The following is a 56234-nucleotide window of genomic DNA, read 5'->3' as shown; positions in this document are numbered from 1 at the left end:
CAGGCCGTGAGTGCCGACCAGGGTGAAGAAGGCGGAGAGGAAGGCGCTGCGCTGCGGCGTGGCGCCCTCGTGGATCATGTGGGCGAACTCGAACAGCTCGATGCCGATGAACGCGGCTCCGAACAGGCCAGTGATCGCCAGCCAGGCCTGCGTCTGCGCGACCTTGTTCTGCTGCATGGTCAGCATGGCAAAGCCGTAGGTGATCGACGACAGCAGCAGCATGGACGTGTTCACCGCGACCAGGTTCAGGTCGAACAGGTCCTTTGGCGCGGGGCCGGCGGCGTAATTGCCGCCGAGCACGCCGTAGGTGGCGAACAGGATCGCGAAGATGAGGCAGTCGCTCATCAGGTAGATCCAGAAGCCGAGCGAAGTGCTCCAGCCTTCCGGATGCGGATGCTCGTCGGCGAGGTAGAAGACCGGCTCGCCGGTCTGCGAGGGATTGAGGGCAACGGTCATTTACTTGGCTCCGGCGAGCAGCTTGGTGCGCGCGTCCTCGGTCCGGATGACGTCATCAGCCGGAATGTCGAAGTCGCGGTGATAGTTGAAGGTGTGGCCGATCCCGACGGCGAGCATCGCGATGAAGCTCAGGGCGGCGAGCCACCACATGTACCAGACGAGGGCAAAGCCCATCGCGGTGGCGAAGCCGGCGAGGATGATGCCGGTGCCGGTGCTGCTGGGCATGTGGATCGGCTTGAACCCGGTGAGCGGACGCTGATAGCCGCGCCGCTTCATGTCCCACCACGCGTCATTGTCGTGAACGACGGGGGTGAAGGCGAAGTTGTAGTCCGGCGGCGGCGAGGAGGTCGCCCATTCCAGCGTGCGCGCGTCCCAGGGATCGCCGGTGACGTCCTTGAGCTGCTCGCGCTTGAGCAGGCTGACCGCGAACTGCATCAGCATCGCGAGGATGCCGAGGAAGACGAACACGGCACCGATCGCGGCGATGATGAACCAGATCTGCAGGGACGGATCGTCGAACACGCGCAGGCGGCGGGTCACGCCCATCAGGCCGAGCACGTAGAGCGGCATGAAGGCCAGGTAGAAGCCCGTGACCCAGAACCAGAACGACATCTTGCCCCAGAACGGATCGAGCTTGAAGCCGAACGCCTTCGGAAACCAGTAGTTGATGCCGGCGAACGCGCCGAACACCACGCCGCCGATGATCACGTTGTGGAAGTGCGCGATCAGGAACAGGCTGTTGTGCAGCACGAAGTCGGCCGGCGGCACCGCGAGCAGCACGCCGGTCATACCGCCGATCACGAAGGTCAGCATGAAGGCGATGGTCCACATCATCGGCAGCTCGTAGCGGATGCGGCCGCGATACATCGTGAACAGCCAGTTGAACATCTTCGCGCCCGTCGGGATCGAGATGATCATCGTGGTGATGCCGAAGAACGAGTTGACGCTGGCACCCGAGCCCATCGTGAAGAAGTGGTGCAGCCAGACCAGGTAGGACAGGATGGTGATGACCACCGTGGCGTAGACCATCGAGGTGTAGCCGAACAGCCGCTTGCCCGAGAAGGTCGAGGTGACCTCGGAGAAGATGCCGAAGGCCGGGAGAACCAGGATGTAGACTTCGGGGTGGCCCCAGATCCAGATCAGGTTCACGTACATCATCGGGCTGCCGCCGAAATCGTTGGTGAAGAAGTTGGTGCCGACGTAGCGGTCGAGCGACAGCAGCGCGAGCACCACGGTCAGGACCGGGAAGGAGGCGACGATCAGCACGTTGGTGCAGAGCGAGGTCCAGGTGAACACCGGCATCTTCATCATGGTCATGCCGGGGCAGCGCAGCTTGACGATGGTGCAGATCAGGTTGATGCCGGATAGCGTCGTTCCGACGCCGGCGACCTGCAGCGCCCAGATGTAATAGTCGACGCCGACATCGGGACTGTAGCCGATGTTCGACAGCGGCGGATAAGCCAGCCAGCCGGTGCGGGCGAATTCGCCGATGAACAGCGAGGCCATCACCAGCACCGCGCCGCCGACCGTCATCCAGAAGCTGAAATTGTTCAGGAACGGGAACGAGACGTCGCGCGCGCCGATCTGCAGCGGCACGACGTAGTTCATCAGGCCGGTGACCAGCGGCATCGCCACGAAGAAGATCATGATCACGCCGTGGGCGGTGAAGATCTGGTCGTAGTGATGGGCGTTAAGATAGCCTTCGGAGCCGTTGAACGCGAGCATCTGCTGGCCGCGCATCATCAGCGCGTCGGCAAAGCCGCGCAGCAGCATCACGATGCCGAGGATCATGTACATGATGCCGATGCGCTTGTGGTCCACCGTGGTGAACCATTCGCGCCAGAGATAGCCCCAGAGGCGGAAATAGGTGAGGCCGCCGAGCAGCGCGGCGCCGCCGAGCGCGACCACCACGAAGGTGCCGACGACGATCGGCTCGTGCAGCGGCAGCGATTCGAGGCCGAGCCGGCCGAAGATGAGCTTGAGAAGATCAGGAGACATGCGCGTTCTCTTTAGGAATCTGACTTCAGGAATCGGACTTGGGACGCTGTCCGAGGAAGAAGGACGAGGACTTCAGCGGCGTGAACGACGGCCGCTTCAGGCCGGCACCCAGGAGCGGCGCGAAATCGGTCGGAGCCTTGATCGAGGCGGTGGTCTGCCCCTGCGGCGCATCCGGCGTGCAGGTGCCGGCGACGAAGGTCGGCTCTGGTCCGAGCACCGTGCCGCGGCGGGCATACTTGTCGTAGGCGAGCGGCAGGGTGTTGTTCAGGCCCTGATGGCCGTTGCCGCCCTTGGCGTCGATCGCCATCATCTCGCTCTGGCACATCTTGCCGGTCTCGACGCACATGTTGAGGATCAGGCGGTAGAGATCGGCATCGACGGCGCCCCAGCGCCGCACCGGCTCGTTCTGGCTGGGCTTCTCCAGCTGGAGATATTCGGCCCGGCCGAGCGAGCCGCCGGCCGACTTGGCGCTGGCGATCCAGGCGTCAAAGCCGTTGTCGTCGAGTCCCTTGAAATTGAAGTGCATGCCCGAGAAGCCGGCGCCGCTATAGTTCGCCGAAAAACCCTTGTAGGTGCCGGCGTGGTTGACGACGGCGTGGAGCTTGGTCTCCATGCCCGGCATCGCATAGATCTGGCCGGCGAGCGCGGGGATGTAGAACGAGTTCATCACCGAGGACGCGGTGATGCGGAAGGTGATCGGGCGATCGACCGGAGCTGCGAGCTCATTGACGGTGGCGATGCCGTAGTCCGGGTAGATGAAGAGCCACTTCCAGTCGAGCGCGACGACGTCGACCTCGAGCGGGGCCTTGGACTTGTCCACGGCGCGCTCGGCATGAATGCGGCCGAGGGTGCGATAGGGATCGAGCAGATGCGTGCCCATCCAGGTCAGCGCGCCCAGGCAAATGATGATGAGAAGCGGCGCCGACCAGATCACCAGCTCGAGCTTGGTCGAGTGATCCCAGTCCGGCTCGTAGCGGGCCTCGGTGTTGGACTGGCGGTAGCGCCAGGCGAACAGCACCGTCAGCGCCATCACGGGCACGACGATCAGCAGCATCAGGACGGTGGAGATGATGACGAGGTCGCGCTGTTGCGCTGCGATATCGCCGGCTGGCGCCAGCACGACATAGTCGCAGCCGCTGAGCGCAGCAGCCAGAGGTAGTAGCGCCAGGATCTTGAGACGGGACACGGGCCGAGCCTTATGAGATTGAGTTTCCTTTGCGGGGCCAAGGGGTAGCTGCGGCGCAACAATGGGGACATTGGACAATTTGTCCAATGTTGCAGTGCGGGAGGTTGGGCCAGATAGGGCCAGATTGCCTGGGCCCCGCCGGGCGGTCGGCTTTGGTTTTCAGGACGTTAAGGGCGCACGAATGGCGACGGCACAGACCCCCGAAATGGCAAACCTCCACACGGGCGAGCACGGCCACGACCAGGCCAGTCCCGGCGAGATCGCCATCGGCGTCATCATCGGCCGTACCTCGGAATTCTTCGACTTCTTCGTCTTCGCGATCGCCTCGGTGATCGTGTTTCCGCGTCTGGTTTTTCCGTTCGCGAGCGAGCTGACCGGGACCCTCTATTCCTTCATGGTCTTCGCGCTGGCCTTCATGGCCCGTCCGATCGGCACCGTCATTTTCATGACGATCGACCGGGAATACGGCAAGACGGCCAAGCTGATCTCGGCGCTATTCCTGCTCGGCACCGCCACCGTCGCGCTCGCGTTCCTGCCCGGATATCAGGAGATCGGCGTCGCCGCGATCTGGCTGCTGGCGCTGGCGCGCATCGCGCAGGGTCTGGCCTGGGGCGGCGCCTGGGACGGCATGGCTTCGCTGCTGGCGCTGAATGCGCCGGCCTCCCAGCGCGGCTGGTATGCGATGGTGCCGCAGCTCGGCGCGCCGCTCGGGCTGATCGTGGCGAGCGCGCTGTTCGCCTATTTCGCCGGCCTCCTCTCGGCCGATGATTTCTTCGACTGGGGCTGGCGCTATCCGTTCTTCGTCGCCTTCGCTATCAATGTCGTCGCGCTGTTCGCGCGCCTGCGCATGGTGACGACGGAAGAATACGCCACGCTGTTCGAGACCCGTGAACTCCAGCCGGCGCGGATCTCAGAGACGGTCGCGCGCGAAGGCCAGACCATCATGCTAGGGGCCTTCGCGCCGCTGGCGAGCTTCGCGCTGTTTCACATGGTCACGGTGTTCCCGCTGTCCTGGGTGTTCCTGTTCACCCACGAAAGCCCGGTGCGCTTTTTAATCATCGAGATCGTCGCCGCCGTGTTCGGCGTCGCCGCGATCGTGGCCTCCGGCATCATTGCCGACCGCGTCGGCCGCAAGTCGCTCTTGATGGGATCGGCGATCGCGATCGCGGTCTATAGCGGCTTCGCGCCGCAGCTGCTCGACGCCGGCGCGTTCGGCGAGACCATCTACATGGTGATCGGCTTCATCCTGCTCGGCCTGTCCTTCGGCCAATCCTCCGGTGCGATCGCCTCGAACTTCCGGCAGGCCTATCGCTATACGGCCTCGGCGCTGACGTCCGACATGGCCTGGCTGTTCGGTGCCGGCTTCGCTCCGCTGGTCGCGCTGCTGCTCGCCACCAATCTCGGCGTCATTGCCTCAGGCGCGTATCTGTTGTCCGGCGCGTTCTGGACCCTACTCGCGCTCTGGCTCAGCGGCCAGCGCGAGGCCGGCGATATGGACGCCGGGCGCTGATCGCTCGGCGCGTGCTGGGTGGGCAAAGGCGCTGGTTGCGCCGTGCCCACCTCTAGGCATCACCCCTCCCGCTGCCGCAACAGCGCTTCGACATCCAGCCGCTTGGTGAACATCGCGAGCTTCCCGTCAGGCCCGAACGGCCATTGCTCCCGCGGCTTGTCCCAATACAGCTCCACGCCGTTCTGGTCGGGATCACGCAGGTAAAGCGCCTCGCTGACGCCATGGTCGCTGGCGCCATCGAGCGCAATCCCGGCCGTGAGCACCCGATGCAGCGCATCCGCCAGCGCAGGGCGCGTCGGAAACAGGATCGCGGTGTGATAGAGCCCGGTCGCATCAGGCGGCGGCGGTGAGCCGCCCTTGCTCTCCCAAGTGTTGAGCCCGATGTGGTGGTGATAGCCGCCGGCCGCGATGAAGGCCGCCCCCGAGCCCATCCGCTGCATCAGCTCGAAGCCGAGCACGCCGCAATAGAAGCCGAGCGCACGATCGAGATCGGCGACCTTGAGATGGACATGGCCGATCCTGGTGCCGGCAGGAATGACTTGGCTTTGCGACATGTGAATGCTCCCTCGAAAACATGCAGGTAAGCCCCGCTTCGAGCCAGTGCCACGCCCAAACGCGAAACCCATCGTTTCTAAATGGGAAACTAAGCGAGCTCCGACACCTCGCCCTCGGGCAGGCCGAACTCGAACGTATTCAGGGTCATCGACACCAGCGTGTAATAGCCGCACAGCCCGATCACCTCGACCACGCCGCGCTCGCCGAGCAGCTTCACCGCCTCGTCGTAGAGGCCCTTCTCGACGCCGTGGCCCTCGTGCAGCGACTTCGCGAGATCGTAGATCATCTTAGCCTTGGCATCGTCAAAGTCGGGCGTGCGGCGGTCGCGGATCGCGTCGATAATCTCGGGCTTCATGCCGCCCGCAAGCGCAAGGCGCTTGTGCGCATACCATTCGTAATGCGCGGTCCAGTGCCGCGCCGTCACCAGGATCGCGATCTCCGAAAGCCTGGCCGGGAAGATGGTGTCGAAGCGCATGACTTCGCCGAGCCGTGTGGCATGGCGCGCCATCTCGGGGCTGTTCAGCCAGGCCATCATCGGCGCCGGCGGCTTGCCGCGCTTGCCGGCGATCGACTCGTCATAGGTCTGCCGCTGGCTCTCGTTCATTTCGCCAGGCGAAAGAAGCTTTAGGCGCATTGTCGTTTCCTCTTTGTTTTCAAGGCTCGCCGTCGCCGCGACTATAGCCGATAAGTGGTTGAATTCCGCGGGGGCTTGGCCCAGACTCGCTGGCAACAATTCGAATGTTGGGTGATGGAAACGACCAATGACCGATCTCAAAACCAGCGATTCTGAATCCGCCGATCTCGAACGATTCCGCAACGAGACCCGCGCCTGGCTGGAAGCCAATTGCCCGCCGGAGATGCGCAAGCCGGCAACGTCCTATGCCGACGTGTTCTGGGGTGGGCGCAACGCAAAATTCTCGTCCGAGCCGCAGCGCGTCTGGTTCGAGCGCATGCGCGACAAGGGCTGGACCGTACCTGATTGGCCGAAGGAATACGGCGGCGGGGGCCTGAGCGCTGCCGAGCACAAGGTGCTGCGCGCCGAGATGGCGCGGATCGGCGCGCGGCCGCCGCTGTCGAGCTTCGGCATCTGGATGCTCGGGCCGGCGCTCCTGAAATACGGCAACGACGCCCAGAAGAAGGAGCATCTGCCGAAGATCGCCGCGGGCGAGATCCGCTGGTGTCAGGGCTATTCCGAGCCGAACGCCGGCTCCGACCTCGCCTCGCTCCAGACCCGCGCCGAGAGCGACGGCGACGATTTCATCATCAACGGCCAGAAGATCTGGACTAGTTACGCCAATTACGCCGACTGGATCTTCTGCCTGGTGCGCACCGATCCGACCGCCAAGAAGCACGACGGCATCAGCTTCATCCTGTTCGACATGACCTCCAAGGGCGTCTCGACCAAGCCGATCCTCTTGATTTCCGGCTACTCGCCGTTCTGCGAAACCTTCTTCGACAATGTCCGTGTGCCGAAGTCGCATGTGGTCGGCACCATCAACCGCGGTTGGGACGTTGCGAAATACCTGCTCCAGCACGAGCGCGCGATGATCTCGGGGATGGGCGAGCGCGGCGTCGGCCGGCCGCTCGGCCAGATCGCGGCCGATTCAGTCGGCACCGATGGACAAGGCAAGCTCGACGACGCCATGCTGCGCGGGAAGATCGCCAGCTTCGACGTCGATGAAGCCGCGCTGGCGGCCTGCGCCGAGCGCGCGGTCGATCTCGCCAAGGCCGGGCAGGCGCATCCGGCGTTCTCCTCGGCGATGAAATATTACGGCACCGAGCTCAACAAGCGCCGCCACGAGATCCTGATGTCGGCGGGCGGCGTCGATGCGCTGGAATGGGAGAGCGAGCGCTCCAGGCAGGGCGCGCGCCCGCGCGCCTGGCTGCGCACCAAGGCCAATTCGATCGAGGGCGGCACGTCCGAGGTCATGCTCGGCATCGTCGCCAAGCGCATCCTGGATCTGCCGGGGGCGTGAGGTTTCCGTCATTCCGGGGCGCGACGAAGTCGCGAGCCCGGAATCCAATTCATCCTCCCCCTCTGCCGCCCGATGGATTCCGGGCCTGCGCCTGCGGCGCATCCCGGAATGACGAACCAGATAGATTTCGAATCGGAAACACGCATATGGCCCTCGTCCTCACCGAAGAACAATCCATGCTCCGCGACTCCGCGCGCGGGCTGATCAGCGACAAGGCGCCGGTGTCGCACCTGCGCCACTTGCGCGACAGCAAGGACCCCACCGGCTTCTCCAAGGATCTTTGGCATTCCTTCGCCGAGATGGGGTTTGCCGGCTTGCTCGTGCCGGAAGAGTTCGGTGGCAGCGGTCTCGGTTTCGTCGAAGCCGGAATTATCATGGAGGAGATCGGCCGCACCTTGATGCCATCGCCCTTCCTCGCGACGTCAGTGGTGGCGGCATCAGTGCTGACCCGCGGCGGCAATGCCGCGCAGAAATCGGAATATCTGTCGAAGATCGCGAACGGCTCGCTGCTCGCGACGCTCGCGATCGACGAGGGCGCCAAGCATCGCCCGCTGCAGACCAGCCTCAAGGCTGTGCGCGCCGGCAACGGCTTCAAGCTCTCCGGTGCCAAGGCGCTGGTGATCGACGGTCATGTCGCCGATCTCCTCATCGTCGCCGCGCGCACCGCGGGCTCTGCCGGCGAACGCGAGGGCCTGACGCTGTTCCTGGTCAACCCCAAGGCCAAGGGCGTTGCGATCGAGCGCACCATCATGGTCGATGCGCACAATGCGGCGCGGATCGAGTTCGCCAATGTCGAGGTCACCGCCGACAGCGTGCTCGGCGAGGTCGACCAGGCGGCTGGCCTGCTCGATGGCGTGCTCGATATCGGCCGCGGCGCGGTGGCCGCCGAAATGGTCGGCCTCAGCGACGAGGTGTTTGGCCGCACTGTCGAGTATTTGAAGAGCCGCAAGCAATTCGGCAAGCTCATCGGCGAATTCCAGGCGCTGCAGCATCGCGCCGCCGAGCTCTATATCGACATCGAGATCACCCGTGCCGCCACCATGAAGGCGCTGCAGGCACTGGACGCCGACATTGCCAAGGCCGCACCCGCCGTCGCCGTCGCCAAGGCGCGCGCCGGCACCACCGCCACGCGCGCGGTGCAGGAAGGCGTGCAGATGCACGGCGGCATGGGCATGACCGACCAGTTCGACATCGGCTTCTTCATGAAGCGCGCCCGCGTCTGCGAGGAGTTGTTCGGCGATGCGAACTATCACACCGAGCAGTTGGCCAGGTCGCGGGGTTATTGAGATGCTCTCGTAGGGTGGGTTAGCACTGCAGAAGCGCGAAGCGCATCTGCAGTGCGTAACCCACCATCTTCGTCCGGCAAACGCGGAAGCATGGTGGGTTACGCCGAGCAATTGCGCTTAGCGCAATTGCAAGGCTAACCCACCCTACGACGTTCGCCGGAGACACCCCTTACCGCATCGGCGGTGCGTACTGCACGCCGCCTGCGTTCCACAGCTGGTTCATGCCGCGCGGGATCTTCAGCTTCGACTTCTCGCCGATGTTGCGATCGTACATCTCGCCGTAATTGCCGACGTGGCGGATGATGCGCGCGGCCCAGTCCTTGGTGAGGCCGAGCTGCTCGCCGTAGCGGCCTTCGGTGCCGACGAGGCGCATCACCTCCGGCTTCTTCGACTTCAAGGCCTCGTCGATGTTCTCCGAGGTCACGCCGAGCTCCTCGGCGTTGATCATCGCGTAAAGCGTCCACTTCACGATCATCATCCAGTCGTCGTCGCGCTGGCGCACCACGGGGGCGAGCGGCTCCTTGGAGATCATGTCCGGCAGGATCATGTGGTCGCCGGGCTTCGTCAGGTTCAGCCTGAGAGCATAGAGCTGAGAAACGTCGGCGGAGAACGTGTCGCACTTGCCGGTGTCGTACGCCTTCACCACGTCGTTGAGGTTATCGAACTTCACCTCTTCATACTTCATGTTGTTGATGCGGAAGTAATCGGCGACGTTGAGTGTCGTCGTGGTTCCGTTCTGCACGCAGACCTTGCTGTCTGCCAGGTCGAGCGAGGTCTCCTTGTTGCGCGTGCGCGGCACCATGAAGCCGACGCCGTCGTAATAGGCCACGGCCGGGAAATACAAATCGTAGTCGAGCTCGCGCGCCATGCTCCAGGTCGTGTTGCGCGAGAGGATGTCCACCTTGCGGCTCTGCAGCTCCTTGAAACGCTCGTTGGCGTCGAGCGGAACGAACTTCGCCTTGCCGGGGTCGTTGAAGATCGCAGCGGCCACCGCGCGGCAGAAATCGACGTCGAAGCCGGTCCAGTTGCCCTTGTCGTCGGGGATCGAGAAGCCCGGCAGGCCCTTGTTGACGCCGCACAGCACCTCGCCGCGGCGAACCGTGCGCCTCAGGGTGCGGGTGTCGTAAAACTCGTAAATGATCGCGCCGATGGCGACCAGCACGGCGATGGCGACCCCGATCAGCAGGCCGCCACGAAAAGTGCGCATCATGTTGCTCTCTCGAAAAATCGGGAAAAGGAATCAGGCGAGGACGGAGTGCATGATCCGGATCCGGACGGCCGCGTTGGCGCAAGGCACGCTGCGGCCGTCCGAAGCAATCATGCCGGGATCATGAACCTTAGAGCTCGGGCTTCTGCCGGATGACCACCTTGGTGCCGACAGGGACGCGATCGTAGAGGTCGGCGACGTCGGCGTTGACCAGGCGGAAGCAGCCCGAGGACACCTTGGTGCCGATCGTGTCGGGTCGGTTGGTGCCGTGGATGCGGTAGACGGTGGTGCCGAGATACATGGCGCGGGCGCCCAGCGGATTGCCGGGTCCGCCGGCCATGAAGCGCGGCAGATAGGGCTGGCGCTGGATCATCTCCGGCGGCGGCGTCCAGTCCGGCCACTCCTTCTTGTTGGTGATGGTCACCAGCCCCTGCCACTGGAAACCGTCGCGGCCGACGCCGATGCCATAGCGGATCGCGCGCCCGCCGGGCTGCACCAGATAGAGGTGACGCTCGGCCGTCGAGACGATAATCGTGCCCGGCGGCTCGGTGGTGCGGAAGTAGACCACCTGCTTCTGCCATTCCGGATCGAGCTGGTATCCGTCATCGGCGATCAGGCCTGGCTCGTCGCCGCGGTCCGGCTGCTGGGCGAAGGCGTGCGGCGTGGACAGGGCCAGTCCCATCGCAGCCACGAAAATCCCGGTCAGGCGACGAAAATCCGTCATTCAAGCTCTCCCCGCTGCCACACAGCGCAAATCATTCGGAACCATCAAACCTGAGGGGCAAGTTCATGGCAAGTTGATGGCGCGCCGTCCTGGCATGTCACGAGAATGCTTTGGTTTTTTGACGGGCCCGGCGCAATGCCACGAACAGGGGATGGCGCGAAAAGCATAGGATGTGCGGCTGGGCGGGGTGCGCTCCCTTCCCCGCTTGCGGGGGAGGGTTGGGGAGAGGGTGCTTCCGCAATGGGACACTCCCCCAGAGGATAGAACCCTCACCCGCCGCTACGCGGCGACCTCTCCCGCAAGCGGGAGAGGCTTAGATCGAACGCGTGGTGAGATCGAGGCCGACAATTTGCGCCAGCTAAATCTTGTTGCTCTCCGCCGGGATCCCGAGCCGCCGCACGATCTCCGCCGCGACGGCGCGGGCTTCGACGCGCGAGCCGATGCGGGGGCTGCGAAACCGCCGCCCCGAATGCAGCCGGATCACCACGATGCAATGCTCGTCCTCGGAGCGGCCGCGGCGCTCGACCGTGATCGTTTTCACGTCGGGTCCGGCGATGCGGTCGGCGCGCAGGCTGCCGTCGCCCCACAGGCGCTCGACGCGAATATCGTTCGGCCCGATGATCCAGAACGCGCCAGTCGCAAGGTTGGCATAGCGATAGACGGCGAATGCGGCGATCGCGCCCAGCGGCAGCAGCAGGATATCAACATGGCTCGGCGAGAGGCCGCGCCACAGCTTGTAAGCATAGGGGGCCGCGGACAAAGCCACCGCGATCAGTGCGACGATGCGGATCTCCCGTGCAGGAAACGCCTCGAGAGGCTCGCCGAGATGCATCTCGGGATTGCTGGCGTCGAGCGGGTTGCTCGGCGCCTCGACATTGGGAACGTCGAAATGCGCCGCGATCCACGCCACGGTGTCGCGGACATGGGTGACATCGGAAATCGGCGGCGAGGTCAGCCGCTCGCCCGAGGCCAGGGTGAAGACGAGCTGGAAGCGGGCCTTCCCCCTCTTGCTGCCGGGGACCTGTAGCGCGGCGATCTCGTCCTTGCCGACGAGGCGCGTCCGGAGCTTTCCGAACGGCCGCTGCCGCCCGATCAGGATCTCGTCCGGCGTGATGATCCACACCACCGCCGGCGCCATCATGATGCCGATGACGAACCCGGCCCCCACCAGCAGCGCCACGGACGATATCGCGATTTCCAGGACGTCCTTCGTGAACAGTCCCGGCGTGAAGCAGAGTGCGACGGCAGCCGCACAGCCGGCCACGACCAGCCGCTGCGCGATCGAGGAACCTTCACGAAGGCGGATGTCGGTGCTGGTGGTCGCGTCCATTGCGGGCGGCTGATTGCGTCGGTTGCGAAACTCCACGGACGGCTCCGTGGAGTCAAGCAACAAGGGCGACAACTGCCGCCGCGCGATGGCTGCGCGGCGTCAGCTGCTCGCGTTCAGCAGCTTGGCCACCGTGCGATCGATCTCGTCGTAGCTGCCTTCGCCGGCGTGCTGGAACACGATCTTGCCGCTCTGGTCGACGATGTATTGCGCCGGCCAATATTGATTGCGATAGGCGTTCCAGGTCTTGGACTCATTGTCCTGCGCCACCGGATAGGTGATGCCATGGCGCTTCAGCGCGGCCTGCACGTTGGCGGCGGAGCGCTCGAACGGGAATTCCGGCGTGTGCACGCCGACCACGACGAGGCCTCGATCCCGGTACTTGGCGTAGAGGCCGGTGACATGCGGCAACGTGTTGACGCAGTTGACGCAGCCATAGGTCCAGAAATTGACCAGCACGACCTTGCCGCGGAGATCGGCGATATGAAGCGGCTTCGAGTTGAACCAGTTGGTGATGCCGGTGAAGTCGGGCGCGGCCTGCTGGTTCGCGGCGGCGGTGACGACGGGCGCGGCGCGTGCGGCCTCGTCGCAGATGCCGGGGATCACGGCGCCGGTCACTGTGATGCCGATCAGTGCAGCAGACACTGCGAGCAGCTTGAGAGTCATGGAAAGCGTCCTCCGGTGAAGATGAGGTGGGATCACAGGCCGATCTGGCCGGTGGGGTAGAAGCCGGTGAGCCACGCCACAATCAGCGTGTCGTATTGAAAATAGGCGGCGACCGCGAAGCCGATCACGACGACGCCAAAGCCCTGCTGCAGCCGCGGTGAGATCCGGGCCAAGCTGCGTACGCGCGTGGTCGCGGCCTGTCCGCCATAGGCTATTCCCAGCATCGGGATCGCAGCGCCAATGGCATAGGCGACCAGCAGCGTGCCGGCCCAGGCAACGTTCTTCGACGTCGCCACCAGCGTCAGGATCGAGCCGAGCACGGGCCCTGCGCAGGGCGTCCAGACCAGTCCCAAGGTGGTGCCGAGGATCAGCCCACCGAGCGCGCCCTCGCGCTGCGTGGCGCCGATGTTGCCGAGATCGAGCCAGCCGTTGATCCGGAGCGACAGCCATTCGAACGGCGCCGGCCACAGCATCAACAGGCCGAAGCCGAGCAGCAGGACCGCTGCCGCCTCGCGCAGCACGTTCGGATCGAAATCGAAGGCCCGCGTGATCGCGCCGAGCGCCAGCGCGACCATCGAGAAGGAAAAGACGAAGCCGAGCGCGATCATCGCGGGTCGCAGATGCCCCGCGCGCCCGATCGAGGCGCCGAGCAGGATCGGCAACATTGGCAGCGTACAGGGCGCCGCGATGGTGAGGATGCCGGCGAGGAGAGCAAAGAGCAGGTCGAGCATGAGGCACTCGTGAGGGAGGTCACGAGGGCTGTTCGCGTGCGGTGGGACGGTCGTTACGCAGCGTCACGGCTTCGTGACGGGGGCTGTTGCTTTGCAGAGCACGGTGGCCGCGGGCTCCCGCCTCTCCCGCTTGCCGGAGAGGCCGGCGCACTCGCAGAGTGCGGCGGGTGAGGGTTCTTTCCTCTGGGGGGAGTGCCCCGTTGCGGAAAACACCCTCTCCCCAGCCCTCCCCCGCAAGCGGGGGAGGGAGCGCACCGACCGCGGAGCCGGCAACCGCTCAGGCCCAAATAAAAACGACCCGGACGGGGCATCGTCCGGGTCGCTGGAGGTCTTGGGAGGTTTAACGAAACCGTATGGGAGCTTTATAGAAGGGAAGTTTTTCCGCCTGATGTTGTCGTTTGTTTCAATTGTTTCGTCAGTGGTAACGCTTCCGTGTCCGGGGAGAGGGCCAAAACGGAGGTCCTATCCCCTTGAAAACATTGTTGTTAAGCGGCGAAACGGTCGACGCCGGCGCCCTTAAGCAAATCGGCGAGTTGCTTGCGCGCATAGAACATCCGTGTCTTCACCGTGCTCTGGGGGATGCCGATGATCTGGCCGACCTCCTCCACCGACTTCTCGTGATAATAGACGAGGTTGATGATCTCCCGATGCGCCGGCGACAGCTTCTGCACGCAGGCGCGCAGGATGGCGCTGGTGTCGCTGCGGTCGAGCGAGGTCTCCGGCGTGTCGCAACCATCGGGGATCTGACGCACGTCCTCCTGATCGATGTCCTCGAAGCGGCGCTGGCGCATCGCGGTCAGCGCCTTGAAGCGGGCGATCGAGAGCAGCCAGGTGGACACCTGCGAGCGGCCCTGGAATTGGCCGGCGGTCCGCCACACGTCCAGAAACACCTGGCTGACCAGATCTTCCGCCGTGGTGGCGTCGCGCACGATGCGCAGGATGAATCGGTACACCCGTACATTGTGCCGGCAGTAAAGGATGTGCATGGCCGTCCGGTTGCCGTCGGCAATGCTTGCGAGGAGCATGTCGTCCGAGGTCGCCTGAGCGGCAATGATGCTCTGGCTGGCTTGGGCGTTGATGGCAATGACGTTCGGCATGGACTTGGCTCCCCGTAGCGCCGCAACCGAGCGGCGTTTCCTTGGGTCAAAGTGTTAATGAGCCAACGTTTCGGGACGTCTGCACGAAAAGCGGAAAATGGTTTCGTGCGCCGTCAAATTGTTTCGCCGGACAGGGTGCGACGAAACATTCGGGGCAAAAAACCTTGTGATTTCAACGTACGGAAAATACGGGGGTGGGGATTCGGGGCCGGACGGGCGCGCCGCGGAACGAATTTAGGAGGATTGCGTTTGGTCGCGCCGCACCTACCGCTGTCGTCCCGGGGGCGATAATCTCGTAGCCCGGATGAAGCGCAGCGAAATCCGGGGCAACTCCATCCGCGGCTACAGCACCCCCGGATTGCGCTGCGCTCCATCCAGGCTACGGCAGAGCGGGCTGTGCCGCTCGCCCTACGCCTTCTCGCCCTGCGGCGAGAACAGATAGCCGCCGCCGCGGATGGTGCGGATTACGGCAGGCTTGGCCGGGTCGGGCTCGATCTTGCGGCGGATGCGCATGATGCGCAGATCGACCGCGCGGTCGAAGGCTTCGGCGTCGCGGGCGTTGGCAAGCTCGAGCAGGCGCTCGCGCGACAGCACGCGCTTCGGATTGGCCGCGAACACCTTGAGCAGCCCGAACTCGGATGCGGTCAGCGGATGCTCGTTGCCCTCGTCGTCGCGCAAGGCCTGCGCTTCGAGGTCGAGCCATTTGGTGCCGAAGCGCACCAGCTGCTCCTTGTCCGACTTCGCCGCCGGCGCGTCTGCCGCCTTGGCCGGTCCGCTCCGCCGCAGCACCGAGCGGATGCGCGCCATCAGCTCGCGCAGCTCGCAGGGCTTCGCCACGTAATCGTCCGCGCCGAGCTCAAGGCCGACGACGCGGTCGATCGGGCTCGCGGTCGCCGTCAGCATGATGACGGGCACGTTGATGCGGCTCTTGAGGTCGCGGATGATCGAGAGCCCGTCTTCCTCGGGCATGTTGAGGTCGAGCACGACGAGATCAGGCATGCTGCCCTGGATCGCGGCGCGCAAGGACTTGCCGCCGTCGCACAGCGTCACGGTGAAGCCGTGCATCTTGAGGTAATCGCCGACCATCTCCCGGGCTGGAGCCTCATCGTCGACGATCATGATGTGCTGGCTTTGGGTCATGGTCTTTGCATCATGGGCTTTGCATCACGGGCTTTGGCATCACGGCATTTCAGTCGCGGGGAGGGTGATGGTGAAGGTCGAGCCCTTGCCGGGGCCCTCGCTCTCGGCGGTCACCTCGCCGCCGTGCATGTCGATGATACGCTTGACGATGGAGAGACCAAGTCCCGTCGAGCTCTCCCCGGCAGTCGGCTTGGCCGACAGCCGCTGGAACCGGCCGAACAGCCGGCCGAGGTCCTCCGGCGACAGCCCGGCGCCCTCGTCGCTGACGCTGACGATGGTGTCGCTGCCCTCGTGGACCACGGTGACGTCGATCTTGCCGCCGATCGGTGAGTATTTGATGGCGTTGCTGATGAGATTGTCGATCGCTTCGCGGATGCGGTCGGTGTCGCACATGGTGACGATGTTGGGCGGCGCGGTGACGCTGATCGCCTGCTGCTTGTTGACCGCGAGCGGCTGATTGGCCTCGGCGACCTCCTTGACCAGGGCGGCGACGTCGACCGGCTCGCGGCGGATGGTGATGTCGAAGGCATCGGCCATCGCGTCCGAGATCAAATGATCGACCATCGTGGTCAGGCGCTTGGTGGCGTCGCGGATGTGGTCGACCTGGGCGACGATCCCGCTTTCCGAGGCGCCGGTCGAGATCAGCTCCTTGAGCATCTCGGTGCGGCCGAGAATGACGCCGAGCGGGTTCTTCAGGTCGTGCGCGACGGTGCCGAGAATCTCGTTCTTGAAGCCGTTGGCGCGCTGCAGCCGCAACCATTGCGCCGAGAGGCGGCGGTTGGCCTGCATCAGGGCGCGGGTGCGCTGGGCGACGCGGTCCTCCAGCTGGGTGTTGGCGTCCTGCAGCTGCTGGTAGAGGATGACGTTGTCGAAGGCGATCGAGAGCCTGGAGGAGAAGATCTCGACCAGCGAACGGTCGGTCTCCGACAGCTCGCGCTCGGCCTGGAGGAGCACCACGACCTCGCGGCCCGATCCGGTGCGCAAATAGATCACGCTCCGGTGGTCGGCGAATTCGTTCTTGCGGCGCTGGAACGCGGCCTCCACCATCTCGCGCAGCTCGGGGTCGAGCGCCTTCGATGAGGTGGTGCCGATGAAGCGGCTGTAGCAGCCGCTGCCGGCGAGCACCGAGAGCTCGGGGTCGATGCCGCCATTGTCGCGCAGCACCAGGATGCCGGCGCAGTCGACGTTGAGCAGCGAAGCGAGCTGGGTCAGGACGCCCTCAGCGAGCCGCTGCATCGACTTGAAGTCGTACAGCGTGGAGGCCGCGTCGATGATGATCTCGAGCCCGCGCCGCGTCTGCACCATGCGCTCGAGCTGCTGGTAGGAGCGCAGCGCCGCGGTCAGCGAGGTGAACAGCTTGTCGGCGGTGAGCTCGGTCTTGGCCTTGTAGTCGTTGATGTCGTACTGCACGATGACGCGCCGCTCCGGCGCCTGGCCGGGCTGGCCGGTGCGCAGGATGATGCGCACGGTCTCGTTCCGGATCTCGTTGCGGATGAACTCGACCAGCTCGAGGCCGGCGACGTCGGTCTCCATGATGACGTCGAGCAGCACGGCGGCAATGTCGCGGTGCTCGGCCATCAGCTTGCGGCCTTCGGCCGCGGAATAGGCCGACAGGATCTCCAGGCTCTGGCCGTTCAGGCTGTAGTCCGACAGCGCAAAACGCGTGCCGTCATGCACGGCCGGATCGTCATCGATGACGGCGATCTTCCATTTCCGGGCGTTGCTGTCCTCCGACGCGGTACCGGTGTCGTCGATCAGGTGGAGGACATCGTCCTGTTCGGCCATTGCGAAGATCCGTCACTTTCTGTGCTTTGCGCGCCGCCCTTGGCGACACGGGGCATGATAATGCGAAAAGTAGTGCCTTGTCCCAGCTTGGATTCCAGCATCATCCGGCCGCCGAGCTGCTGGGTGACGAGGTTATAGACGATATGAAGGCCAAGTCCCGTGCCGCCTTCATTGCGCCGGGTGGTAAAGAAAGGGTCAAAGGCCTGGCGCTGCACGTCCGGGGTCATGCCGGCCCCGTCGTCGGAGAAGCTGATCTCGATGTCCTCGGTGCCGCGCGGCCGCGCCGAAATCGCGATCCGGCCGGCGCGGCCGTCGGCGAAGGCGTGGTTGGCGGCGTTGAGGAAGAGGTTGGTCAGGATCTGGCCGTAGGAGCCGGGATAGCCGTCGAGCAGCAGCCCCTCGGGGACGTCGACCTCCAGCGTGATCGGCGAGCGCTTCAGCACGGGCTTGAGGCTGGCGATGATCTGGTCGGTGGCTTCGCTTAAGGAGAACTGCCGCCGCTCGGCATGGGAGCGGTCGACCGCGACCTGCTTGAACGACTGGATCAGCTCGCCGGCGCGCTGGAGATTGGCGACGAGCTGCTGCGAGGCGTCGCGCGAGGATTGCACGAACTCCTCCAGCTGCGAGCGGCGCAGGCCGCCCTCGCCCTTGAGCTGGGCTTCGAAAATCTCGGTGCGCCGGGCAAAGCTCGAAGCCACCGTCAGGCTGATGCCGATCGGGTTGTTGACCTCGTGCGCGACGCCCGCAACGAGGCCACCGAGCGCGGCCAGCCGTTCGGCGTCGATCAGGTTCTGCTGCGCGGTGTTGAGCTCGAGCAGGGCACTCTCGGCCTTTTCCTTGGACGCGCGCAGCTCGTCCTCGGTCCGGCGCTTGGCGATCGCGTTCTCGCGGAACACCTCCACCGCGCGCGCCATGGCCCCGACCTCGTCGCGCGCTTTCGTGCCCTGCACCTCGCGGTCGAGGTCGCCGAGCGTGATCGCGCGCATCGCGGACATGATCTGCTGCAGCGGTAGGCGGATCGACAGCGCGATCAGGACGCCCGCGGTGAGGATGATGCCGAGGAAGATCACCGCGATCGACAGCACCCGGCGTGAGATATCCGCCAGCGTGCGGTCGAACACCTCCTGCGCCTTCTGCTCGCGCTGGCGCATCTTGGTCGAGAGGTCGTCGATGGCGCCGATCGCCTCGGCCTGGCTGGCGTCGATGGTGTTGCGGAGCAGCTCGGTGCGGCTCGCAAGCTGCTCGGAGAGTTTTGCAAAGCCCTCGCGAAGTGCGGCGGTGCGGGCCGCGAGCCGCCGCAAGGCCATCTTCTGCAGGTCGTTGTCGGCGAGATCGATCATGACCGGGATGGTCCTCTCGATCGTCTCGGTATGGCGGCGCGCGTCGTCGGCGGCGCCCGACGACTGCGACAGGTAATAGGAATTGGCCGCGACCAGCATCGCGGTGAAGGCTTCGCGGGATTTGCCGAGCGAGGGCCAGATCAGCGCGTCGCGATGGCCGGTGGCACCCTCGATGATGGAGTAGAGTCCCGCCATGTCCCTGGCCGGGCCCTGCACCTGCTCCTCATAGGTCTTGGCGATGGTGGACTGCACGCTGCGCAGCTCGCCGAAGCCGTTGAGGAAGCGGTCGGTGGTGCGCTCCAGCTCCTCGACCGAGCCCGACAGCATCGGGTCCTTGGCGGCGCGATTGGTCAGCGTGCCCAGCACCGCCTCGCGCAGCAACAGGATCTCGGCGAACAGGTCCGGACTCGGCTGGTTGATGTAGCGGTGGATCAGGTTCTGCAGCCGCCCGGTCTCGCTTTCGAGCAGCGCCAAGATCCGGTCGGACTCGCGCACCTGGCGCACATCGTCCCAGGCCGAGCCGAGCACCTTGGCGCCGTTCCAGATCATCGCCACCAGCACCACGACCACGGCGGAGTTCAGCGCGGCGATCGACAGGATGCGCCAGCGGATCGGCACCGCCCGTAAGAGGCCGACGATGCGCGCGCGCAGCTGCCCGATCGGGCCGGGTGGCTTGTCCGCGTGATCGCTATGTCCAAGCGCAGCCAACAGGCCTCACTCCACCTTGCGAATCCGTTCGATCAGCGCGGCCGCCGCGGGGTCGCGCGCGGCCTTGGCGTAGATTGCGGCCATGGCGTCCTCGAACGGCTTGCGGTCGATGTCCCTGATGATGGTCACGCCGGCTTCCTGCGCCTTGCGCTGCGACTGTTCCTCGAGGTCGCGCCACTTCTCGCGCATGAACCGGCTGGAGCGCTGCGCGGCCTCCTTAAAGATCGTCTGCTCCTCCGCCGACAGGCTGTTCCAGGCCTTCAGAGAGATCACCAGCACCTCCGGGCTCATCGTGTGCTCGGTCAGCGTGTAATGGCCGGCATGCTTGTAATGGTTCGTGGTCACGAAGGATGGCCAGTTGTTTTCGGCGCCGTCGATCAGGTGGTTGGCAAGCCCGGTGAGCACCTGCCCGTAGGGCAGCTCGACCGGTTCGGCGCCGAGCGCGCGCATCATCTGGCTCATCAACTCCGACTGCTGCACCCGGATCCGCAATCCCTTGAGGTCCGCGATGGTCTTCACCGGGCGGACCCCGTTATAGATCGACCGCGCACCCGAATCGTAGAAGGCGAGCCCGACGAAGCCGTAGGGCTCGAAGCTGCCGAGGATCTCGCTGCCGACAGGCCCGTCCAGCACCTTCTGCATGTGCTCGATGGACCGGAACAGGAACGGCATCGCCAGCACGTTCATCGCCGGGACGAAATTGCCGATCAGGGCGACATTGGTCCGGTTGAGGTCGATCGCACCGGCCCGGGTCTGCTCGATGGTCTCCTTTTCCTCCCCGAGCTGGCGGGAGTGGAACACCTTGATCTCGTGGCGGCCCTTGGTGCGCTCGGCGATCAGGGCGCCCATGTAGCGCAGCGCCTGGACGGTCGGGTAGTCCTCGGCCTGGGTGTCGGCGGCGCGAAATTCGCGCGCAACCGCACTCGTCGCGCGCATGCTCGACGAGACTGCGGCAAGCAGAAGCGCGACGAAGACCACCCCGGTCCGCGAGAGTTCGGCACGGCTCAACACTGGCACACTCAACCCCTCAGTGGTGGAGTCTATGGCGGAAGGAAAAGGTTCAATGCAATCTAAAGCGTTTTCAAGCGAAGTGGATACCGGTTCGCGTAAAGAAAACCCGTCAAATTAATAATTTAGAACCCGTTCCGATCGGAACGGGGCTCCAGCAGAAGTTAAGGGAAGTCCCATCCCGCCCCCGGCCAGCGGGCTGATTGTGCGGCGCGGCCGGCGTTCATTCCCGGTTGAAACGACCACTGCCGGGCCTTAAGCAGGACAGCCGCCACGTCGACCGCGGCCTGGGAAGAGCCATCCTGATGTCAGCCTTGCGCCTTTTGCAGCTCGTTGCCGCCTTTGCGGCCCTCGCATTGGCCGCCCCTGCGCGGGCTGCCACCGAGATCGCCTGGTGGCACGCCATGTCCGGCGAGCTCGGCCGGCAGCTGGAAAAGCTCGCCGCCGACTTCAATGCCTCGCAATCCGATTACCGCATCGTGCCCGTCTACAAGGGCAATTACACCGAGACGGTGACGGCGGCGATCTTCGCCTTCCGCTCGCGCACCCAGCCCGCCATCGTCCAGGTCAACGAGGTCGCCACCGCCACCATGACCGCGGCCAAGGGCGCGATCTATCCGGTGTTCAGCCTGATGCGGGACCAGGGCGAGCCGTTCTCGCTCAGTGATTATCTGCCCGCGGTCTCCGGCTATTACACCGATGCGGCCGGCAATCTGTTGTCCTTTCCGTTCAATTCCTCGACGCCGATCCTCTATTACAACAAGACCATGTTCCGCGACGCCGGCCTCGATCCGGAGGCGCCGCCGAAGACCTGGCCGGAACTGGGAGCGGCCGCCAAGCGCCTGCGCGACCGCGGCGCTGCTTGCGGCTTCACCACGTCCTGGCCGTCCTGGATCCATGTCGAGAATTTCGCCGCCTTCCATAACCTCGCGGTCGCGAGCCGGGCGAACGGCTTCGCCGGGCTCGATGCGGAATTGACCATCAACAATCCGAGGCTGGTGCATCACGTCGCGGCGCTCAGCGAATGGCAGAAGACAAAGCTGTTCGACTATAGCGGCCGTGGCCAGTCGGCCGAGCCGCGCTTCCAGAAGGGCGAGTGCGGCATCTTCATCGGCTCCTCGGCGACGCGCGCCGACATCAAGGCCAATTCGAAGTTCGAGATTGGCTACGGCATGATGCCCTATTGGCCCGACGTAAAAGGCGCGCCGCAGAACTCGATCATCGGCGGCGCCACGCTGTGGGTGCTGCGCGACCGTCCGCGCGAGGAATACAAGGGCGTGGCGCGCTTCTTCGCCTATCTGTCCCAGCCCGGCGTGCAGGCCGCCTGGCACCAGAACACCGGCTATCTCCCCGTGACCCGCGCCGCGTTCGAGCTGACGCGCTCGCAAGGCTTCTATGAGCGCAATCCGGGCTCGGCGATCTCGTTCGAGCAGATCACGCTCAATCCGCCGACCGAGAATTCCAAGGGCATCCGGCTCGGCTCCTTCATCCTGATCCGCGGCGTGATCGAGGACGAGCTCGAGCAGGCCTTCGCCGGCCACAAGAGCGCGCAATCAGCACTCGATTCCGCCGTCGAGCGCGGCAACAAGCTCTTGCGCCAGTTCGAGCGCGCCAGTCCGGACAGGTAGGGTGGCTGCGCTGCGAATGAAGCTTGATGTTAGCGCGCACGATCTTTCCACCGCGTCATGGCCGGGCTTGTCCCGGCCATCCACGCCTTGCCACGCGGTACGAAGAACGTGGATGCCCGGGACACGCCCGGGCATGACGAACTCAAACGCATAAAGCACGCGATGTCGCTGACATTGCCTCACCTCGCCGACGCCGCAAGCTTCCGCGCTTTCCGCTCCGCGTCCACGCAATGGCTGCCGATCGCCCTCGACATCGCACGTAGCCATGGCCTCGATGCCGGCTCGCCGCATGTGTTTGCGACCGGCACCAATCTCGTGGTCGGCCTCGGCGAGACGCTGATCCTGAAAATCTTTCCGCCGTTGCTCGCAGCGCAATTCGTCTCGGAGCGCGCGTCGCTGGCGCAGCTCAGAGGCCGTCTGCACCTGCCGATCCCCGAGATCGTCGCGGAGGGGATGCGCGACGGCTGGCCCTACCTCGTGATCACGCGCCTTGCCGGCACGCTGGGTTCGGAGGTCTGGCGATCACTGCCGGAGCCGCAGAAGGAGCGCCTGCTGCGCCAGATCGGCGAGACCATTGCGAGCGTGCAGAGCGCGCCGCTTGGACCGCTCGCGCATATCGAGCCGCGCTGGGACGCGTTCATGCGCGCCCAGATGCAGGGCTGCCGCGCGCGGCACGAGCGTCTCGGCCTCGCACCAAAATTCCTCGAGGGACTCGACGACTTCCTGCGCGATGCCGCAAAGCTGATCCCGATGGACGCGCCGCCGGTTACCCTGATCGGCGAATACATTCCCGACAACTTCCTGCTCGCCTGTGACGACGGTCAATGGTCGCTCGGCGGCCTGTTCGATTTCGGCGACGTGCTCACGGGGTGGCGCGACTACGATCTGCTCGGCCCCAGCGCCTTCATGGCGGCGGGCCGTCCGGGCAGAGTGAAGAGCCTGCTCGAAGGCTTTGGTTATACGACGCTGGATTTCACCCTCAAGCGCCGCCTGATGGCCCTGATGCTGCTGCACCGCGCCAGCGACCTCAACAGCCACATCTGCATCGAGGGCTGGCAGGAGAGGGCGGATGATTTGATCGAGCTGCAGGAGTTGATCTGGCCTGGCTGAGCGCCCCCTCCGTCATTCCGGGGCGCCGCGCAGCGGCGAGCCCGGAATCCATTGTGCCGCGCGTTCTGCCGCCCGATGGATTCCGGGTTCGATGCTGCGCATCGCCCCGGAATGACTCCTGGGGCCGCGGCGCGAGCGCCGGATGGCAAGATTTGGCGACTGCCTCCACAATGAGCCCTCAAGCCGAGAAGCCTAATTTTTACGCAATTGCTCGTGTTTGTATGCAATTGCCCGTTGCGGGGCAGAGTGGTCAGATAAGAATAGCCTTCGATATCAACCACTTATATGAAATTTAATCTCCCGTTAAGCCTTGGCACAAACCTTGCGAATCCAGTTCCAGCCAAAAACCTTTGTGTTGGAGCGATTTCATGAAGCGCCGCGATTTCCTCAAATCCGTTTCCGGGTTGGCCGCTGGCGCGGCGCTCCCGGCCATGCCGTCCGTGATCTCCCCGGCCAAGGCCGATGCCCGCTCGGAGACCTTGCTGATCGTTTCCGAAGGCGGCCCGAACAATCTCGACATCCATGGCATCGGCACCAACGTGCCCGGCTATGAAGTCTCCTGGAATTGCTACGACCGCCTGATCAGCCACGAGATGAAGAGCGGCCCTGGCGGCGTGCCCTATTACGACCGCGACAAGTTCAAGGGCGAGCTCGCCGACGACATGAAGATCGACGACATGTCGGTCACCTTCAAGCTGAAGAAGAACGCCAAATTCCACGACGGAGCGCCTGTTACCGCGAAAGACGTGAAATGGTCGCTCGACCGCGCCGTCAGCGTCGGCGGCTTCCCGACCTTCCAGATGAGCGCGGGTTCGCTCACCAAGGCCGAGCAGTTCGTCGTGGTCGACGATCACACCGTGCGCGTCGACTTCCTGAAGAAGGACAAGCTGACGATCCCCGATCTCGCCGTGATCGTGCCCTGCATCGTCAATTCAGAGCTGGTGAAGAAGCACGCCAGCGAGAAGGATCCCTGGGGCCTCGAGTTTACAAAACAGCAGACCGCCGGCTCCGGCGCCTACAAGGTGACGAAGTGGACCGCGGGCACCGAAGTGATCATGGAGCGCAATGAGGATTGGGTCGGCGGTCCGCTTCCCAAGATCAAGCGCGTGATCTGGCGCATGGTGCCGCAGGCCGGCAACCGCCGTGCCCTGCTCGAGCGCGGCGACGCCGACATCTCCTACGAGCTGCCGTTCAAGGATTTCCAGGAGATGAAGGCGAACGGCAAGCTCAACGTGGTGTCGCTGCCGTTCTCCAACGGCATCCAGTATATCGGCATGAACGTCACCAAGCCGCCGTTCGATAACGTCAAGGTGCGACAGGCCATCGCCTATGCGCTGCCGTACCAGAAGATCATGGACGCCGTGCTGTTCGGCCTCGGCAATCCCATGTTCGGCGCAAAGGACAAGGCCACCGAAGTCGCCTGGCCGCAGCCGCACAAGTACAGCACCGACATGGAGAAGGCGAAGGCGCTGCTGGCTGAGGCCGGTTACGCCAACGGCTTCGAGACTACGATCTCGTTCGATCTCAATTTCGCCGGCGTCAATGAGCCGCTCTGCGTGCTGGTGCAGGAGAGCCTCGCCCAGCTCGGCATCAAGACCACCATCAACAAGGTGCCCGGTGCCAACTGGCGCACCGAGCTCAACAAGAAGGAGATGCCGCTGTTCACCAACGTGTTCTCGGGCTGGCTCGATTACCCCGAATACTTCTTCTACTGGTGCTATCACGGCAACAATTCCGTCTTCAACACCATGAGCTACAAGTCGGCGGCGATGGACAAGTTCATCGACGGTGCGCGCACGGCGGCCGCCACCGGCGACAAGGCCGCTTACGATGCCGACGTGAAAGGCTTCGTCGATCTCGCCTTCGCCGACGTCCCGCGCATCCCGCTGTACCAGCCGTTCGTCAACGTCGCGATGCAGAAGAACATCAGCGGCTACCAGTACTGGTTCCACCGGCGGCTGGATTATCGCGCGATGGTGAAGGGGTAAGGGGTCATGAGTGAGGTGCGCACGCCTCTCTCATTCCCTCTCCCCTTGTGGGAGAGGGTGGCTCGCCGCGTAGCGGCGAGACGGGTGAGGGGTAGCCACGAACTCCGATCTCGCTTGTCGCTACCCCTCACCCCAACCCTCTCCCACAAGGGGAGAGGGGGCGCAGCGGCGCAAGCCGTGCGAGCTTGTTCCCAATCGGAATGCGGAAGGAGGTTGCCATGCTGACCATGATCGGCAAGCGCCTGATGTTCGCGATTCCCTCGCTGATCGGCGTCGTCATCGTCACCTTCCTGCTGACGCGCGCGCTGCCGGGCGATCCCGCGGCCTACTTCGCCGGCCCTGCCGCGACCAAGGAAGCCGTCGAGCAGATCCGGAAAAAACTCGGCTTCGACAAGCCGCTGGTCGAACAGTTCTTCCGCTATGCCAACGATCTCGCGCATGGCGATTTCGGCAACTCGCTGACGACGGGCCAGCCGGTCGCCACCGAGATCCGCAACCGCCTGCCGGCCTCGGCCGAGCTGACGCTGCTCGGCCTCTTCGTGTCCGTTGCGATCGCCATTCCGCTCGGCGTGCTGGCGGCAACGCGGCCGGGATCATGGATCGACCATCTCTGTCGGATCACGACCACGGCCGGCGTGTCGCTGCCAGTGTTCTTCACCGGCCTCGTGCTGGTCTATGCCTTCTATTTCCGGCTCGGCTGGTCGCCGGCGCCGCTCGGCCGTCTCGACGTGTTCTACAGCGCGCCGCCGACGGTGACAGGCTTCTATCTGATCGACACCCTGATCGCGCGCGATGTCGAGGCGTTCCGCTCGGCGTTGAGCCAACTCATCCTTCCCGCAACGACGCTCGCGATCTTTTCGCTGGCGCCGATCGCGCGCATGACCCGCGCCTCGATGCTCGCGGTGCTCGCGTCCGAATTCGTCCGCACCGCGCGCGCCAGCGGCCTGTCGCCGGCAACCGTGATCGTCACCTACGCGTTCCGCAACGCGATGCTGCCGGTCATCACCACGCTCAGCATGGTGTTCTCGTTCCTGCTGGGGGCCAACGTGCTGGTCGAGAAAGTGTTCGCATGGCCGGGCATCGGCTCCTACGCGGTGGAAGCGCTGATCTCCTCCGACTTCGCGCCGGTGCAGGGTTTCGTGCTGACCATGGCGGTGATGTACGTGCTGCTCAATCTGATCATCGACATCTTGTACGGCGTGATCGACCCGCGCGTGCGGTTGGAGGGCTAGGCTATGAGCTCCGTTGCGCCTGCTGTTGAACCTGTCGGCCCCGCCCGCACGTCAGGCATCGTCGCGGTGCTTGAGCAGACCCGTTACGTCCTCAGCGAGAACAAGGTCACGGGCTTTGCCTTTGCGCTGCTCCTGATCATCGTGTTCGCTGCGCTGTTCGGCCCTTACGTGGTGCCGTACGATCCGCTCGCCTCCGACACCGCGGCTGCGTTGAAGCCGCCGTCGGCGGCGCACTGGTTCGGCACCGACCAGCTGGGCCGCGACATCTTCAGCCGCGTCATCGTCGCCACGCGCCTCGACTTCTTCATCGCGATCGCCTCGGTCGCGCTGGTGTTCCTGATGGGCGGCCTTGCCGGCATCGCGGCCGGCTATTTCGGCGGCTGGACCGACCGCATCGTCGGCCGCATCGCCGACACCATTATGGCCTTCCCGCTGTTCGTGCTCGCGATGGGCATCGTCGCCGCGCTCGGCAACACCGTGCAGAACATCATCCTGGCCACCGCGATCGTGAACTTCCCGCTCTATGCCCGCGTCGCGCGCGCGGAAGCCAATGTCCGCCGCAATGCCGGCTTCGTGCAGGCCGCGCGTCTGTCAGGCAACGGCGAGTTCCGCATCCTCCTGGTGCACATCCTGCCGAACATCATGCCGATCATGATCGTGCAGATGTCGCTGACCATGGGCTACGCCATCCTCAACGCCGCCGGCCTCTCCTTCATCGGCCTCGGCGTCCGCCCGCCGACGGCGGAATGGGGCATCATGGTCGCCGAAGGCGCGGGCTTCATGGTGTCGGGCGAATGGTGGATCGCGCTCTTCCCCGGCCTTGCCCTGATGATCGCCGTGTTCTGCTTCAACCTCCTCGGCGACGGCCTGCGCGACATCGTCGATCCCCAGCGGAGGACGTGATGCTCAACCTCCAAGAAAAATTCTCCAATGATTTCAGTCGCCATTCTACTGTGCATGGGGTTGTTTTCGACCGTTTGAGTGACGGGAGCCGGCCATGACGGCCCAGCCCCTGCTCGACGTCCAGGACCTCACGGTCGAATTCACCACCCGACGCGGCATCATCAAGGCGGTGCAGCACGTCAACATCTCCGTCGCCAAGGGCGAGACGCTCGCCATCGTCGGCGAGTCCGGCTCCGGCAAGTCGGTGACCTCCTACGCGGTGATGCGCATCCTCGACCGCGCCGGCAAGATCGCCGAGGGCTCGGTGATGTTCTCCGGCATCGACGTCAAGGCGGCGACCGAAGACCAGATGCGGGACTTGCGCGGCCGCGAAGTCTCGATGATCTTCCAGAACCCGCGCGCCGCTCTGAACCCGATCCGGAAAGTTGGCGACCAGATCGAGGACGTGCTGCGGACCCATGTGCAGCAGGCCCAGGTCGCCGATCACGGCGAGAAGGCGATCGAGGCGCTCGAGCAGGTCAAGATCGCCCGCCCACGCGAGCGGTATCACGCCTATCCGTTCGAGCTGTCGGGCGGCATGTGCCAGCGCGTCGTCATCGCGCTCGCGCTGGCCTGCAATCCGCAGCTGCTCATCGCCGACGAGCCGACGACCGGATTGGATGTCACCACGCAGAAGGCGGTGATGGACCTGATCGTCGAGCTGACGAAACGCCGCGCGATGTCGACCATCCTGATCACGCACGATCTTGGCCTCGCTGCCGCCTATTGCGACCGCGTCGTCGTGATGGAGAAGGGCCGCGTCGTCGAGACCGCCACGGCTGCCGACATTTTTGCCAACCCTCAGCACCCCTACACCAAGAAGCTGATGCGCGCGACGCCGCGGCTCGGGGTGAGCTTGCGCGATCTGCTGCCGGACGAGGAGGGCGCAGCCACATCTGCATCCCTTGTCGCCGCGCCTGACCAGCACGCTTCTCAAAGCGAAGGGAAGAGCGATCAGCTCCTCCTCCGCGTTGAAAAGCTCGTCAAGGAATATCCCCGCCAGGGCGCGACCGCCGTGCTCGGCAAGCTGTTCGGCCGCAAGCCGCCGGTCGAGCCGGACATGTTCCGCGCCGTCGACGGCATCAGCTTCGTGATCGGTCATGGCGAGAGCGTCGGTCTCGTCGGCGAATCCGGCTGCGGCAAATCGACCACGTCGATGATGGTGATGCGCCTGCTCGACCAGACCTCCGGCCTGATCCAGTTCGACGGCGAGGACATCGGCGGCATTCAGCCTGCCGCCTTCGCCCGGCTGCCGCAGCGCAGCCGCATCCAGATGGTGTTCCAGGACCCGACCGACAGCCTCAACCCGCGCTTCACCGCCGCGCGCGCGATCGCCGACCCGATCATGCAGCTTGGCGATATCAAGGGCCGCGACGCGCTCCGCGCCCGCTGCGAGGAACTCGCCACCATGGTCGGCCTGCCGCACAATCTGCTCGACCGCTTCCCGCACCAATTGTCCGGCGGCCAGAAGGCCCGTGTCGGCATCGCCCGGGCGATCGCGCTGCATCCCAAGCTCGTCATCCTGGACGAGCCGACTGCGGCGCTGGACGTCTCGGTGCAGGCTGTCGTCCTCAACCTGCTGCAGGACCTCAAGGCGAGGCTAGGTATGAGTTATCTGTTCGTCTCGCATGATTTGAACGTGGTGCGCTTGTTGTGCGATCGTGTCATTGTGATGCGGACCGGACGGATCGTCGAGGAGGGCTCTTCCGAGCAGGTTCTCGGCGATCCCAAGGACGACTACACCAAGGAGCTGCTGACGGCGATCCCGCATCCGCCGTTGCCGACACACTAAGACTGCACTGATTGCTTGAGAGCGTGATGGCCGAACCCCTGGACGATTATATCGACGCCGTGTCGAAGGTGCTGGCGCTGCCGATCGAGGAGGCCTGGCGGCCTGCCGTTCGCGCCAACCTCGAGGTCTCGCTGCGGCTTGGCCGTCTGGTCGACGAATTCGCGCTGCCGGACGAGACCGAGCCGGCGCCGATCTTCACGGCCTGACGCCATGTCTGCCAAGCCAGAGATGACGGCCTCCGAGATCGCAAGTGCGGTTGCGGGGCGCAAGATGTCCGCGCTCGATGCCACTGAAGCTGCGCTCGCGCGCATCGCGCGGCATGACGGCATCCTCAATTCCTTCACCGACGTCACCGCTGAACGCGCCCGCGCGAAAGCGCGCGCGATCGATGCGGATCTCGCGGCGGGCAGGACAATCGGTCCGCTCGCCGGCGTACCCTTCGCGGTCAAGAACCTGTTCGATGTCGCGGGCCTGCCAACGCGCGCCGGCTCGAAGATCAACCGGGACCTCGCGCCCGCCAGGCGCGATGCGACCTTGATCGAGCGGATGGAGGCGGCCGGCGCCGTTCTCGTCGGTGCGCTCAACATGGGCGAATACGCCTACGATTTCACGGGCGAGAACATCCACGACGGTCCCTCGCGCAATCCGCACGACACCACGCGGATGAGCGGCGGCTCCTCCGGCGGCTCGGGCAGCGCCGTCGGCGGCGCGCTGGTGCCGATCGCGCTCGGCTCCGACACCAACGGCTCAATCCGCGTGCCGTCGTCCTTCTGTGGCATCTTCGGCCTGAAGCCGACCTATGGCCGGCTGTCACGTGCGCGCTCCTTTCCGTTCGTGGCGAGCCTCGATCATCTCGGCCCGTTCGCGCGCTCCGTCGCCGATCTCGCGCTCGCCTATGACGCGATGCAGGGTCCGGATGCCGACGATGGCGCCTGCACTACGCGCGGGTTAGAGCCCGTCACGCCGCTGCTCGATGAGTCCATCTCCGGCCTGCGCGTTGCGATCGCCGGCGGCCACTTCCAGAAGAACGTGTTTCCGGAAGCGGTCGAAGCCGTCAGCCGCGTCGCCCAGGCGCTGGGCGCGACGCAAGTGGTGGATGTTCCCGAAGCATCGCGCGCCCGTGCGGCGGCTTACGTCATCACCACCACCGAAGGCGCTTCGCTCCATCTCGATCGCCTGCGCAAGCGCCCTGGCGATTTCGACCCGGCGGTGCGCGACCGGCTGATCGCGGGCGCCATGGTGCCGGCCTCGCTGGTCGACCGCGCGCAAAAATTCCGCCGCTGGTATCGCGCGCAGCTTGCCGAGATCTTTCGATCGGTCGACGTGCTGCTGGCGCCGGCGACGCCCTGCACCGCGCCGAAGCTCGGCCAGGTCAATTTCAATCTCGACGGCGTCGAGCTGCCGGTGCGCGCCAATATCGGCATCCACACCCAGCCGATCTCCTTCATCGGCCTGCCGGTGGTCGCGGTCCCCGTGCCGCTCGAGCCGCTGCCGATCGGCGTGCAGATCATTTGTGCGCCCTGGCGCGAGGACATCGCGCTGCGCGTCGCGCACGCATTGGAGAAGATGGGCGTCGTCGCTGCGCCCGCGCCGAGAGGGTTCTAAGATGCAGATCGATCTCCCCGAGGTGATCGCGGAAGTCAAAGCCGCGTTCGAGCGCTATGAGCAAGCCCTCGTCAGCAACGACGTCGCCGTGCTCGGCGAGCTCTTCCGCAACGATCCGCGCACCTTGCGCTACGGCATCGGCGAGAACCTCTATGGCTACGAGGCAATCTCCGGTTTCCGCGCCGGCCGTTCGCCGGTCGGGCTGAACCGCCGCACCGCCAAAACCGTGATCACCAGCTATGGCCGCGACACGGCCGTGGCGTCCACCTTGTTCTATCGCGATACGGCTCCCGGCAAGGTCGGCCGGCAGATGCAGACGTGGATACGTTTCCCGGAGGGCTGGCGCGTCGTCGCCGCTCATGTCAGCATCATCGACGACCCGAAAGAGACCGTATGACGCTTGATGATCTTCCGCAGGGCGCATTGCCGGCCGAGCCGGTGGTGCCGCGCGTCGACCGTGCATCGCCGTCGCTGCTGAAGGTCACGCGCGCCGAGGAGCTGCGGCTGCAGCTTGCCGACGAGATCGTGCGGGGAACGCTGGCGCCGGGCTCGCCGCTGGACGAGACCGACATCGCGCGGCGCTTCAACGTCTCGCGCACGCCGGTGCGCGAGGCGCTGCGCCAGCTGGTGGCGAGCGGCCTTGTCGAGGCGCGGCCGCATCGCGGCGCCGTGGTGGCGCGGCCATCTGTCGAGCGGCTGAAAGGCATGTTCGAGGCGATGGCGGAGCTCGAGGCCTTGTGCGCGGGTCTTGCCGCCGAACGCATGTCGGCGGCCGAGCGTCACGGCCTGGAGGCCGTCCACGAGGAGCTGCGGGTACTGAGCTACACCGGCAATCCCGAGCGCTTCCACGAGGTCAACGAGCGCTTCCACAACGCGCTCTATGCCGGCTCGCAGAACGGTTACATCGCCGAGATCACGCTCGCGACCCGCGTCCGCGTGCAGCCGTTCCGCCGCGCCCAGTTTCGCAATCTCGGCCGTCTCGCCAAGTCGCAGGCCGAGCACGACCGCGTCGTCGTCGCCATCATGCGCGGCGACAAGCAGGGCGCCGCCGCCGCCATGCGTGCGCATATCGAGCTGGTGCGCGGGGAGTATGAGATCTACGCGGTGTCGGTGTGAGTTGCGTGTTCACCACGAGGTGAAGGAGAGGCGTCGGTTCTCAGGAACCCGGCTTTGCACCGATCGTTTCCTCCCATCGATCCGATAAGGAGAAAACACCATGGCCTCCTCCGAGAAAGATCCGCGCCATCACACCCAGAAGATGAAGCAGCGTCTACAGGAGACGGTGACGCATCTGCGCGAAGACATCCGCAAGGTCGACGAGCCCCAGCTCACCGCGATGTTCGAAACGTCCGCAGAGGTGCTGTCCGGCCTCGTCAAGGCGTTCGACGATTACGAGAAGAAGAACGAAGCCGCCTGGCGCAAGCCGGTGTAAGGCCGCGGTCGCTGTCTACGCCGTCGTAGCTTCAGCCATAAACTTCCGCCAGCCGCCATACGCCGTGATGTCCCGCGCATCGCCCAGCACTTCCGGCTCGACGAGGAATCCCTTCACGCTGCGTCCGTCGGCGAGCCTGATTGTGCCGATCGCCATCGGCGCGGGGATCGCGTTGACGAACTTGCCGAAGGCGGACGACGACAACGACCAGATCTCCAGCTCGATGGCAGCGCCTTTGCTGGCCTCAACGCGCAGCATGCCCGGCTTCGGCGGCGTCGTCTTGAGCGCATAGAGCTTGTAGTCGGGCGCGGTCTTCGTCGCCTCGATCAGCTTTCCGTTCAGCGCCGTCAGCTCGCCGTTCAGCGCCATGCCAGTGAGATGCGCGCCGACCACCGCAATCGGGATTTCATCGCCATTGCTTGCGGGCAGTGGCGCGAGCGGGGCCTGTGCCACACCTTTCGCGCCGACCGTCAGTTTGGTATCGGCATGGAACACCCGGCCGATGCTCGCGAGCAGCGCGTCGCGCCCTGCGGGCGCCAGCAGCGTGATGCCGAACGGAATGCCGTCGCTGCGCATCGCAGCCGGCACGGCGAGGCCGCAGAGGTCGAGCAGGTTGACGAAATTGGTGTAGGTGCCGAGCCGGCTGTTGAGCTCGATCGGATTGGCCAGCACCTGCGCGGTCGTATAGGCCGTCGGCGCCGTCGGCAGCACCAGCGCGTCGATGTTGGCGAACGTGCGCTCGGCGATCTTGCGCAGGCCCTGCAGGCGATAGAGCGCCGAGAAGGTTTCCGCCGCGGTCAGCCGCGCGCCGGCCGCGGTGATCTCCCGCGTGACGGGGTGGATCGTGTCTGGCGCGGACGCCAGCAGGTTCTTGATCACGAGGTAACGCTCGGCGACCCAGGGGCCCTCATAGAGCAGCCGCGCCGTCTCGTAGAACGGCTCGAGGTCGAACTCGACCAGCTTTGCCCCAAGCGCGGTCCATCGCTTCAGCGCATGGCCGTAGGCGGCTTCCGCTTTCTTGTCGCCGAAGAAGATCAGCTGCCCGTTGCGCGGCACACCCAGGCGCAGGTTTGCCGGCATCGGCGTGATCGCGCCGAGCGGCCGGTCGCGCGAGAATGGATCGGCCTGGTCGGGGCCGGCCATCACCGATAGTGCGAGCGCGGCATCGTCCACCGTCAGTGCGAACACCGAAATGCAGTCGAGCGTGCGGCAGGCCGGCACCAGGCCTGCGGTCGAGATCATGCCGAGGCTCGGCTTCAGCCCGACGATGTTATTGAGCATCGCCGGCACGCGGCCCGAGCCGGCGGTATCCGTGCCGAGCGCCAACGGCACGAGCCCGGCGCCGACCGCGGTGGCCGAGCCCGAGCTCGAGCCGCCGGGAATCAGATCCTCGCGGATCGAATTCCGGGGAATGCCGTAGGGCGAGCGGACGCCGACGAGGCCGGTCGCGAACTGGTCGAGATTGGTCTTGCCGATGATGATCGCCCCCGCCCCGCGCAGCCGTTCCACCGCGGTCGAGTCGTGTGCCGGCGTGTAGGAGAAAGCCGGGCAGGCCGCGGTGGTAGGGAAGCCCAGCGCGTCGATATTGTCCTTCACCGCGACCGGCACGCCGTAAAGCGGCAGGCTGGCAGCATCCGCCCGGGCCGCGAGCTTCTCCGCTTCCGCGATCGCGTCCTTCTCGTCGCGCAGGCTGATGAACACGGCAGGATCGTCGTAATCACAGATGCGCCGATAGGTCCGCGCGACGGTCTCTGCCGGCGTCAGCGTCCCCGCGCGGTGCGCGGCCACAATCCCGGCGATCGTTTCAGGCTGCTCGGCCCCCATGGCGGCAAAACTCCGGCAATTCGTCTTCGCCCGGAGTGAAGCAAGCGATGTGCCATTGTGTACAGAATCCGGGCAGGATGATCGTGCCGGATCTTATCGTGCGATCAGTGGCTTGGGGGACATTTCGGCTGGCGCCCGGCCGGTCGCCTCAGTGACCTATCTGCCCAAATCATAGGCAGTCGGGATCAGGTGAAGCCGGAGAGGATCCGGAGCAGCTGTGCCCGGTTCTCCTTGCCGATCTTCGCCTCGACGTGCCGCTCGTGCTCGGCCGCGAGCCGCTTGAACTTCTCAAGCGCCGTCTCGCCCTGCGCGGTGAGGTGCAGCGCATGCGAGCGCCGGTCCTGCTTCGACTTGATCCGCTTCACCAGCTTGCGCTGCTCGAGGCTGTCGAGCAGGTGCACCAGCCGGGCGCGCTCGATGCCGAGGCGTTTGGCCACCGCCATCTGCGACAGGCCCGGATTGGCGCCGATCACGGTCAGCACCGAATATTGCGTCGGCCTGATGTCGACCTCGCCGAGCGTCTTGATGAAGTCCTGAAAGATCCAGATCTGGAAGCGCCGCACTGCATAGCCGGCGTGGCCGACCAGCGCGTCGAGGCCGACGCCGTCGGCGCCATCGCCTGGTGCCGCGCCGTTGCCGGCGCGCTTGCGTGGGGCGTGGCGGCCGTGGGCCCGGGATGCTGTGGCTGTCACGTCGTGTCTCCTGTCGCGCAACCCTAGCGCCCTTGGGCCAAGAGCGAAAGATTGTTGTTGACGACAACAATTGCCACGCCCAACATTATGCCCAAAGCGGCCCGGAACGAGGCTGCGCCGATCCTGTAAACCGGGATGGAGGAGGAAACACATGACAGCCGCCTCACATGGTGACGTTGCAGGCCTGTTCGCAGTCCCAAGGACCGTCGCGGAGCATCGGCCCGACGGCAGCATCGTTCTGCGCTCGCCCGAGCCTCTCGGCGAGACTGCGCGCTGCGGCGGCGATTGGCTGGAGCAATGGGCGCAGCAAAGGCCGGATGCGATCTTCCTGGCCGAGCGCGGCAACGTCGAAATGCCCTGGACCACCGTCACCTATGCGCAGGCGCTGCGGAAGGTGCGCGCCGCCGCGTCCTGGATCCTGGCGCAAGGGCTCAGCGCGGACCGCCCCGTCGCGATCCTCTCGGACAACAGCATCGATCATGCGCTGCTCGCGCTTGCCGCCCAGCATGTCGGCGTGCCCTCGGCGGCGATCTCGCCGGCCTATTCGCTGATGTCGAAAGAATTCGACAAGCTCAAGAGCATGATTGCGCTGCTCGATCCGGGCGCGATCTACGTCTCTGCGCTCCAGCCGTTCGCGCCAGCGCTGGCCGCCATCAAGCCGCTGCACAACGCACACATCATCAGCGGCAATGCCGATGACGTCGACGTGCTCGCGTTCCACGCCATTGCGGCAACGCCCGAGACGCCTGACGTCGCAAGAGCCTTCGCAGCGGTGACGCCTGATACGATCGCGAAATTCCTGTTCACCTCGGGCTCGACCGGCACGCCGAAAGCCGTCATCAACACCCAGCGCATGCTGACGTCGAGCCAGCAAGCCAAGGCGCAGACCTGGACCTTCCTCGAACGGAGCCGCGATCTCGTCATTCTCGATTGGCTGCCCTGGAGCCACACCTTCGGCGCCAACCACAATTTCAACCTCGTGCTGCGCAACGGCGGCGCGCTCTACATCGATGGCGGCAAGCCCGCGCCCGGTCTGTTCGCGACCTCGCTCGCCAACCTCAGAAGCGTGATGCCGACGGTCTATTTCAACGTGCCGCGCGGCTTCGACATGCTGATCGCGGCACTGCGCAGCGACGAGGAATTGCGCCGCCGCTTCTTCGGCGAGGTGAAATTCGCCTTCTATGCCGGGGCCGCGCTGCCGCAGAATCTGTGGGATGCTCTCGAAGAGCTCTCACTCGAGACGGTCGGCCGCAAGCTGCCGATGGTCTCGGCCTGGGGCTCGACGGAAACCTCACCGCTCGCCACCGACTGTCATTTTCTCGCCGAGCGCTCCGGCAACATCGGCGTGCCCATTCCCGGCACCGAGCTGAAGCTCGTCACCTCCGGCGACAAGCTGGAGGTGCGGGTGCGTGGCCCCAACGTCACGCCCGGCTATTGGAAGGCACCCGAGCTGACCAGGCAAGCGTTCGACGAGGAGGGCTTTTACTTGATCGGAGATGCGGTGAAGCTTGCCGATAGCGCGCGCCCCGAGCGCGGCCTGTTCTTCGACGGCCGCGTTGCCGAAGACTTCAAGCTCAATTCCGGCACATGGGTCAGCGTCGGCGGCTTGCGCGTTGCCGGCATCGCCGCGCTGGCGCCGCTGGCTCAGGACATCGTCGTCGCCGGCCACGGCGGTGACGAGGTGCGTTTCCTCGTGTTTCCGAACATCGTGGCCTGCCGCGCCCATGCCGGTCTGCCCGAAACGGCGGCGGCCAGCGACGTGCTGGCACACGACAAGGTCCGCAGCGCCATCGCGCAGGGTCTGGCGAAGCTGAAACAGCAGAGCGCCAACTCGTCCGGACACGCCACCCGCGCGCTGCTGCTCGCCGAGCCACCGTCGGTCGACGGCGGCGAGATCACCGACAAGGGCTACATCAACCAGCGCGCCGTGCTGACGCGCCGCGCCGATGCGGTAGCGCGGCTGAACGATGATGCGTCGGGTGAGTGGATCGGATTGTAAAGGCCGAGTTAGCGACGCCACACTCCGCTGTCATTCCGGGGCGCGCCTCTTGGCGCGAGCCCGGAATCCATTTCACCGTAGGGGTGGTGCACGATGGATTCCGGGTTCGCGCTACGCGCGCCCCGGAATGACGAGTGGGATACGCCAACAACCCTGTCGCAATATCCTGCCGATTCTTTTGTTGCCTAAGCAACTAATCTGTGCGAACCGTTCCAGACAGAGATGACGGCGGGCGAACCGCCGCGTTCTTTTCTGGAGGAAGCAATGCGCGGCAGAAGGGGTGCCGTCGGCAAATGCCGGCGCATGATCGGGAGTGACGGGAGCTTGCGCGCCGCGCGCGACCCGTCAGGTGTCGACGCTGCCGGTGACTGCGCCGAGATTTTCGTGCAGCCGGCGCAAGAGATCGATCAGCACCTCGCGTTCGTCCTTGCTGAGGCAGGACAACAGCCGTCGCTCGCGTTCGAACGCAGCGACGATCACCTTGTCATGGGTGGCGCGGCCCCTTGCCGTCAACGAGATCGAGTGGGTGCGGCCGTCGTTCGGGTCGGTGCGGATCGACACCAGCCCGCGCTTTTCGAGGCCGGCAAGCGTCCGGCTCACCGGCCCCTTGTCGAAGCCGATGACGTGGCAGATGCGCGAGGCCGGGATGCCGGGTTCGATCGCCAACAGCGACATGATCCGCCATTCGGTGACGTTGACACCGAACTCGCGCTGATAGAACGCGGTCGCGCTGTTCGAGAGCTTGTTGGCGATGAAGGTGATGAACGCCGGGACGTAACGGTCGAGATCGAGCGTCGGCCCTGCATCATGGGGCGCGGGCTTGTGGCGGGCTTTGGTCGAGGACGGCGGCATATCGGGTTTCTGACTCGCGGCGGGCCCAAAGACCTAAGGGCATGCGTCGTCCTTTCACAAGATCAAAATGAGGGAGGTCTTCCATGACCGCATCCGGCTGCGCGGGATCGGGTGTCCCGCATCTCGACGTCGACCCCTTCGACATGAGCTTTTTTGCCGACCCCTATCCGGCGCATGAGCTGCTGCGGGAAGCCGGCCCCGTGGTCTATCTCGACAAGTGGAACGTCTATGGCGTGGCGCGCTATGCCGAGGTCCACGCTGTGCTGAACGATCCCGCAACCTTCTGCTCCAGCCGCGGCGTCGGCCTTTCCGACTTCAAGAAGGAGGCGCCGTGGCGACCGCCGAGCCTGATCCTCGAGGCCGATCCGCCGGCGCACACCCGCACCCGCGCCGTCCTGTCAAAAGTGTTGTCGCCGACCGTGATGAAGCAGGTTCGTGACCGCTTTGCCGAGGCGGCCGAGGCGCGTGTCGATGCCCTGCTGCAGATGCGCAGCTTCGATGCGATCGCGGATCTCGCCGAGGCCTATCCTCTGTCGATCTTTCCGGATGCGCTGGGCCTGAAACCGGAAGGGCGCGAGCATCTGATTCCCTACGCAAGCGTGGTATTCAACGCGTTCGGCCCACCCAACCAGTTGCGCCAGCAGGCGATCGAACGATCGGCGCCGCATCAGGCCTATGTCGCCGAGCAGTGCCAGCGCGAGAATCTGGCGCCCGGCGGCTTCGGCGCCTGCATCCATGCACAGGTCGACGAGGGCGCCATCACGGCCGCCGAAGCGCCGCTGCTGGTGCGTTCGCTGCTGTCGGCCGGACTCGACACGACAGTCAACGGCATCGGCGCTGCGGTGTATTGCCTCGCGCGCTTTCCTGATCAATGGCAGCGGCTGCGCGACGACCTCACGCTCGCACGCGGTGCTTTCGAGGAGGCCGTGCGCTTCGAGAGCCCCGTGCAGACCTTCTTCCGCACCACCACCCGTGAGGTCGAGATCTCCGGTGCGCGAATCGGCGAGGGCGAGAAGGTGCTGATGTTCCTTGCCGCCGCCAACCGCGATCCGCGGCGCTGGGATGCCCCTGACAGGTACGACATCACCCGCCGCACCTCCGGCCATGTCGGCTTCGGCTCCGGCATCCACATGTGCGTCGGCCAGCTCGTCGCCCGCTTGGAAGGCGAAGTGATGCTGACCGCGCTGGCCCGGCGCATCGCAAGGCTCGAGATCACGGGCGAGCCGAAGCGCCGTTTCAACAACACGCTGCGCGGGCTCGACAGCCTGCCTGTGACGATCACCCCGGCCTGACGAGGAGCTTGATGCCTGCCATTACCTTCATCCATCCCGACGGCAAGTCCGATCGCGTCGAGACCGCAGGCGGCGAGAGCGCCATGCAGGCCGCGACCCGTCACGGCCTCGACGGCATTCTGGCCGAATGCGGCGGCAACGCGATGTGCGCGACCTGCCATGTCTATGTCGACGAGAGCTGGCTCGCGCGCCTGCCTGCGATGGCCGACGACGAGGATGCGCTGCTCGATGGCACCGCCGCTGAGCGGCGACCGACGAGCCGGCTGTCCTGCCAGATCACGATCACGCCCGATCTCGATGGGCTCGTCCTGAAGTTGCCAGAGCGGCAGGTCTGATCTGCCAAGCCGTCGGATCTTCAAAATATCAAACAGGGAGGGAATGATGAAACATCTGAAGTGGACGCTCGCGCTGGCTGCGAGCTTGGTGACCGGCGCGGCCAACGCCGAAATATCGGACAACGTCGTGCGCATCGGCGTGCTCAACGACATCTCCGGCATCTTCCAGGACACCAATGGCATGGGCTCGGTCGAGGCCGCGCGGATGGCGGCGGAGGATTTCAACGGCGGCGGCAAGGGCATCAAGGTCGAGATCGTCTATGCCGATCACCAGAACAAAGCCGATGTCGGCAACGCCATCGCGCGCAAATGGCTCGACGTCGAAGGCGTCGACGCCATCGTCGACGTGCCGAACTCGGCCGTCGGTCTTTCCATCAACGCGCTTCTGCGCGACAGCCGCATGACCTTCCTGGCATCATCGACGGCGAGCTCGGATCTGACCGGCAAGGCGTGCTCGCCCAACACCATCCAATGGGTCAACGATGCCTGGGCGACCGGCAACACCACCGCAGCCGCCATGGTGTCGCGCGGCGGCAAGGACTGGTATTTCCTCACGGTCGATTACGCGCTCGGCAAGGGCATCGAGGCGGAGGCGCAGAAATACATCGAGGGTCACGGCGGCAAGGTGCTCGGCTCGTCCAAGCATCCGCTCGGCACCTCCGATTTCGCGTCCTTCCTGCTGCAGGCGCAAAGCTCGAAGGCGCAGGTCATCGGGCTCGCCAATGCCGGCGGCGACACCATCAACGCGGTGAAACAGGCCGCCGAATTCGGCATCCAGCAGAGTGGGCAGAAGCTCGTCGCCTTCCTGCTCTTCATCAACGACGTTCACGGCATGGGCATCAAGGTCGCGCAGGGCCTCCAGCTCATGGAAGCCTTCTACTGGGACATGAACGATGATACCCGCGCGTTCGCCAAGCGTTTTGCTGCACGGCCCGGCATGAACGGCAAGATGCCGAGCGGCAATCAGGCCGGAGTCTATGCTTCCACGCTCGCTTATCTCAACGCCGTCGCCGCCACCGGCAGCGACAATGCCAAGCAGGTCGTGCCCGAGATGAAGAAGTTCAAGGGCAAGGACAAGCTGTTCGGCGACACCGCGATCCGTCAGGACGGTCGCGTCGTGCATCCGATGTACCTGTTTGAGGTGAAGAAGCCGGAGGAGTCGAAATATCCGTACGATTATTACAAGCTGGTCGCGACGATTCCCGCAGACCAGGCGTTCCGCCCGCTGGCGGAGGGCGGATGCGAGCTGGTGAAGTAGGAGCGGCGAGCGCGCAATTGCACCCTCTCCCCTTGTGGGAGAGGGTGGCTTCGCGAAGCGAAGCCGGGTGAGGGGTCTCTCTCCTCACGAACAATCGCGAGAGTTGAGAGAACCCCTCATCCGGCGCCGTAGCCGAAGCTCGCTTCGGCGTTCTTAAGAACGGCGGCCGAAGGCCGCCTATGCCACCTTCTCCCACAAGGGGAGAAGGAAGTAAGACTACACCACCTTGCTCGACCCTTGCGTGATCAACCGCGCTGCGCGCTGGTCTCGCGCGTAGATCCACAGCCAGCTCAGCGCGACGCTGAGGCGGTGGCGCAGGCCGATCAGGAAGTAGATGTGGGCGATGCCCCAGATCCACCACGCGATGGTGCCGCGCAGCTTGATCTTGCCGAAATCGATGATTGCGAGCCGCTTGCCGATCTGCGCGAGGTTACCGGAATGCTTATAGCGGAACGGACCCGCTGCAGCGCCGCGCAGGCGCGCTTTGATGGTCTCCGCGACGTGACGGCCCTGCTGCTTGGCGGCCGGCGCGATGCCGGGCACCGGCTTGCCGTCCCAGGCGTTGATGCTGACGGTATCCCCGATCGCGAAGATCTCGGGATGGCCTGATATGGTGAGGTCGGCCTCGACCAGCACGCGCCCGGCGCGATCGTGCGCTGCGCCGAGCCATTCGGCAGCGGGCGAGGCGCGCACGCCGGCGGCCCAGATCCGTGTCTTGGCCTCGAGCAGTTTGCCGCCGAACACGACGCCCTCGCGATTGATCTCGGTGACGGCCTGCCCGAGCACGACCTCGACGCCGATCTTTTCCAGCGAGGCCTGCGCATAGGCTGATAGCTCGTCGGGAAAGCCGGCGAGCACGCGCTGGCCGGCCTCGATCAGCACGACGCGGGCCTTGTGCGTGTCGATGTTGCGGAAATCGGCGGGCAGGGTGTGATGCGCCATCTCGGCGATGGTGCCGGCGAGCTCGACGCCGGTCGGGCCGGCGCCGACGATCACGAAGGTCAGCCGTGCTGCGCGCCGCTTCGGATCGATCTCGCGCTCGGCGCGCTCGAACGCCACCAGGATGTGCCGGCGCAAGGTGGTCGCATCCTCCAGCGTCTTCAGGCCGGGCGCGAACTGCTCCCATTCATCGTGGCCGAAATAGGCGTGCCGCGCGCCCGTGGCCAGCACCAGCGTGTCGTAGGGCACCTCGCTGCCGTCGTCGATCAGCACGCAGCGTCGTTCGGCATCGACGCCGCTCACGGCGGCGAACAGCGTCGTCACCTCGCGCCGGTCGCGCATGAGATGACGGATCGGCCAGGCGATCTCGCTGGTTGCGAGCGAGGCGGTCGCGACCTGGTAAAGCAGGGGCTGGAACAGATGATGATTGCGGCGGTCGATCAGCGTGATCTCGACGGGAGCGCCCGCAAGCCGGTAAGTCGCCTCCAGCCCGCCGAAGCCGGCGCCGACGATGACGACGCGATGGGGATTTGCGGCCATGATTTAACCCTCGAATCTCGCTGCTGCTCGCCTTCATTTAAGTGCGGATTGGGCGCCGCGGTCCAATAGAGGTCATCAATCGTCGCATAGGCCTGATGTATCGATCCGGCTCGAAAAAGCGCCGCGGCCTCCCGGACCGGCCCTGGGCCGGCCTCGGCCGAGGTGAGTAGAATTATAATTCTTGCCATCTCCGATCGGGGCGAAATATGGTGCAGGGCGGGCGCTGAGCCATTGGCGGCGCGACAGATTTTGCGTTCAATAGAGACAGGCCTGGAGCGGCGATCACCCCGCTTCCAGGACCGATAATTAAGGAGGGAGTGTTATGAGGACGGCATTCTGGCTGGCGGGCGCAGCGGCGCTGGTGCTGGCAAATCAGGCATTCGCCGGAGACACCATCAAGATCGGTTTCGTCTCGACCTTCAGCGGCCCGACCGCCGTGATCGGCAACGACATGCGCAATTCCTTCGAGCTCGCGCTCGATCATCTCGGCCGCAAGATGGCCGGCAAGCCGGTCGAGGTGCTCTACGAGGACGACGGGCAGAAGCCCGACGTCGGCAAGCAGAAGACCGAGAAGCTGGTGCAGTCCGACAAGGTCGACTTCATCGTCGGCTATATCTGGTCGAACGTGCTGCTCGCCTCGCTCAAGACCGCGGTCGATTCGAAGACCTTCCTGATCTCGGCCAATGCCGGGCCGTCGCAGCTCGCGGGCGAGCTGTGCTCGCCTTACGTGTTCTCGACCTCCTGGCAGAACGACCAGACCCCGCAGGCGGTCGGCACCTATATGAACCAGAAGGGTGTCAAGTCGGTGTTCCTGATCGGCCCGAACTATGCCGCCGGCAAGGACATGCTGGCCGGCGTCAAGAGCACCTTCAAGGGTCAGGTCGTGGGTGAGGAATATACGGTGTGGCCGAGCCAGCTCGACTTCTCCGCCGAGCTCTCCAAGGCGCGTGCCTCCGGCGCCGAGTCGATCTTCGTGTTCTACCCGGGTGCTGCTGGCGTGCAATTTCTGAACCAATATGCACAGGCCGGGCTGAAGAGCACGATGCCGCTCTACACCGCCTTCACCATCGACGAGCTCTCGCTGCCGCTCCAGAAGGAGAATGCGCTCGGGGTGCCCGGCGCGCAGCAATGGGTCAACGACCTCCCCAACGAGCAGAACAAGCGCTTCGTGGCCGACTACCGCAAGAAGTACCCCGGCCTGCGCCCGACCTTCTACGGCGCGCAGTCCTATGACGCCGCGAACCTGATCAACAGCGCCGTCGTCGCCGTGAAGGGAGACACCTCCAAGAAGGACGAGATGAAGGCCGAGATGGAGAAGGCCAACTTCAAGTCGGTGCGCGGCGCGCTCAAGTTCGGCAACAACCACATCCCGATCCAGAACTTCTATCTGCAGGACGTGGTCAAGGATTCCGAAGGCCAGCTCGCCTTGAAGACCGTCGCCACCATCGTCGAGAACGACCAGGATCGCTTCCACGAGAAGTGCAAGATGAAGTGAGCCACAAGCGACGTAGCCCCTTCTCCCCTTGTGGGAGAAGGTGGCGCGAAGCGCCGGATGAGGGGTTCTCTCCCCTTGCAAGATTGTCCGTGAGGAGAGAGACCCCTCACCCGTCTCGCCGCTTTGCGGCGAGCCACCCTCTCCCGCAAGGGGAGAGGGGAAGCAGAATTGCCTACACCCTCGGCATGCTTGCCGGGCGCACCTCGCGCGCTTGCGCTGCGAGCCTGATGCCGGCGTTGGCCGCGCCAAAACCCTGATAATTCCTGCGTTCGACGATCTCGAAGAAGAAGCGCTCGTCGAAGATGTGGGTGTAGACCTGCAAGAACTCGCCGTCGCCCTCGCGGTCGTAGAGGATGTGGTTGGCGCGCAGCTGCGCCATCAGCTCGGGCGAAAGATCGTATTTGGCTTCGATGTCGTCGTAGTAATTGTCGGGGATGTCCAGGAAGCCCGCGCCGCGCTGGCGCATCGCGGCGACGGTCGCAAAAATATCCTGACACGCGAAGGCGACATGCTGCACGCCCGAGCCGAAGAACTCCGAGATGAAGCGTGCCGGCAGGGTGCGGTTGGCGGAGGAGCCGTTGAGCACGAAGCGCAGGCTCTGGTCGGCGTTGATGACGGCCTGGCTCTGCACGAGGCCTCTGGGGTCGGCGATCTCCATCTGCGGCAGGCGTTTCAGATCGAGAATGCCGGTGTAGAACAACAGCCAGGTCAGCATCTCGTCATAGGGCATCGACTGCGCGATGTGGTCGACGGCGACCAGCGCATCGGCGCTTGAATCGCTTGCAACAGGCTCGAAATCGGTGTCCCAGTTCTTGCCGGCCTGGTCGAGAAAATAGAGCAGGCTGCCGCCGACGCCATGGATCGCGGGAATCTCGAGTTCACCCGGTCCGACCGGCTGGTAGAAGGTGCGCGCCTTCAGCGTCTCGGCGCGCTGCATGGCGCGGCCGGCATCGTCGACGTCGAGCGCGATGGCGCAGACGCCGGGCCCGTGGGTGACATAGTGCGAATGCGCAAAGCCGTCGGTCTCGCAATTGATGACGAGCTCGACCTTGCCCTGCGACCAGCGCTCCACCGCCTTGCTGCGGTGCTGGCCCGTCTTGCGAAAACCGAGCTGCGAGAACAGGCGGCCAAGCTCGGCGGCCTTGCTCTCGTTGACGGCAAATTCGATGAAGCCGGTGCCGCGGCTCTTCGCCTTCGGGGCCAGCGCCTTGCCGGCGAAATTCGGCCAGTCCGGTGCGAGCTGGTCCTCCAGCAGGATCAGCGAGCGCAGGCCGTCGACCGCGGTCTGTGCGGCCGAGCCGGCGCGGAACTGGTCGTTGAAGATTTCCAGCGACAGCGGTCCGGCATAGCCGGTCGCTGCGATCGCCGCCATGAACGCGCCGACCGGCAGGTCGCCCTGGCCGGGGAAGGAGCGGAAGTGCCGGCTCAATGACAGGATGTCGAGCTCGAGCCTTGGCGCGTCGGAGAGCTGCACCAGAAAGATCTTGTCGCCGGGGATCGAGGCCATGGCGCGGGTCGGAAAGCCAGGTGCCAGCGCATGAAAGCTGTCGAGGATGACGCCAATCGCGGGATGATCGGCGCGGCGCACGATCTCCCAGGCGTCGCGGTAATCGTTGACGTGGCGGCCCCAGGCCAGCGCCTCATAGCCGACGCGCAAACGACGTTTCGCGGCGCGATCGCCAAGCTCGCGAAAATCGTCAGCCGCGCGGTCGATGCCGCCGAGCGCGGCGGGTGAGACGTTGGAGCAGATCAGCAACAGATCGGTGCCGAGCTCCTGCATCAGATCGAACTTCCGCTCCGCGCGGGCGAAGTTGCGCGCACGCTGCGGCTCCGGCATGCCCTCGAAATCGCGGAACGGCTGGAACGCACAGATCTCGAGATTGAGGTCCGTGCACATCTTCGCGATATCGCGTGGGCCGGCGCCGAACGACAGCAGGTCGTTCTCGAAGATTTCGACCGCATCGAAGCCCGCGGCGGCGATGGCGCGGAGCTTTTCGTCGAGGCTGCCTGAGAGGGAGACGGTGGCGATCGAGCGCTTGTTCATGCGGCCTGCTCCATGATCTGCCCCGGCGAGATCGTTTGCCCGGTACGCGCGGCCGCGCTGACGGCTTCGACGACGGCGAGCGTTCCCATCGCGTCCTCGACCGAGATCAGCGGCTGTTCACGGCCGGCAATCATTGCGCAGAAATGCCGGAGCTGCTCGACCAGCGGATCGAACGCGGGCGGCGCGATGGTCGCGCGCGACAGCGGCGCGTACCAGCCGGGCTGCTCTGTGTATGACCACAGCTCCATGTTCGGCACGGAGAGCGAACCCGCCGTCCCTGCGAAGATGTAGCAGGGCTGGTCCTCCTGCCTGGGATAGGCCGGGTTCTCGCCTGAGGAGAGCTCCCAGCTCCACGGCGCCGGTGTCGCATCCGACACGGTTACCGTGCCCAGCGCGCCGTTGGCGAAGCGCAGCAGCAGCGCGGCGGTGTCCTCGACCGCGAAGCCGCGCACCTTGTTCGAGGTCAGCGCCTGCACCTCGACGATCTCGCCGCAGATGAAGCGGAGATTGTCGATGTCGTGGATGAGATTGATCAGCAGTGGCCCGCCGCCTGCCTCACGCCGCCAGGCGACCTCGAAATAATCGTCGGGCTTCTTGAGGAGCCACAGCCCGACCACGGCCGTGAGCTGGCCGAGCTTTCGGTTCGTCACGGCCTCGCGGGCCGACTTGATGATGGGATTGTGCCGCCGATGATGGCCGACCAGCATCGGCACGCCGGTGCGTCTCACCGCCGCGCACAGGCGTTGCGCGGTGGCAACCGTCTCGGTCACCGGCTTCTCGATCAAAGCCGGCACGCCGGCTTCGGCGCAGTCGAGCGCCATCGGCAAGTGCAACGTGTTGGGCGACGCAATGATGAGGCCGTCGGGTTTCTCTTCGGCCAGCAGCGCGCGATGGTCCGCATAGCAGGGCACGCCATGCGCCCGCGCATATTCCTTCGCGGCGGGCGAGGGGTCTGCGATGCCGGCGAGCACGCAATCCTGGGAGGACTCGATCAACTCGATATGGCGACGGCCGATCAGGCCGGCGCCGGCCACGGCGATCCGCATTCTCGCGCTCATGCTGCACTCTCCTCCATGGCGCCGCCGAGGAAGAGCTGCCCGATGCGCGAATCGTTCAGAATGCGCCTGGCGTCATCGACCATGCGGGTCTGGCCAAGCTCCAGCACGATGCCGATGTCGGAGATCTCCAGCGCCGAGCGCGCGTTCTGCTCGATCATCAGGATGGTGACGCCGCGATCGCGCAAGCTCTTGAGGATGTCGAAGGTCTGCTGCACCATCAGCGGCGACAGACCGATCGAGGGCTCGTCGACCAGCACCAGCTTCGGCTCGAGCAGCAGCGAGCGGGCGATCTCGAGCTGCTTCTGCTCGCCGCCGGACAGCGTCGAGGCCTGCTGCGCGGACTTGCGCCGCAATGCGGGAAACAGGTCGAGCGCCGCCTCGATCCGCTTGGGCAGGTCGAGGCCCTTGTCGGCGGCGACGCCGCCGAGCTCGATATTGTGGCGCACCGACAGCTCGGGAAAGATGTTGCGGCCCTGCGGCACATAACAGATGCCGGCGTTGAGCAGCGCGCGCTGGCTCAAATTGGTGACGTCGCGGCCGGCGAAGCTGATCTTGCCTTCGCGCAGCTTGAGCAGGCCGAAGATGGCCTTGAATACCGTCGATTTGCCGGCGCCGTTCGGGCCGATGATCGTCGTGATCGTGGCTGACGGCACGGCAAACGTCGTGCCGTTCAAGATCGTCATCTTGCCGTAGCCGCCGACGAGATTGTGGACCGAGAGAATGGGATCGCTCATTACGCGCTCCTAATGTCCGAGATAGGCTTCGATCACGGCGGGGTTCTTGCGGACCTCGTCGGGCCGGCCCATCGCCAGCACCTTGCCTTCCGCCATCACCATCACGCGCGAGCACAGCGACATCACGAACTCCATGTTGTGCTCGATCACGACGAAGGTGGCGTTCTTCTCGCGGTTGATCGCGACCAGGCGCTCCTTGAGGTCCGCCAGCATCGACGGGTTGACGCCGCCGGCTGGCTCGTCGAGCAGCACCAGGCGCGAGCCGCCCATGAAGGCCATGGCGGCATCGAGCAGTTTTTGCTGACCATAAGAGAGACCCCCAGCCGGCTCGTCGGCGAGATGGTCGAGCTTGAAGAAGCCGATCATCTGGTTCGCGGCCTCCGTCAGCCCGGCATCGGATCGGCCGACCAGGCGCGAGGCCATGTTGCCCTGGTGCTCCTGTCCGGCGAGGATCAGGTTCTCGCGCACCGAGAGCTTTGGGAACACCTGCAACAGCTGGAAGGTGCGGCTGACCCCGAGCTTGTTGAGCTCGGAGGGACGCAGGCCCGTGACGACCTGTCCGTCGAGCTTGACTTCGCCGCCGGTCGGCGTGAGCTGGCCGAGGATGCAGTTGAACAGCGTGGACTTGCCGCAGCCGTTCGGCCCGATCAGGCCGAGGATCTCGCCCTCGCGCACGTCGAACGAGACCCCGTTGACGGCGTGGATGCCGCCAAAGCTCTTCTTGATGTCGGTGACTTCGAGGACCGCGCTCATTGCGCCGTCTCCAGGCGCGACTTTGCGACGGCGCGCAGCGCGGACGCCGCCTTGGTGCGGCGCTCGGCGAGATATCGGTCGAGGATTCCGAGAATGCCGGTCGGCGACCAGATCAGCAGCAGCATCACGGCGACGGCGTAGAGCATCAGGTAGTAGCCTTCCGTGAAGCGCAGCCATTCCGGCAGCAGCACCGCGATCATCGCTCCCAGGAACGGACCGAAATAGAAGCCGGCGCCGCCGACGATCACCATCAGCAGGAGGTCGAGCGAGAGCGACAGGTTGAACGGCACGGGATCGATATATTGCGTCAGCGGCGCATAGAGCGCTCCGGCGACGCCGCCGAGTGCCGAGCCGATCGCGAAGGCCATCAGCGTGTAGCGGCGGGTATCGACGCCGAGGGATTGCGCGCGCAACGGATTCTCGCGCAGCGCCATGAAGGCACGGCCCCAGGGCGAACGGATCAGCCACCACACCGCAAGCGAGACGATCGCGAGCGAGCCGAGGCAGACATAGTAGAACGGCAGCGGCTTGTTGGTCGCGATGCCGAAGATGTGCGGACGTGGGATGTTGGAGATGCCGTAGATGCCGCCGGTCAGCCAGCTCTCGTTGCGGAACACCAGGAAGGCCAGCGTGGAGAAGGCCAGCGTGACGAAGGCGAGGTAATGGTGCTGCACGCGCAGTGCGGGATAGCCGAGCACCCAGCCGATCGCAAAGCTCAAGACGATCGCCACCAGGATCGCCGCCGGCAGCGGCCAGCCATGTGTGGTCATGATCGCGGCGGCATAGGCGCCGATGCCGACGAAGGCGCCTTGGGCCAGCGAGACCTGGCCGGCATAGCCGAGCGTGAGATTGAGCCCCATGGCCGCGATGCTCATCACCGCCCATTGGCTCAGGATGAACAGGCCGTAGCGGTTGAAGTTCATGGGGACGATGATCAGCGCGGCGATGATGGCAAGGCCGAGCGCGATCTTCAGGGGTTTGGCGATGCCGCTCATACGGTGCGCTCCTCGGCACGGCCGAGCAAGCCCTGCGGCCGGAACAGGATGACGGCGATCAGGAACATCATCGGCACGGCGGCGCGATACTGCGTCGAGACATAGGCCGCCGCGAGATTGTCGAGCACGCCGATCAACAGGCCGCCGGCGATCGCGCCGCGCACCTGGTTGAAGCCGCCGACGATCGCGGCGATGAAGGCGGCCTGGCCCAGCACCTCGCCGGACGAAAATTTTGCGAGGTAGATCGGCGTGATCAGCAGCGAGGCCAGCGCGACCAGAAAGGCGTTGATCAGAAAGGTCAGCAGGATCATGCGCTCGACCGGGACGCCGATGATGCGGGCCACCGTCGGGTTCTGCGCCGCCGCCTGCATCTGGTGGCCGAGCGAGGTACGGCTCAGCAGCGTGGTCAGACCGAGAACGGCGAGGATGGCAACAGTGAGCACGCCGATGCTCTGCAGCGACACCGCATGGCCGAGGATGGAGATGTCGCCGGTCGGCACGATCGAGGGGAAGGGCGAAGCCTCCGCGCTGTAGAACTGCTTGACCGATTCCTTGATGCCGATCGCGAGCGCCATGGTCGCGATCGCCAGCGGTAGCACACCGTGACGCATCATCGGGTCCACCAGCAGCATCTTGAAGGCGAGCCCGAGCAGGATCAGCGAGAGCAGGATGCCGAGGATGATCGCGAGCCAGAACGGCGCGCCCACATGCATCGCGGCCAGCATCAGGAACGCCGGCAGCATCACGAACTCGCCTTGCGCGAAATTGATAGTCTGCGAGGTCTGCCACAGCAACGTGAAGCCGACCGCGACCAGCGCGTAGATGGCGCCGGTGGCGAGCCCCGCGACCAGTAGATCGAATAGGTTGGACATGTTCCCCTCTTTCCTCTCCCTCTCCCCGCTCTCTTTCTTCTCCCTCTCCCCGTACTTACGGGGAGAGGGTTGGGGTGAGGGGCTGTCTCCGCGTACTCGATTGTCACCGTCGTCGCGGAAGCAGCCCCTCACCCCGCCCTCTCCCCGCAAAGGGGCGGGGAGAGGGAGACGAAAGATCTCTCCCCGCGTAGAGCGGGGCGAGGGAGAAGGGCCACGCTTCACTTCACCTTGGGCAGCACCTGCTTCACCACCTGCTTGCCTTCGACCACCTCGACCAGGAAGCTCTGGCGGTCGATGTCGCCGGTGTCGCTGAAGGTGACGTCCATCAAAATGCCCGGCTCGTCCGCGGCCTTGATGGTGAGGCCGTGCAGCGTGTCGGCGAACTTCTTCGGGTCGACCTTGCCCATCTTTTCCGTGGTGGCCTTCACCATGTAGACGGCGAGGTAGCCCTTCAGGCCGTTATGATCGGGGACGTAATTGTACTTCTTGGAGAACTTCTCGCGGAACGCCTTGACCAGATCGACCGGCGCGTCGGTGGTGAGGCCGACATGGCCGCGCGCGCCGTTGGCGGCATCGCCCGCGAGCTCGATCACCTTCTGGCCGATCAGCGTGGTCTCGCCCATCAGCGGCGCGGTGACGCCCTGGCGCTTCAGCTCCTTCAGGATGCGCGCGCTCTCTTCCTCGTTCAGGTAGACGAACACGGCGTCGGGATTGGCGGCCTTGATCTTGCCGACGTCGGCGGCGAAGTCGGCCTGGCCCGCTTCGGTGGAGAGATCGGCGACGACCTTGGAGCCGAGCCGGTCGAGCTCCTTGACCACGACGTCGCGGCCACCGCGGCCGAAATCGTTGTTGACCCAGACCACCGCAACGGTCTTCGCCTTCATCTCGTCGTGGATGTACTTTGCGACCTTCGGCATTGAGGATTGCTGGCCGAAGGAGGTGCGGAACAGGAACTTGTTTCCTGTCTGCGTCAGCTCGGCGGCTTCGCCGCCCATGATCTGCGCGATGCCGGCTTCGGCCGCGAGCGGCGCGGTCACCTTCACCGAGCCGGAATAACCGGGCCCGAGCAGCACATAGGGCTCGGCGTCGAGCGCCTTCTGCACCTGGGCGCGCGCCACCCCGGGGTTGGACTGCGAGTCGGCGTGGCTGACCTCGAGCTTGCGGCCGAGCACGCCGCCCTTGGCGTTGATCTCCTCGATCGCGAGGTCGATGCCGTTCTTCCAGTTGGTGCCGACGGTAGCGCCGCCGCCCGAGAGCTCCGCGACATTGGCGAGCTTGATCGCCTGGGCAAAGGCGCCCGTTGCGGTCATGACGGTGAGCAATGCGCCCACCACTAGCGTTGATTTCATCGTCCTCTCCTCCCGTTTCAAATCTTGCAAGCGGCCTTGTATCCGGCCGCTTCGCCTCAAGCTGCCTGATAGGCGGCGCTGCGCGCTGCCATCACGGCGTCGAAAGCCTCTCCCATGATCTCGGTGGATGGGGCAAGGCCTGTGAACAATTCGAAGGCGTCGGCGGCCTGGTAGATCGCGAGGTCGCGGCCGGTCATGATCTTCGCGCCTTTCTCTCGCGCTGCGGCCAGCAGCGGCGTGATCAGCGGCGAATAGACGGCGTCGGCGACCCATAGGTCCGCCCTGAGCAGTCTCGCCGGCACCGGCGTGTCACGGTTCGGCAGCATGCCGACCGGCGTGCCGTTGACGAGACCGGTCGCACCCTCGAGCGCATCCTCGACGCTGGCGGCAACGCGGGCGCCGCGCGGGGCGAGCATGGCGGCCAGTTTCTCGGCGCGCGCCGGCTCGCTGTCGAAAATGCGGATGTCGGCCACGTTCAGGCTCGCCAGCGTAAACGCGATGGCCTTGCCGACGCCGCCGGCGCCGATCAGGGCGATGGCGTTGCCGGAGGGCGCCAGCAACGGCGTCACCGCCCGCGCGAAGCCCGTGGTGTCGGTGTTGTGGCCGGTCAGCCGGCCGTCCCTGACCACGACGGTGTTGACCGCGCCCATGCTGGCTGCGCCCGGCGCCAGCGCGTCGAGCAGCGGCACCACCGCTTCCTTGTAGGGGTAGGTGACATTGACGCCGGCAAAGCCGAGCCGCCGGACGCCCTCGAGCATCATGCGCAGTCCGGCCGCATCGGCCCCGGCGACCTCGATAAGCTGGTAATGGCCGCGCAGGCCGAGCGCTTCGGCGGCGCGCTCATGCATGGCGGGCGAGGCGGAATGCGCGATCGGGGCGCCGATCAGGCCGGTGAGGAGCTTCTTACTGGCGGCGTATCCGCGTTTCGACATGGTTCGCTATCGTCTCAAGGGAGCGTCCGGCCCCGGCCATTAGCGGGGAAATCCGTGCAATTCCAGCTGCGACGATAGCCTTTCCCCCGCCTAACACAATTACCCTTTTATCTGGCAAACCTAACATCATGTTATTTCCTCCGCCCGCGGGCAGGGGCGGTCTTGCCACTGCCGCGGGAGGGCTCGACCGCGCGCATCTCGGCGCGCAGGGCCTCGATGAAATACTCGGCATGCAGCGACAGCGGCGTGCCGCGCTTGACTGCGATGTAGGTGTCGAACCGCGTCGGCTCGGCGATCTTCAGAAGCTCGATGCCGGGATAGCCGCCATGGGCGACGGTGAACTGGTCGATGATGGCGATGCCGAGCCCCGCCTTCACCAGCGCGCAGACGGTGGTGCCGAAGCGCGCGCGGATCGTGATGTTGTAGTCGAGCCGGTGGCGCGCGAAGATCCCGGCCATGATGCGGCCGTAAGGATCGTTGGGATCGATGCCGATCAGCGGATAGCGCGTGATCTCGGCGGCGGAGACCTGCTTGCGGCCGGAGAGCTCGTGGCCGGGCGGCACGATGCAATAGAGCTCGCCCGAGGCGAGCGGCATGAAGTCGAGCCCGGAATGCTCGAGCCGATAGCTCATCGCCACGCATTCGCCGCGGCCGAGCATCAGGTAGTCGATGGCTTCCTCGAGCTTGAGGATGTTGATGTCGATGCCGAGATCGGGATAGCGGCGGCGGACGCGCTCGATCGCACGCGGCACCATCACCTGCGAGATGCTCGGCACCGAGCCGATGCGCAGCTCCGACAGGCCGCCGCGGCCGATCTTGGAGATGATCTCGGAGAGGTCGTCGACCTTCTTGTAGACGCCGTTGATCTGCTCAAAAATGTTCTCGGCTTCCGGCGTCGGGAAGTAGCGCCCGTTCTGGCGCTGGAAGAAGCGGATGCCGAGCGAGCGCTCGGTGTATTTGACGAGGCGGCTGATCCCCGGCGCCGAGACGTTGAGCAGCTTCGCCGCACCGCCGATGGTGCCCGTCACCATCACGGCACGGATCACTTCGACCTGGCGCAGCGTCATCATGGCCTTGAACTGTCCCTGGCATCGACAAGAGATCGCGGCGATCATCTCACGAGAGATGCGCTGTCATCCAGCGGCAAGTGTGCGCCGATGTGGCCGGAGGCTGGCGCTTTCCCTCTCCCCTTGTGGGAGAGGGTGGATCGCCGCAGAGCGGCGAGACGGGTGAGGGGTCTCTCTCCGCGACTTCAAATGGGAGTTGGATTCGCGGAGAGAGACCCTCATCCGGCGCTTCGCGCCACCTTCTCCCTCAAGGGGAGAAGGGAAGCCAAAATTCGCGGTCAGAGTGTTTCGACTAAAACCCGCGCGATCAGATGGAGAGGCGTCCTCGTGACGCGATCTGTTGCTCCGGCGTCGTCTTTGCAATGGCGTTCTAGCTCGCCGGCCCTTCCGGCGACACGCTCTCGGCCAGCTCCGCGCGCTCGCTCTGCAGCACCTCGCGCGCAAACTCGATGATCTTCTGCTTGTTCGCCGTTTCGCGGACGGCAAAAAACACGCGGTTCAATTCCAGGCCGAGCACGCTGTTGAGGGCGATGTCCTCGTCTTCCATCGTTGGCTTCCCGCTTCGGATGTTCTCAGGTGTATCGTGGCGTCAATTCTGCCACAAGTAGTTAAATCCTCAGAGCGCATGAGCACCGGGAAACTACGGCCACAGCGAATTGAGGCGGTCTGTGAATACGTGCTATACGGAAGCGCGAGGGTCAGGAAACGTACGATGTCCGCCGTAGACTATGGCCGGGAGGCGCTCGACTTCATCGAAGGCCTGCAGACCTACCGCAAGGTACCAGAGGCCATGAACGCGCTCGAAGCGGCGTTCGGTCGCTTCGGCTTCGAAACCATCATCGTGACGGGGTTGCCCAATCCCGATCAGCAGTTTGCGCAGATGGTGCTCGCCAAACGCTGGCCTGCGGGATGGTTCAGCCTCTACACCGAGAAAAACTACGATCGTTTCGATCCCGTGGTGCGGTTGTGCCGGCAGTCGGTCAATCCGTTCGAGTGGTCGGAAGCGCCCTATGATGCGGAACTCGAGCCGAATGCGGCCGAGGTGATGAACCGTGCCAGCGAGTTCCGCATGTCGCGCGGCTTCATCGTGCCGATCCACGGCCTCACCGGCTACGAGGCGGCGGTCTCGCTCGGCGGTGTCCATCTCGACCTCAATGCCCGCAGCAAGCCGGCGCTGCATCTGATGGCGATGTATGGCTTCGACCACATTCGCCGTCTGCTCGAGCCGATGCCGCATCCGTCGACGCGCCTCACGCCGCGCGAACGCGAGGTGATCGCCTGGGCTTCGCAGGGGAAGTCGGCCTGGGAAATCGGCGAGATCCTCCACATCACCCAGCGCACCGCCGAAGAGCATCTTGCAACTGCTGCGCGCAAGCTCGGCGCGGTCAACCGTACGCATGCGGTCGCGCTGGCGATTCGGAACAAGATCATCAATCCTTAAGCCGCCTTACTGGGAAATTTCCCAATACCGAAGCTGCGTCTTTTCGCAGAATCTCCCCCCATTGAGGATGAATGGGGGTTTTCATGATTCACGCAGTTTCCGCGGTAAATCGTCACCTTTATGAAGACGTAATCGAGCAGCATTTCCGGCTGCGTCACGACATCTTCGTCGAGGAGCGGCGCTGGGAGACGCTGCGCAGGCCGGATGGCCGTGAGATCGATTCCTACGACGACGAGGACACCGTCTACCTGCTGGCGCTGGAAGGCCGCCGCGTCGTGGGCGGTCATCGGCTCTATCCGACCACCAAGCCCTCGATGATGAGTGAGGTGTTTCCGCATCTGGCGGCGGTTCGCGGCTGGCCCGCCGATCCGCTAGTGTGGGAATGGTCGCGCTACTTCGTCGTGCGCGATCGCCGCGACGGCGCGCTCAACCTGCAACTGATGGCTGCGGTGCAGGAGTTCTGCCTCGACCAGGGAATCGCGCAGGTCAGCGCGATCATGGAGACCTGGTGGCTGCCGCGCTTCCACGAAGCCGGCTTCGTCGTGACGCCGCTCGGCCTACCGGCTCTGGTCGAGAACGCATGGACCATGGCGGCGACCATCGACATTCGTCGGGAGACGCTCGATGCCCTGCATCATCGGATCGGCACGGCTTCGGTCGTGCAGCAGGACGGCCCTCGTCTCGATGCCATCGCCCGTGCCAACCTCTGCGGTCATGTTGCCGCGCAACGAAAGAGCGCCTGAGATGTCGAACGTGATGCGGGACAGCCAGATCATGGCGCAAATGAAAGACGAGGATCTCGGCTACATGTCCGACATGGCGCTCGAACTGGCGCAAATGGCGGAGGACACCGGATTGACGACGCTCGCTTATCTGTTTCGGATGGCGGCCCTGGAGGCGTCGACGGCCAACAGCGTTCTCGCCGAGCCGGACGAGCTCCCCCGCCAGATGACGTCGCACTAGACGCAGCCCTGCTCGATTTTACGACGATCGTACCCTCTCACCGCCAGCCGGTGAGAGGGTGATGCCGTTTCGCTGCGGCAGGTTGCCTCATGCCGCGCGGCAGCCTTTTTGCATTGCGGGGCGCGTCCCGGCCGCACGTGCCGAGATGCAACAAAGTGCATGTTTGATGTCGAATCGCTCTTGCCTCGGAACGATACTGCCATTACCCATTTTTCGGCCTTGAAGAGGCAGGGGGAGCTCTTTCACTGATGGCGACAGTGTTCGAACATCGGCGCGCGTCTGTATGCGCCTGAAAGAGTCCTGATGCTGCTCGTCGTCGAACAATTCTTGAATGGGTTGCAGTTCGGTCTGCTGCTGTTCCTGCTCGCCGC

At 65.0% G+C, this 56234-nt stretch carries 52 protein-coding genes (2 of these 52 only partly in view); 23 read left to right on the top strand and 29 right to left on the bottom strand.

All coding sequences use genetic code 11. The features are described from left to right. The 3 genes in view from cyoC to cyoA are tightly spaced (at most 25 nt apart) and all read right to left on the bottom strand, a layout consistent with a single transcriptional unit that may run on beyond the window. On the bottom strand, positions 1–456 hold the 5' portion of the coding sequence (gene cyoC, locus I6F09_RS17175; protein WP_225188587.1) for a cytochrome o ubiquinol oxidase subunit III. It extends 174 nt beyond the left edge of the window; the window shows 456 of its 630 coding nt (coding positions 1–456); it begins with the start codon at positions 454–456; the stop codon falls past the left edge of the window. Continuing rightward, positions 457–2454 carry a cytochrome o ubiquinol oxidase subunit I gene (cyoB, locus tag I6F09_RS17170; protein WP_225188586.1) on the bottom strand — a complete coding sequence of 666 codons (1998 nt, stop codon included), beginning with the start codon at positions 2452–2454 and terminating at the stop codon, positions 457–459. A 25-nt stretch (positions 2455–2479) separates the two neighbouring features. Then, positions 2480–3640 (bottom strand): ubiquinol oxidase subunit II, encoded by a 1161-nt coding sequence (gene cyoA, locus I6F09_RS17165; protein WP_109142143.1) that lies wholly within the window; start codon positions 3638–3640, stop codon positions 2480–2482. A 181-nt stretch (positions 3641–3821) separates the two neighbouring features. Here cyoA and I6F09_RS17160 point away from each other — a divergent pair, with 181 nt between their 5' ends. Next, positions 3822–5150, top strand: coding sequence for an MFS transporter (locus tag I6F09_RS17160; protein ID WP_036020259.1), 1329 nt, complete (start codon positions 3822–3824; stop codon positions 5148–5150). Positions 5151–5209: 59 nt separating this feature from the next. On the opposite strand, the gene I6F09_RS17155 is transcribed toward I6F09_RS17160, so the two are convergent. Further along, the gene (locus tag I6F09_RS17155) at positions 5210–5704 is read right to left on the bottom strand and encodes a VOC family protein (protein WP_225188585.1); all 495 of its coding nucleotides are present in this window, start codon (positions 5702–5704) and stop codon (positions 5210–5212) included. A gap of 89 nt (positions 5705–5793) precedes the next feature. Further along, positions 5794–6339, bottom strand: coding sequence for a carboxymuconolactone decarboxylase family protein (locus I6F09_RS17150; protein ID WP_225188584.1), 546 nt, complete (start codon positions 6337–6339; stop codon positions 5794–5796). 127 nt (positions 6340–6466) lie between these two features. Here I6F09_RS17150 and I6F09_RS17145 point away from each other — a divergent pair, with 127 nt between their 5' ends. Together I6F09_RS17145 and I6F09_RS17140 are read left to right on the top strand one after the other, a co-directional pair. Continuing rightward, the gene (locus I6F09_RS17145; RefSeq protein ID WP_225188583.1) at positions 6467–7681 is read left to right on the top strand and encodes an acyl-CoA dehydrogenase family protein; all 1215 of its coding nucleotides are present in this window, start codon (positions 6467–6469) and stop codon (positions 7679–7681) included. Positions 7682–7827: 146 nt separating this feature from the next. Next, positions 7828–8967 (top strand): acyl-CoA dehydrogenase family protein, encoded by a 1140-nt coding sequence (locus I6F09_RS17140; RefSeq protein WP_225171929.1) that lies wholly within the window; start codon positions 7828–7830, stop codon positions 8965–8967. 169 nt (positions 8968–9136) lie between these two features. Here the strand turns inward: I6F09_RS17140 and I6F09_RS17135 are convergent, their stop codons facing one another. The 10 genes from I6F09_RS17135 to I6F09_RS17090 form a co-directional block, all read right to left on the bottom strand. After that, positions 9137–10174 carry an amino acid ABC transporter substrate-binding protein gene (locus tag I6F09_RS17135; RefSeq protein ID WP_036001959.1) on the bottom strand — a complete coding sequence of 346 codons (1038 nt, stop codon included), beginning with the start codon at positions 10172–10174 and terminating at the stop codon, positions 9137–9139. Between the two features lie 130 nt (positions 10175–10304). Further along, positions 10305–10898, bottom strand: a complete 594-nt coding sequence (locus tag I6F09_RS17130) for a L,D-transpeptidase (protein ID WP_225188582.1) — start codon at positions 10896–10898, stop codon at positions 10305–10307. A 358-nt stretch (positions 10899–11256) separates the two neighbouring features. Continuing rightward, on the bottom strand, positions 11257–12228 hold the full coding sequence (locus tag I6F09_RS17125; RefSeq protein ID WP_225188603.1) for a hypothetical protein: 972 nt from the start codon (positions 12226–12228) through the stop codon (positions 11257–11259). A 99-nt stretch (positions 12229–12327) separates the two neighbouring features. Then, on the bottom strand, positions 12328–12891 hold the full coding sequence (locus tag I6F09_RS17120) for a thioredoxin family protein (protein ID WP_225188581.1): 564 nt from the start codon (positions 12889–12891) through the stop codon (positions 12328–12330). A 32-nt stretch (positions 12892–12923) separates the two neighbouring features. After that, entirely contained in the window at positions 12924–13622 is a 699-nt protein-coding gene (locus tag I6F09_RS17115; protein ID WP_225140621.1) for a cytochrome c biogenesis CcdA family protein, read from the bottom strand. 485 nt (positions 13623–14107) lie between these two features. Next, positions 14108–14719, bottom strand: coding sequence for a sigma-70 family RNA polymerase sigma factor (locus I6F09_RS17110; RefSeq protein WP_036020284.1), 612 nt, complete (start codon positions 14717–14719; stop codon positions 14108–14110). 408 nt (positions 14720–15127) lie between these two features. Then, positions 15128–15859, bottom strand: coding sequence for a response regulator (locus I6F09_RS17105; protein ID WP_036020286.1), 732 nt, complete (start codon positions 15857–15859; stop codon positions 15128–15130). Positions 15860–15898: 39 nt separating this feature from the next. Further along, positions 15899–17644: a DUF3369 domain-containing protein gene (locus I6F09_RS17100; protein WP_225188580.1), complete on the bottom strand. Its 1746-nt coding sequence runs from the start codon at positions 17642–17644 to the stop codon at positions 15899–15901. Beyond that, on the bottom strand, positions 17614–19644 hold the full coding sequence (locus I6F09_RS17095; protein ID WP_225188602.1) for an ATP-binding protein: 2031 nt from the start codon (positions 19642–19644) through the stop codon (positions 17614–17616). Before I6F09_RS17095 ends, I6F09_RS17100 begins: the two co-directional genes overlap by 31 nt. A gap of 54 nt (positions 19645–19698) precedes the next feature. Beyond that, positions 19699–20709 carry a TRAP transporter substrate-binding protein gene (locus I6F09_RS17090; RefSeq protein WP_057028609.1) on the bottom strand — a complete coding sequence of 337 codons (1011 nt, stop codon included), beginning with the start codon at positions 20707–20709 and terminating at the stop codon, positions 19699–19701. Between the two features lie 296 nt (positions 20710–21005). Here I6F09_RS17090 and ugpB point away from each other — a divergent pair, with 296 nt between their 5' ends. The 11 genes from ugpB (at position 21006) to I6F09_RS17035 (ending at position 32429) form a co-directional block, all read left to right on the top strand. Further along, positions 21006–22328 carry a sn-glycerol-3-phosphate ABC transporter substrate-binding protein UgpB gene (gene ugpB / locus I6F09_RS17085; protein ID WP_225188579.1) on the top strand — a complete coding sequence of 441 codons (1323 nt, stop codon included), beginning with the start codon at positions 21006–21008 and terminating at the stop codon, positions 22326–22328. 162 nt (positions 22329–22490) lie between these two features. Next, a complete protein-coding gene (locus I6F09_RS17080; protein ID WP_225188578.1) occupies positions 22491–23438 on the top strand; it encodes an aminoglycoside 3'-phosphotransferase/choline kinase family protein in 948 nt (315 codons plus the stop codon). A gap of 368 nt (positions 23439–23806) precedes the next feature. Continuing rightward, on the top strand, positions 23807–25426 hold the full coding sequence (locus I6F09_RS17075; RefSeq protein ID WP_225188577.1) for an ABC transporter substrate-binding protein: 1620 nt from the start codon (positions 23807–23809) through the stop codon (positions 25424–25426). Positions 25427–25644: 218 nt separating this feature from the next. Further along, complete coding sequence (locus tag I6F09_RS17070; RefSeq protein ID WP_225188576.1) at positions 25645–26658, top strand: ABC transporter permease; 1014 nt, start codon at positions 25645–25647, stop codon at positions 26656–26658. A gap of 3 nt (positions 26659–26661) precedes the next feature. Continuing rightward, positions 26662–27561 (top strand): ABC transporter permease, encoded by a 900-nt coding sequence (locus I6F09_RS17065; protein WP_225188575.1) that lies wholly within the window; start codon positions 26662–26664, stop codon positions 27559–27561. Positions 27562–27655: 94 nt separating this feature from the next. Further along, positions 27656–29392, top strand: a complete 1737-nt coding sequence (locus I6F09_RS17060; RefSeq protein WP_225188574.1) for an ABC transporter ATP-binding protein — start codon at positions 27656–27658, stop codon at positions 29390–29392. A gap of 26 nt (positions 29393–29418) precedes the next feature. Beyond that, positions 29419–29598: a DUF4089 domain-containing protein gene (locus tag I6F09_RS17055; RefSeq protein WP_225188573.1), complete on the top strand. Its 180-nt coding sequence runs from the start codon at positions 29419–29421 to the stop codon at positions 29596–29598. 4 nt (positions 29599–29602) lie between these two features. Continuing rightward, a complete protein-coding gene (locus tag I6F09_RS17050) occupies positions 29603–30997 on the top strand; it encodes an AtzE family amidohydrolase (protein ID WP_225188572.1) in 1395 nt (464 codons plus the stop codon). 1 nt (position 30998) lies between these two features. Next, positions 30999–31394, top strand: a complete 396-nt coding sequence (hpxZ, locus tag I6F09_RS17045; protein ID WP_225188571.1) for an oxalurate catabolism protein HpxZ — start codon at positions 30999–31001, stop codon at positions 31392–31394. Further along, positions 31391–32113 (top strand): GntR family transcriptional regulator, encoded by a 723-nt coding sequence (locus tag I6F09_RS17040; RefSeq protein WP_225128439.1) that lies wholly within the window; start codon positions 31391–31393, stop codon positions 32111–32113. The genes hpxZ and I6F09_RS17040 overlap by 4 nt, the downstream gene beginning before the upstream one ends. Before the next feature lie 100 nt (positions 32114–32213). Next, positions 32214–32429, top strand: coding sequence for a hypothetical protein (locus tag I6F09_RS17035; RefSeq protein WP_225113424.1), 216 nt, complete (start codon positions 32214–32216; stop codon positions 32427–32429). Between the two features lie 15 nt (positions 32430–32444). On the opposite strand, the gene atzF is transcribed toward I6F09_RS17035, so the two are convergent. After that, positions 32445–34253, bottom strand: a complete 1809-nt coding sequence (gene atzF / locus I6F09_RS17030; protein WP_225188570.1) for an allophanate hydrolase — start codon at positions 34251–34253, stop codon at positions 32445–32447. Positions 34254–34438: 185 nt separating this feature from the next. Further along, positions 34439–34945 (bottom strand): MarR family winged helix-turn-helix transcriptional regulator, encoded by a 507-nt coding sequence (locus I6F09_RS17025; protein ID WP_225188569.1) that lies wholly within the window; start codon positions 34943–34945, stop codon positions 34439–34441. A gap of 151 nt (positions 34946–35096) precedes the next feature. Between I6F09_RS17025 and I6F09_RS17020 the strand changes: the two genes are divergently transcribed. Continuing rightward, complete coding sequence (locus I6F09_RS17020) at positions 35097–36944, top strand: feruloyl-CoA synthase (RefSeq protein ID WP_225188568.1); 1848 nt, start codon at positions 35097–35099, stop codon at positions 36942–36944. A gap of 345 nt (positions 36945–37289) precedes the next feature. Here the strand turns inward: I6F09_RS17020 and I6F09_RS17015 are convergent, their stop codons facing one another. Then, positions 37290–37796 (bottom strand): MarR family transcriptional regulator, encoded by a 507-nt coding sequence (locus tag I6F09_RS17015; RefSeq protein ID WP_036001836.1) that lies wholly within the window; start codon positions 37794–37796, stop codon positions 37290–37292. A gap of 83 nt (positions 37797–37879) precedes the next feature. Between I6F09_RS17015 and I6F09_RS17010 the strand changes: the two genes are divergently transcribed. From I6F09_RS17010 to I6F09_RS17000, 3 genes are read left to right on the top strand one after another with little or no spacing between them, the layout of a single operon-like run. Further along, positions 37880–39088 carry a cytochrome P450 gene (locus tag I6F09_RS17010; RefSeq protein WP_225188567.1) on the top strand — a complete coding sequence of 403 codons (1209 nt, stop codon included), beginning with the start codon at positions 37880–37882 and terminating at the stop codon, positions 39086–39088. Positions 39089–39099: 11 nt separating this feature from the next. Then, positions 39100–39423 carry a 2Fe-2S iron-sulfur cluster-binding protein gene (locus I6F09_RS17005; protein ID WP_057028474.1) on the top strand — a complete coding sequence of 108 codons (324 nt, stop codon included), beginning with the start codon at positions 39100–39102 and terminating at the stop codon, positions 39421–39423. 46 nt (positions 39424–39469) lie between these two features. After that, a complete protein-coding gene (locus I6F09_RS17000; protein WP_225141282.1) occupies positions 39470–40681 on the top strand; it encodes an ABC transporter substrate-binding protein in 1212 nt (403 codons plus the stop codon). A gap of 216 nt (positions 40682–40897) precedes the next feature. Here I6F09_RS17000 and I6F09_RS16995 read toward each other — a convergent pair whose 3' ends face one another. Then, positions 40898–42160, bottom strand: coding sequence for an NAD(P)/FAD-dependent oxidoreductase (locus tag I6F09_RS16995; RefSeq protein ID WP_225188566.1), 1263 nt, complete (start codon positions 42158–42160; stop codon positions 40898–40900). A 322-nt stretch (positions 42161–42482) separates the two neighbouring features. On the opposite strand from I6F09_RS16995, the gene I6F09_RS16990 reads away from it, so the two are divergent. After that, entirely contained in the window at positions 42483–43655 is a 1173-nt protein-coding gene (locus I6F09_RS16990; protein WP_225188565.1) for an ABC transporter substrate-binding protein, read from the top strand. A 172-nt stretch (positions 43656–43827) separates the two neighbouring features. Here the strand turns inward: I6F09_RS16990 and I6F09_RS16985 are convergent, their stop codons facing one another. From I6F09_RS16985 to I6F09_RS16940, 10 genes are all read right to left on the bottom strand, one after another. Beyond that, positions 43828–45699, bottom strand: coding sequence for a sugar phosphate isomerase/epimerase and 4-hydroxyphenylpyruvate domain-containing protein (locus I6F09_RS16985; RefSeq protein WP_225188564.1), 1872 nt, complete (start codon positions 45697–45699; stop codon positions 43828–43830). Continuing rightward, entirely contained in the window at positions 45696–46757 is a 1062-nt protein-coding gene (locus I6F09_RS16980) for a Gfo/Idh/MocA family oxidoreductase (protein WP_225188563.1), read from the bottom strand. The genes I6F09_RS16985 and I6F09_RS16980 overlap by 4 nt, the downstream gene beginning before the upstream one ends. Then, positions 46754–47491 (bottom strand): ABC transporter ATP-binding protein, encoded by a 738-nt coding sequence (locus tag I6F09_RS16975; protein WP_225188562.1) that lies wholly within the window; start codon positions 47489–47491, stop codon positions 46754–46756. The genes I6F09_RS16980 and I6F09_RS16975 overlap by 4 nt, the downstream gene beginning before the upstream one ends. 9 nt (positions 47492–47500) lie before the next feature. Next, positions 47501–48244: an ABC transporter ATP-binding protein gene (locus tag I6F09_RS16970; protein ID WP_036001814.1), complete on the bottom strand. Its 744-nt coding sequence runs from the start codon at positions 48242–48244 to the stop codon at positions 47501–47503. Further along, positions 48241–49239, bottom strand: a complete 999-nt coding sequence (locus I6F09_RS16965) for a branched-chain amino acid ABC transporter permease (RefSeq protein ID WP_036020342.1) — start codon at positions 49237–49239, stop codon at positions 48241–48243. Before I6F09_RS16965 ends, I6F09_RS16970 begins: the two co-directional genes overlap by 4 nt. After that, positions 49236–50111 carry a branched-chain amino acid ABC transporter permease gene (locus I6F09_RS16960; protein ID WP_036042799.1) on the bottom strand — a complete coding sequence of 292 codons (876 nt, stop codon included), beginning with the start codon at positions 50109–50111 and terminating at the stop codon, positions 49236–49238. The genes I6F09_RS16965 and I6F09_RS16960 overlap by 4 nt, the downstream gene beginning before the upstream one ends. Positions 50112–50329: 218 nt before the next feature. After that, a complete protein-coding gene (locus I6F09_RS16955) occupies positions 50330–51460 on the bottom strand; it encodes an ABC transporter substrate-binding protein (protein WP_036001805.1) in 1131 nt (376 codons plus the stop codon). A 56-nt stretch (positions 51461–51516) separates the two neighbouring features. Next, positions 51517–52392 (bottom strand): shikimate dehydrogenase, encoded by an 876-nt coding sequence (locus I6F09_RS16950; RefSeq protein WP_225188561.1) that lies wholly within the window; start codon positions 52390–52392, stop codon positions 51517–51519. Between the two features lie 131 nt (positions 52393–52523). Beyond that, the gene (locus I6F09_RS16945; protein WP_036001799.1) at positions 52524–53462 is read right to left on the bottom strand and encodes a LysR family transcriptional regulator; all 939 of its coding nucleotides are present in this window, start codon (positions 53460–53462) and stop codon (positions 52524–52526) included. A 367-nt stretch (positions 53463–53829) separates the two neighbouring features. Further along, positions 53830–54006 (bottom strand): hypothetical protein, encoded by a 177-nt coding sequence (locus I6F09_RS16940; RefSeq protein ID WP_036001797.1) that lies wholly within the window; start codon positions 54004–54006, stop codon positions 53830–53832. A 165-nt stretch (positions 54007–54171) separates the two neighbouring features. On the opposite strand from I6F09_RS16940, the gene I6F09_RS16935 reads away from it, so the two are divergent. From I6F09_RS16935 to I6F09_RS16920, 4 genes are all read left to right on the top strand, one after another. Then, positions 54172–54900, top strand: coding sequence for a LuxR family transcriptional regulator (locus tag I6F09_RS16935; protein ID WP_036001794.1), 729 nt, complete (start codon positions 54172–54174; stop codon positions 54898–54900). An 83-nt stretch (positions 54901–54983) separates the two neighbouring features. Next, entirely contained in the window at positions 54984–55643 is a 660-nt protein-coding gene (locus I6F09_RS16930) for an acyl-homoserine-lactone synthase (RefSeq protein ID WP_036020350.1), read from the top strand. A 1-nt stretch (position 55644) separates the two neighbouring features. Continuing rightward, a complete protein-coding gene (locus I6F09_RS16925; protein ID WP_036001783.1) occupies positions 55645–55863 on the top strand; it encodes a hypothetical protein in 219 nt (72 codons plus the stop codon). A gap of 303 nt (positions 55864–56166) precedes the next feature. Further along, on the top strand, positions 56167–56234 hold the 5' portion of the coding sequence (locus tag I6F09_RS16920; protein WP_036001780.1) for a branched-chain amino acid ABC transporter permease. Its footprint extends 850 nt past the window's final position; the window shows 68 of its 918 coding nt (coding positions 1–68); its start codon is at positions 56167–56169; its stop codon lies beyond the right edge, outside the window.

The sequence above is a fragment of the Bradyrhizobium sp. IC3195 genome, from assembly GCF_020193585.1.
GTDB lineage: Bacteria > Pseudomonadota > Alphaproteobacteria > Rhizobiales > Xanthobacteraceae > Bradyrhizobium > Bradyrhizobium yuanmingense.
Note: the sequence above shows the minus strand (reverse complement) of the source record. Positions and strands in the feature narration are given on the sequence as shown.

Bases quoted from the DNA above. Each gene is read 5' to 3' on its own strand.
- cyoB (WP_225188586.1), bottom strand. From the start codon at position 2,454: ATGTCTCCTGATCTTCTCAAGCTCATCTTCGGCCGGCTCGGCCTCGAA.
- I6F09_RS17160 (WP_036020259.1), top strand. From the start codon at position 3,822: ATGGCGACGGCACAGACCCCCGAAATGGCAAACCTCCACACGGGCGAG.
- I6F09_RS17155 (WP_225188585.1), bottom strand. From the start codon at position 5,704: ATGTCGCAAAGCCAAGTCATTCCTGCCGGCACCAGGATCGGCCATGTC.
- I6F09_RS17150 (WP_225188584.1), bottom strand. From the start codon at position 6,339: ATGCGCCTAAAGCTTCTTTCGCCTGGCGAAATGAACGAGAGCCAGCGG.
- I6F09_RS17145 (WP_225188583.1), top strand. From the start codon at position 6,467: ATGACCGATCTCAAAACCAGCGATTCTGAATCCGCCGATCTCGAACGA.
- I6F09_RS17140 (WP_225171929.1), top strand. From the start codon at position 7,828: ATGGCCCTCGTCCTCACCGAAGAACAATCCATGCTCCGCGACTCCGCG.
- I6F09_RS17135 (WP_036001959.1), bottom strand. From the start codon at position 10,174: ATGCGCACTTTTCGTGGCGGCCTGCTGATCGGGGTCGCCATCGCCGTG.
- I6F09_RS17130 (WP_225188582.1), bottom strand. From the start codon at position 10,898: ATGACGGATTTTCGTCGCCTGACCGGGATTTTCGTGGCTGCGATGGGA.
- I6F09_RS17125 (WP_225188603.1), bottom strand. From the start codon at position 12,228: ATGGACGCGACCACCAGCACCGACATCCGCCTTCGTGAAGGTTCCTCG.
- I6F09_RS17120 (WP_225188581.1), bottom strand. From the start codon at position 12,891: ATGACTCTCAAGCTGCTCGCAGTGTCTGCTGCACTGATCGGCATCACA.
- I6F09_RS17115 (WP_225140621.1), bottom strand. From the start codon at position 13,622: ATGCTCGACCTGCTCTTTGCTCTCCTCGCCGGCATCCTCACCATCGCG.
- I6F09_RS17110 (WP_036020284.1), bottom strand. From the start codon at position 14,719: ATGCCGAACGTCATTGCCATCAACGCCCAAGCCAGCCAGAGCATCATT.
- I6F09_RS17105 (WP_036020286.1), bottom strand. From the start codon at position 15,859: ATGACCCAAAGCCAGCACATCATGATCGTCGACGATGAGGCTCCAGCC.
- I6F09_RS17100 (WP_225188580.1), bottom strand. From the start codon at position 17,644: ATGGCCGAACAGGACGATGTCCTCCACCTGATCGACGACACCGGTACC.
- ugpB (WP_225188579.1), top strand. From the start codon at position 21,006: ATGTCAGCCTTGCGCCTTTTGCAGCTCGTTGCCGCCTTTGCGGCCCTC.
- I6F09_RS17080 (WP_225188578.1), top strand. From the start codon at position 22,491: ATGTCGCTGACATTGCCTCACCTCGCCGACGCCGCAAGCTTCCGCGCT.
- I6F09_RS17075 (WP_225188577.1), top strand. From the start codon at position 23,807: ATGAAGCGCCGCGATTTCCTCAAATCCGTTTCCGGGTTGGCCGCTGGC.
- I6F09_RS17070 (WP_225188576.1), top strand. From the start codon at position 25,645: ATGCTGACCATGATCGGCAAGCGCCTGATGTTCGCGATTCCCTCGCTG.
- I6F09_RS17065 (WP_225188575.1), top strand. From the start codon at position 26,662: ATGAGCTCCGTTGCGCCTGCTGTTGAACCTGTCGGCCCCGCCCGCACG.
- I6F09_RS17060 (WP_225188574.1), top strand. From the start codon at position 27,656: ATGACGGCCCAGCCCCTGCTCGACGTCCAGGACCTCACGGTCGAATTC.
- I6F09_RS17055 (WP_225188573.1), top strand. From the start codon at position 29,419: ATGGCCGAACCCCTGGACGATTATATCGACGCCGTGTCGAAGGTGCTG.
- I6F09_RS17050 (WP_225188572.1), top strand. From the start codon at position 29,603: ATGTCTGCCAAGCCAGAGATGACGGCCTCCGAGATCGCAAGTGCGGTT.
- hpxZ (WP_225188571.1), top strand. From the start codon at position 30,999: ATGCAGATCGATCTCCCCGAGGTGATCGCGGAAGTCAAAGCCGCGTTC.
- I6F09_RS17040 (WP_225128439.1), top strand. From the start codon at position 31,391: ATGACGCTTGATGATCTTCCGCAGGGCGCATTGCCGGCCGAGCCGGTG.
- I6F09_RS17035 (WP_225113424.1), top strand. From the start codon at position 32,214: ATGGCCTCCTCCGAGAAAGATCCGCGCCATCACACCCAGAAGATGAAG.
- atzF (WP_225188570.1), bottom strand. From the start codon at position 34,253: ATGGGGGCCGAGCAGCCTGAAACGATCGCCGGGATTGTGGCCGCGCAC.
- I6F09_RS17020 (WP_225188568.1), top strand. From the start codon at position 35,097: ATGACAGCCGCCTCACATGGTGACGTTGCAGGCCTGTTCGCAGTCCCA.
- I6F09_RS17015 (WP_036001836.1), bottom strand. From the start codon at position 37,796: ATGCCGCCGTCCTCGACCAAAGCCCGCCACAAGCCCGCGCCCCATGAT.
- I6F09_RS17010 (WP_225188567.1), top strand. From the start codon at position 37,880: ATGACCGCATCCGGCTGCGCGGGATCGGGTGTCCCGCATCTCGACGTC.
- I6F09_RS17005 (WP_057028474.1), top strand. From the start codon at position 39,100: ATGCCTGCCATTACCTTCATCCATCCCGACGGCAAGTCCGATCGCGTC.
- I6F09_RS17000 (WP_225141282.1), top strand. From the start codon at position 39,470: ATGAAACATCTGAAGTGGACGCTCGCGCTGGCTGCGAGCTTGGTGACC.
- I6F09_RS16995 (WP_225188566.1), bottom strand. From the start codon at position 42,160: ATGGCCGCAAATCCCCATCGCGTCGTCATCGTCGGCGCCGGCTTCGGC.
- I6F09_RS16990 (WP_225188565.1), top strand. From the start codon at position 42,483: ATGAGGACGGCATTCTGGCTGGCGGGCGCAGCGGCGCTGGTGCTGGCA.
- I6F09_RS16985 (WP_225188564.1), bottom strand. From the start codon at position 45,699: ATGAACAAGCGCTCGATCGCCACCGTCTCCCTCTCAGGCAGCCTCGAC.
- I6F09_RS16980 (WP_225188563.1), bottom strand. From the start codon at position 46,757: ATGAGCGCGAGAATGCGGATCGCCGTGGCCGGCGCCGGCCTGATCGGC.
- I6F09_RS16975 (WP_225188562.1), bottom strand. From the start codon at position 47,491: ATGAGCGATCCCATTCTCTCGGTCCACAATCTCGTCGGCGGCTACGGC.
- I6F09_RS16970 (WP_036001814.1), bottom strand. From the start codon at position 48,244: ATGAGCGCGGTCCTCGAAGTCACCGACATCAAGAAGAGCTTTGGCGGC.
- I6F09_RS16965 (WP_036020342.1), bottom strand. From the start codon at position 49,239: ATGAGCGGCATCGCCAAACCCCTGAAGATCGCGCTCGGCCTTGCCATC.
- I6F09_RS16960 (WP_036042799.1), bottom strand. From the start codon at position 50,111: ATGTCCAACCTATTCGATCTACTGGTCGCGGGGCTCGCCACCGGCGCC.
- I6F09_RS16955 (WP_036001805.1), bottom strand. From the start codon at position 51,460: ATGAAATCAACGCTAGTGGTGGGCGCATTGCTCACCGTCATGACCGCA.
- I6F09_RS16950 (WP_225188561.1), bottom strand. From the start codon at position 52,392: ATGTCGAAACGCGGATACGCCGCCAGTAAGAAGCTCCTCACCGGCCTG.
- I6F09_RS16945 (WP_036001799.1), bottom strand. From the start codon at position 53,462: ATGATGACGCTGCGCCAGGTCGAAGTGATCCGTGCCGTGATGGTGACG.
- I6F09_RS16940 (WP_036001797.1), bottom strand. From the start codon at position 54,006: ATGGAAGACGAGGACATCGCCCTCAACAGCGTGCTCGGCCTGGAATTG.
- I6F09_RS16935 (WP_036001794.1), top strand. From the start codon at position 54,172: ATGTCCGCCGTAGACTATGGCCGGGAGGCGCTCGACTTCATCGAAGGC.
- I6F09_RS16930 (WP_036020350.1), top strand. From the start codon at position 54,984: ATGATTCACGCAGTTTCCGCGGTAAATCGTCACCTTTATGAAGACGTA.
- I6F09_RS16925 (WP_036001783.1), top strand. From the start codon at position 55,645: ATGTCGAACGTGATGCGGGACAGCCAGATCATGGCGCAAATGAAAGAC.